General features: G+C 71.6%; 55 protein-coding genes (1 of these 55 cut by a window edge). 32 read left to right on the plus strand and 23 right to left on the minus strand.

Annotated elements, in window-relative coordinates; all coding sequences use genetic code 11:
- Positions 1-285, plus strand: the end of a protein-coding gene (locus AC0NZN_RS07590; RefSeq protein ID WP_474591677.1) for a carboxymuconolactone decarboxylase family protein. It extends 315 nt beyond the left edge of the window; 285 of the gene's 600 nt are visible here — the last part of the coding sequence; its start codon lies off the left edge, out of view; it ends in the stop codon at positions 283-285.
- A gap of 10 nt (positions 286-295) precedes the next feature.
- On the plus strand, positions 296-1,183 hold the full coding sequence (locus AC0NZN_RS07595) for an RNA polymerase sigma-70 factor (protein ID WP_474591678.1): 888 nt from the start codon (positions 296-298) through the stop codon (positions 1,181-1,183).
- Positions 1,184-1,190: 7 nt separating this feature from the next.
- On the opposite strand, the gene AC0NZN_RS07600 is transcribed toward AC0NZN_RS07595, so the two are convergent.
- Together AC0NZN_RS07600 and AC0NZN_RS07605 are read right to left on the minus strand one after the other, a co-directional pair.
- Complete coding sequence (locus AC0NZN_RS07600) at positions 1,191-1,763, minus strand: YdeI/OmpD-associated family protein (RefSeq protein ID WP_474591679.1); 573 nt, start codon at positions 1,761-1,763, stop codon at positions 1,191-1,193.
- 9 nt (positions 1,764-1,772) lie between these two features.
- The gene (locus tag AC0NZN_RS07605) at positions 1,773-2,552 is read right to left on the minus strand and encodes an HAD-IIA family hydrolase (protein WP_474591680.1); all 780 of its coding nucleotides are present in this window, start codon (positions 2,550-2,552) and stop codon (positions 1,773-1,775) included.
- 54 nt (positions 2,553-2,606) lie between these two features.
- On the opposite strand from AC0NZN_RS07605, the gene AC0NZN_RS07610 reads away from it, so the two are divergent.
- Both AC0NZN_RS07610 and AC0NZN_RS07615 read left to right on the plus strand, forming a co-directional pair.
- Complete coding sequence (locus tag AC0NZN_RS07610) at positions 2,607-3,596, plus strand: SDR family NAD(P)-dependent oxidoreductase (RefSeq protein ID WP_474591681.1); 990 nt, start codon at positions 2,607-2,609, stop codon at positions 3,594-3,596.
- Between the two features lie 54 nt (positions 3,597-3,650).
- The gene (locus tag AC0NZN_RS07615; protein ID WP_474591682.1) at positions 3,651-3,821 is read left to right on the plus strand and encodes a hypothetical protein; all 171 of its coding nucleotides are present in this window, start codon (positions 3,651-3,653) and stop codon (positions 3,819-3,821) included.
- A gap of 45 nt (positions 3,822-3,866) precedes the next feature.
- Here the strand turns inward: AC0NZN_RS07615 and AC0NZN_RS07620 are convergent, their stop codons facing one another.
- The 5 genes from AC0NZN_RS07620 to AC0NZN_RS07640 form a co-directional block, all read right to left on the minus strand.
- Positions 3,867-4,064 carry a hypothetical protein gene (locus AC0NZN_RS07620; RefSeq protein WP_474591683.1) on the minus strand — a complete coding sequence of 66 codons (198 nt, stop codon included), beginning with the start codon at positions 4,062-4,064 and terminating at the stop codon, positions 3,867-3,869.
- A 133-nt stretch (positions 4,065-4,197) separates the two neighbouring features.
- Positions 4,198-4,392, minus strand: coding sequence for a hypothetical protein (locus tag AC0NZN_RS07625; protein WP_474591684.1), 195 nt, complete (start codon positions 4,390-4,392; stop codon positions 4,198-4,200).
- A gap of 24 nt (positions 4,393-4,416) precedes the next feature.
- Positions 4,417-4,821, minus strand: coding sequence for a VOC family protein (locus tag AC0NZN_RS07630; protein WP_474591685.1), 405 nt, complete (start codon positions 4,819-4,821; stop codon positions 4,417-4,419).
- Between the two features lie 53 nt (positions 4,822-4,874).
- Entirely contained in the window at positions 4,875-5,510 is a 636-nt protein-coding gene (locus AC0NZN_RS07635; protein ID WP_474591686.1) for a metal-dependent transcriptional regulator, read from the minus strand.
- A gap of 16 nt (positions 5,511-5,526) precedes the next feature.
- On the minus strand, positions 5,527-6,765 hold the full coding sequence (locus AC0NZN_RS07640; protein ID WP_474591687.1) for an Nramp family divalent metal transporter: 1,239 nt from the start codon (positions 6,763-6,765) through the stop codon (positions 5,527-5,529).
- 167 nt (positions 6,766-6,932) lie between these two features.
- Between AC0NZN_RS07640 and AC0NZN_RS07645 the strand changes: the two genes are divergently transcribed.
- A complete protein-coding gene (locus AC0NZN_RS07645) occupies positions 6,933-7,646 on the plus strand; it encodes a TrmH family RNA methyltransferase (protein WP_474591688.1) in 714 nt (237 codons plus the stop codon).
- A 30-nt stretch (positions 7,647-7,676) separates the two neighbouring features.
- Here the strand turns inward: AC0NZN_RS07645 and AC0NZN_RS07650 are convergent, their stop codons facing one another.
- From AC0NZN_RS07650 to AC0NZN_RS07660, 3 genes are read right to left on the minus strand one after another with little or no spacing between them, the layout of a single operon-like run.
- On the minus strand, positions 7,677-8,054 hold the full coding sequence (locus AC0NZN_RS07650) for an AMIN-like domain-containing (lipo)protein (protein WP_474591689.1): 378 nt from the start codon (positions 8,052-8,054) through the stop codon (positions 7,677-7,679).
- Positions 8,055-8,103: 49 nt separating this feature from the next.
- Complete coding sequence (locus AC0NZN_RS07655) at positions 8,104-9,423, minus strand: MATE family efflux transporter (RefSeq protein ID WP_474591690.1); 1,320 nt, start codon at positions 9,421-9,423, stop codon at positions 8,104-8,106.
- Between the two features lie 28 nt (positions 9,424-9,451).
- Positions 9,452-10,015, minus strand: coding sequence for an isochorismatase family protein (locus tag AC0NZN_RS07660; protein ID WP_474591691.1), 564 nt, complete (start codon positions 10,013-10,015; stop codon positions 9,452-9,454).
- A 73-nt stretch (positions 10,016-10,088) separates the two neighbouring features.
- Between AC0NZN_RS07660 and AC0NZN_RS07665 the strand changes: the two genes are divergently transcribed.
- Both AC0NZN_RS07665 and AC0NZN_RS07670 read left to right on the plus strand, forming a co-directional pair.
- A complete protein-coding gene (locus AC0NZN_RS07665) occupies positions 10,089-12,059 on the plus strand; it encodes a M13 family metallopeptidase (protein ID WP_474591692.1) in 1,971 nt (656 codons plus the stop codon).
- 84 nt (positions 12,060-12,143) lie between these two features.
- Positions 12,144-13,214, plus strand: coding sequence for a serine hydrolase (locus tag AC0NZN_RS07670; protein ID WP_474591693.1), 1,071 nt, complete (start codon positions 12,144-12,146; stop codon positions 13,212-13,214).
- Here AC0NZN_RS07670 and purU read toward each other — a convergent pair.
- Positions 13,211-14,086 (minus strand): formyltetrahydrofolate deformylase, encoded by an 876-nt coding sequence (gene purU, locus AC0NZN_RS07675; protein ID WP_474591694.1) that lies wholly within the window; start codon positions 14,084-14,086, stop codon positions 13,211-13,213. The genes AC0NZN_RS07670 and purU overlap by 4 nt on opposite strands.
- A gap of 80 nt (positions 14,087-14,166) precedes the next feature.
- Positions 14,167-14,589, minus strand: coding sequence for a MerR family transcriptional regulator (locus AC0NZN_RS07680; RefSeq protein WP_474591695.1), 423 nt, complete (start codon positions 14,587-14,589; stop codon positions 14,167-14,169).
- Between the two features lie 206 nt (positions 14,590-14,795).
- On the opposite strand from AC0NZN_RS07680, the gene AC0NZN_RS07685 reads away from it, so the two are divergent.
- On the plus strand, positions 14,796-15,596 hold the full coding sequence (locus AC0NZN_RS07685; RefSeq protein ID WP_474591696.1) for a hypothetical protein: 801 nt from the start codon (positions 14,796-14,798) through the stop codon (positions 15,594-15,596).
- Positions 15,597-15,609: 13 nt separating this feature from the next.
- On the opposite strand, the gene AC0NZN_RS07690 is transcribed toward AC0NZN_RS07685, so the two are convergent.
- Positions 15,610-17,088 (minus strand): DEAD/DEAH box helicase, encoded by a 1,479-nt coding sequence (locus tag AC0NZN_RS07690; protein ID WP_474591697.1) that lies wholly within the window; start codon positions 17,086-17,088, stop codon positions 15,610-15,612.
- Between the two features lie 176 nt (positions 17,089-17,264).
- Between AC0NZN_RS07690 and AC0NZN_RS07695 the strand changes: the two genes are divergently transcribed.
- The 3 genes from AC0NZN_RS07695 (at position 17,265) to AC0NZN_RS07705 (ending at position 20,720) form a co-directional block, all read left to right on the plus strand.
- Positions 17,265-17,990 carry a GNAT family N-acetyltransferase gene (locus AC0NZN_RS07695; RefSeq protein WP_474591698.1) on the plus strand — a complete coding sequence of 242 codons (726 nt, stop codon included), beginning with the start codon at positions 17,265-17,267 and terminating at the stop codon, positions 17,988-17,990.
- Positions 17,991-18,256: 266 nt separating this feature from the next.
- Entirely contained in the window at positions 18,257-19,387 is a 1,131-nt protein-coding gene (gene menC / locus AC0NZN_RS07700) for an o-succinylbenzoate synthase (protein ID WP_474591699.1), read from the plus strand.
- A gap of 16 nt (positions 19,388-19,403) precedes the next feature.
- On the plus strand, positions 19,404-20,720 hold the full coding sequence (locus AC0NZN_RS07705; RefSeq protein WP_474591700.1) for an alpha-hydroxy-acid oxidizing protein: 1,317 nt from the start codon (positions 19,404-19,406) through the stop codon (positions 20,718-20,720).
- A 108-nt stretch (positions 20,721-20,828) separates the two neighbouring features.
- Here AC0NZN_RS07705 and AC0NZN_RS07710 read toward each other — a convergent pair whose 3' ends face one another.
- Positions 20,829-22,043: a citrate/2-methylcitrate synthase gene (locus AC0NZN_RS07710; RefSeq protein ID WP_474591701.1), complete on the minus strand. Its 1,215-nt coding sequence runs from the start codon at positions 22,041-22,043 to the stop codon at positions 20,829-20,831.
- A 166-nt stretch (positions 22,044-22,209) separates the two neighbouring features.
- Here AC0NZN_RS07710 and AC0NZN_RS07715 point away from each other — a divergent pair, with 166 nt between their 5' ends.
- The 5 genes from AC0NZN_RS07715 (at position 22,210) to AC0NZN_RS07735 (ending at position 27,191) form a co-directional block, all read left to right on the plus strand.
- Positions 22,210-23,325: a citrate/2-methylcitrate synthase gene (locus tag AC0NZN_RS07715; protein ID WP_474591702.1), complete on the plus strand. Its 1,116-nt coding sequence runs from the start codon at positions 22,210-22,212 to the stop codon at positions 23,323-23,325.
- Positions 23,326-23,357: 32 nt separating this feature from the next.
- Positions 23,358-23,732, plus strand: a complete 375-nt coding sequence (locus tag AC0NZN_RS07720; protein WP_474591703.1) for a DUF4870 domain-containing protein — start codon at positions 23,358-23,360, stop codon at positions 23,730-23,732.
- A 126-nt stretch (positions 23,733-23,858) separates the two neighbouring features.
- Positions 23,859-25,244 (plus strand): glycine--tRNA ligase, encoded by a 1,386-nt coding sequence (locus AC0NZN_RS07725; RefSeq protein ID WP_474591704.1) that lies wholly within the window; start codon positions 23,859-23,861, stop codon positions 25,242-25,244.
- Between the two features lie 33 nt (positions 25,245-25,277).
- A complete protein-coding gene (locus tag AC0NZN_RS07730) occupies positions 25,278-26,432 on the plus strand; it encodes a thiolase family protein (RefSeq protein WP_474591705.1) in 1,155 nt (384 codons plus the stop codon).
- 114 nt (positions 26,433-26,546) lie between these two features.
- On the plus strand, positions 26,547-27,191 hold the full coding sequence (locus AC0NZN_RS07735) for a hypothetical protein (RefSeq protein ID WP_474591706.1): 645 nt from the start codon (positions 26,547-26,549) through the stop codon (positions 27,189-27,191).
- A 54-nt stretch (positions 27,192-27,245) separates the two neighbouring features.
- Here the strand turns inward: AC0NZN_RS07735 and AC0NZN_RS07740 are convergent, their stop codons facing one another.
- The gene (locus AC0NZN_RS07740) at positions 27,246-27,815 is read right to left on the minus strand and encodes an HhH-GPD-type base excision DNA repair protein (RefSeq protein ID WP_474591707.1); all 570 of its coding nucleotides are present in this window, start codon (positions 27,813-27,815) and stop codon (positions 27,246-27,248) included.
- Between the two features lie 40 nt (positions 27,816-27,855).
- Here AC0NZN_RS07740 and AC0NZN_RS07745 point away from each other — a divergent pair, with 40 nt between their 5' ends.
- From AC0NZN_RS07745 to AC0NZN_RS07790, 10 genes are all read left to right on the plus strand, one after another.
- Entirely contained in the window at positions 27,856-29,436 is a 1,581-nt protein-coding gene (locus AC0NZN_RS07745; protein WP_474591708.1) for a protoporphyrinogen/coproporphyrinogen oxidase, read from the plus strand.
- A 75-nt stretch (positions 29,437-29,511) separates the two neighbouring features.
- Positions 29,512-29,922: a hypothetical protein gene (locus AC0NZN_RS07750; protein ID WP_474591709.1), complete on the plus strand. Its 411-nt coding sequence runs from the start codon at positions 29,512-29,514 to the stop codon at positions 29,920-29,922.
- A 3-nt stretch (positions 29,923-29,925) separates the two neighbouring features.
- The gene (locus AC0NZN_RS07755; RefSeq protein WP_474591710.1) at positions 29,926-30,336 is read left to right on the plus strand and encodes a phage holin family protein; all 411 of its coding nucleotides are present in this window, start codon (positions 29,926-29,928) and stop codon (positions 30,334-30,336) included.
- Entirely contained in the window at positions 30,326-30,598 is a 273-nt protein-coding gene (locus AC0NZN_RS07760) for a hypothetical protein (RefSeq protein ID WP_474591711.1), read from the plus strand. The genes AC0NZN_RS07755 and AC0NZN_RS07760 overlap by 11 nt, the downstream gene beginning before the upstream one ends.
- 204 nt (positions 30,599-30,802) lie before the next feature.
- Positions 30,803-31,624 carry a uroporphyrinogen-III synthase gene (locus AC0NZN_RS07765; RefSeq protein ID WP_474591712.1) on the plus strand — a complete coding sequence of 274 codons (822 nt, stop codon included), beginning with the start codon at positions 30,803-30,805 and terminating at the stop codon, positions 31,622-31,624.
- Positions 31,621-32,595: a porphobilinogen synthase gene (hemB, locus tag AC0NZN_RS07770; protein WP_474591713.1), complete on the plus strand. Its 975-nt coding sequence runs from the start codon at positions 31,621-31,623 to the stop codon at positions 32,593-32,595. The genes AC0NZN_RS07765 and hemB overlap by 4 nt, the downstream gene beginning before the upstream one ends.
- A 9-nt stretch (positions 32,596-32,604) precedes the next feature.
- On the plus strand, positions 32,605-33,933 hold the full coding sequence (gene hemL / locus AC0NZN_RS07775) for a glutamate-1-semialdehyde 2,1-aminomutase (RefSeq protein ID WP_474591714.1): 1,329 nt from the start codon (positions 32,605-32,607) through the stop codon (positions 33,931-33,933).
- The gene (cofD, locus tag AC0NZN_RS07780; RefSeq protein ID WP_474591715.1) at positions 33,930-34,877 is read left to right on the plus strand and encodes a 2-phospho-L-lactate transferase; all 948 of its coding nucleotides are present in this window, start codon (positions 33,930-33,932) and stop codon (positions 34,875-34,877) included. The genes hemL and cofD overlap by 4 nt, the downstream gene beginning before the upstream one ends.
- Positions 34,878-34,931: 54 nt before the next feature.
- On the plus strand, positions 34,932-36,311 hold the full coding sequence (locus AC0NZN_RS07785) for an MFS transporter (protein WP_474591716.1): 1,380 nt from the start codon (positions 34,932-34,934) through the stop codon (positions 36,309-36,311).
- Positions 36,308-37,840, plus strand: a complete 1,533-nt coding sequence (locus AC0NZN_RS07790; protein ID WP_474591717.1) for a pyridoxal phosphate-dependent decarboxylase family protein — start codon at positions 36,308-36,310, stop codon at positions 37,838-37,840. Before AC0NZN_RS07785 ends, AC0NZN_RS07790 begins: the two co-directional genes overlap by 4 nt.
- Before the next feature lie 52 nt (positions 37,841-37,892).
- On the opposite strand, the gene AC0NZN_RS07795 is transcribed toward AC0NZN_RS07790, so the two are convergent.
- Positions 37,893-39,020, minus strand: coding sequence for a lactonase family protein (locus AC0NZN_RS07795; protein WP_474591718.1), 1,128 nt, complete (start codon positions 39,018-39,020; stop codon positions 37,893-37,895).
- A gap of 175 nt (positions 39,021-39,195) precedes the next feature.
- Here AC0NZN_RS07795 and AC0NZN_RS07800 point away from each other — a divergent pair, with 175 nt between their 5' ends.
- Genes AC0NZN_RS07800 through AC0NZN_RS07810 form a run of 3 tightly spaced genes read left to right on the plus strand, consistent with a single transcriptional unit; the run spans position 39,196 to position 41,830 of the window.
- On the plus strand, positions 39,196-39,930 hold the full coding sequence (locus AC0NZN_RS07800; RefSeq protein ID WP_474591719.1) for a response regulator transcription factor: 735 nt from the start codon (positions 39,196-39,198) through the stop codon (positions 39,928-39,930).
- On the plus strand, positions 39,927-41,075 hold the full coding sequence (locus AC0NZN_RS07805; RefSeq protein WP_474591720.1) for a sensor histidine kinase: 1,149 nt from the start codon (positions 39,927-39,929) through the stop codon (positions 41,073-41,075). Before AC0NZN_RS07800 ends, AC0NZN_RS07805 begins: the two co-directional genes overlap by 4 nt.
- A 44-nt stretch (positions 41,076-41,119) precedes the next feature.
- Positions 41,120-41,830, plus strand: coding sequence for a potassium channel family protein (locus tag AC0NZN_RS07810; protein ID WP_474591721.1), 711 nt, complete (start codon positions 41,120-41,122; stop codon positions 41,828-41,830).
- 6 nt (positions 41,831-41,836) lie between these two features.
- Here AC0NZN_RS07810 and AC0NZN_RS07815 read toward each other — a convergent pair whose 3' ends face one another.
- From AC0NZN_RS07815 to cofG, 4 genes are all read right to left on the minus strand, one after another.
- The gene (locus tag AC0NZN_RS07815; RefSeq protein ID WP_474591722.1) at positions 41,837-42,850 is read right to left on the minus strand and encodes a GNAT family N-acetyltransferase; all 1,014 of its coding nucleotides are present in this window, start codon (positions 42,848-42,850) and stop codon (positions 41,837-41,839) included.
- Between the two features lie 168 nt (positions 42,851-43,018).
- Positions 43,019-44,032 (minus strand): glucose-6-phosphate dehydrogenase (coenzyme-F420), encoded by a 1,014-nt coding sequence (gene fgd, locus AC0NZN_RS07820; protein WP_474591723.1) that lies wholly within the window; start codon positions 44,030-44,032, stop codon positions 43,019-43,021.
- On the minus strand, positions 44,029-45,510 hold the full coding sequence (locus tag AC0NZN_RS07825; protein WP_474591724.1) for a flavin-containing monooxygenase: 1,482 nt from the start codon (positions 45,508-45,510) through the stop codon (positions 44,029-44,031). The genes fgd and AC0NZN_RS07825 overlap by 4 nt, the downstream gene beginning before the upstream one ends.
- A complete protein-coding gene (gene cofG, locus AC0NZN_RS07830; protein WP_474591725.1) occupies positions 45,507-47,882 on the minus strand; it encodes a 7,8-didemethyl-8-hydroxy-5-deazariboflavin synthase CofG in 2,376 nt (791 codons plus the stop codon). The genes AC0NZN_RS07825 and cofG overlap by 4 nt, the downstream gene beginning before the upstream one ends.
- A gap of 115 nt (positions 47,883-47,997) precedes the next feature.
- Here cofG and AC0NZN_RS07835 point away from each other — a divergent pair, with 115 nt between their 5' ends.
- A complete protein-coding gene (locus tag AC0NZN_RS07835; RefSeq protein WP_474591726.1) occupies positions 47,998-48,399 on the plus strand; it encodes a hypothetical protein in 402 nt (133 codons plus the stop codon).
- A gap of 6 nt (positions 48,400-48,405) precedes the next feature.
- Here AC0NZN_RS07835 and AC0NZN_RS07840 read toward each other — a convergent pair whose 3' ends face one another.
- Together AC0NZN_RS07840 and AC0NZN_RS07845 are read right to left on the minus strand one after the other, a co-directional pair.
- On the minus strand, positions 48,406-49,245 hold the full coding sequence (locus AC0NZN_RS07840; protein WP_474591727.1) for an ABC-2 transporter permease: 840 nt from the start codon (positions 49,243-49,245) through the stop codon (positions 48,406-48,408).
- Entirely contained in the window at positions 49,242-51,101 is a 1,860-nt protein-coding gene (locus tag AC0NZN_RS07845) for an ABC transporter ATP-binding protein (protein ID WP_474591728.1), read from the minus strand. Before AC0NZN_RS07845 ends, AC0NZN_RS07840 begins: the two co-directional genes overlap by 4 nt.
- Before the next feature lie 212 nt (positions 51,102-51,313).
- Between AC0NZN_RS07845 and AC0NZN_RS07850 the strand changes: the two genes are divergently transcribed.
- The gene (locus tag AC0NZN_RS07850) at positions 51,314-52,402 is read left to right on the plus strand and encodes an enoyl-CoA hydratase/isomerase family protein (protein WP_474591729.1); all 1,089 of its coding nucleotides are present in this window, start codon (positions 51,314-51,316) and stop codon (positions 52,400-52,402) included.
- Position 52,403: 1 nt separating this feature from the next.
- Complete coding sequence (locus AC0NZN_RS07855; protein ID WP_474591730.1) at positions 52,404-53,321, plus strand: J domain-containing protein; 918 nt, start codon at positions 52,404-52,406, stop codon at positions 53,319-53,321.
- A gap of 9 nt (positions 53,322-53,330) precedes the next feature.
- On the opposite strand, the gene AC0NZN_RS07860 is transcribed toward AC0NZN_RS07855, so the two are convergent.
- Complete coding sequence (locus tag AC0NZN_RS07860) at positions 53,331-54,749, minus strand: D-alanyl-D-alanine carboxypeptidase (RefSeq protein WP_474591731.1); 1,419 nt, start codon at positions 54,747-54,749, stop codon at positions 53,331-53,333.
- Positions 54,750-54,781: the final 32 nt, after the last annotated feature.

Consider the following 54,781-nt stretch of genomic DNA (forward strand, 5'->3'; position numbering starts at 1 on the left):
TGGCGCGAGTCGACGGTGTTCACGCCGCTCGAGCGCCGCGTGATGGAGTACGCCGAGGCCGCGAGCCAGACCCCGCCCGCGGTGACGGACGAGCTGTCCGACGCGCTGCTGGCCGACCTCGGTCCGGCGGCGCTCGTCGAGCTCGCCGCACGTGTGGCGTTCATGAACATGAGCGCGCGCATGAACGTGGCGCTCGGCATCCATTCCGAGCAGTTCGCGGATGCCTGCGGCCTGCCCCCGCTCGCCACCCGAGCGGCTGATCCCGCGGCGCAGACCGCCGCGTAGGCTCGGGCTCATGAGCACCGCCGGCGTCGCCGACCCGTTCGTCGAGCATCGGAGCCTGCTGTTCACCGTCGCGTACGAGCTGCTCGGATCGGCAGCCGACGCGGAGGATGTGCTGCAGGAGTCCTGGCTGCGGTGGGCCGCCCTCGACCAGGACGAGGTGCGCGACGCGCGCGCATATCTCGTCCGGACCGTCACGCGGCAGTCGCTCAACCATCTGCGGTCGGTGTCGCGGCGCCGTGAGGACTACATCGGCGAGTGGCTCCCCGAGCCGCTGCTCACGAGTCCCGATGTCGCCAAGGATGTAGAGCTCGCCGAGAGCCTCTCGATCGCGATGCTCACGGTGCTCGAGACGCTCGGACCGTCCGAGCGGGCGGTGTTCGTGCTGCACGAGGTGTTCGACATGCCCTACGACGAGATCGCGGATGCCGTGGGCAAGACGCCGGCGGCCGTCCGGCAGATCGCCCACCGGGCGAGAGACCACGTCGCCGCGCGCCGACCGCGGGTGCGGGTCGTGCCGTCGGAGCACGAGCAGGTCGTTGAGCGCCTCGTCGCGGCGCTCAACAGCGGCGATCTGCAGGGACTCATGGATGTGCTCGCACCCGACGTCGTCTCGGTCGCCGACGGCGGGGGCAAGGTCCGCGGCGCTGCGCGCCGGCCGATCGTCGGCGCCGAACGCCTGGCCCGCTATCTTGTGGGCGGGCTGGCGAAGGCCGAGGGCATCGTGTCGGCCTCGCCGACGTGGGTCAATGGCGAGCCCGGCATCCGCATGGAGCTCGACGGGCAGATCGTCGGGGTGGTCAGCCTGACCGTCGAGGACGGGCGCATCACGCGCATCTACTCGATCGCCAACCCCGACAAGCTCGGCTGGATCGACGAGGAGACCGCCCTGTCCCGCTGACCCCGCGTCACGGCCGGATGCCCACCGCGGCATCCGCCACGATCTTCGCGATGCGGGCCGCGCGGGTCTCCGGCCGCCGAGCCGTGTCGACGTTCGTGATGCCGAGCTTCCGGCTCGACGGGGGAAAGGCGTCCCATGCGGCCCGCGCTGCGGGCACCGCGTCGAGCGCCGCCGCGAGGTCGTCCGGCTCGCGCAGCGCCTCGGCGTTGTCGAGGACGGTCCACGAGCCGTTGGCCTTCGCCACCTCGATCGCACGGATGCCGGCGGGTGCCAGCATCCCGCTCTGCTCGAGCAGCACGATCCGCGCCTTGTTCGTCGCAGCCCACCCGCTCGTGGCGCGGCGCGGCGCGAACCACAGCCCGCCCGTTGTCTCGTCGAACGTGCGCACGGGCCCGTCGATCCAGCCGAAGCAGAGCGCATGGAGGATCGCATCCTCGTACTCGATCAGGACGAGCCCGGAACCCGGCCGCGGGCGCACGAGCCAGGCGCCGGTCGAGGTCGCATGATTCAGCTCCAGCCAGGCGCGCCACGCCACCGCATCCGTCGCGACGACCTTCTCCCCGTCATCCAGGGCGCCCATCCGCGGACCTCACTCCTCGTCGATGAGGGCCGCGACCGAGTCGACGACCTCGTCGGGACGGAAGGGGTGGCGCTCGATCTCGGCGCGGTCGCTGATGCCGCTGAGCACCAGCACGGTGTGGAGTCCGGCCTCGATGCCCGCGACGATGTCGGTGTCCATGCGGTCGCCGATCATCGCCGTGTTCTCAGAGTGCGCGCCGATCTTGTTGAGGGCCGAGCGGAACATCATCGGGTTCGGCTTGCCGACCACGTACGGGTCCTTGCCCGTCGCCTTCGTGATCAGCGCTGCGATCGCCCCGGTCGCCGGCAGGGGTCCCTCGGCGCTCGGGCCCGTCGCATCCGGATTGGTCACGATGAAGCGCGCGCCCGCATCGATCAGGCGGATCGCCTTCGTGATCGCCTCGAAGGAGTAGTTGCGGGTCTCGCCGACGACGACGAAGTCCGGCGCGATCTCGGTCATGATGAACCCCGCATCGTGAAGCGCCGTGAGGATGCCGGCCTCGCCGATGACGAACGCGGAACCGCCGGGCAGCTGAGACGTGAGGAAGTCCGCGGTGGCGAGCGCCGATGTCCAGATGCGGTCCTCGGGCACGTGCAGTCCGGAGGCGCGGAGCCGCGCGGACAGGTCGCGCGCGGTGAAGATCGAGTTGTTCGTGAGCACGAGGTACGGCGTGCCCGCCGCCTCCCACCGCCCGAGGAGCTCGGCGGCGCCCGGCAGCGCATCGTTCTCGTGGACGAGGACGCCGTCCATGTCGGTCAGCCAGCATTCGATGTCCGCACGGGAGCGCATGCGGCCAGCCTACCCAGGCGTGTCAGACACGCTCCCGGGGCTATCGTGTCAGGAGTGACCCGACACGACGACGAGTGGGACCCAGCTCGCCTGCCCGACCTCACGGGGCGCCGCTACCTCGTCACGGGGTCGAATGCGGGCCTCGGCTATTTCGCCTCCGAACAGCTCGTCCGCGCCGGCGCTCGCGTCGTCATGACCGGCCGCAATCCCAATCGTCTGGCCGCGGCCCGGGCGGCCGTGGAGCGCCGTGTGCGAGTGGATGCGAGCACCCCGCGCACCCACGCGCTCGGAGCCGTCGAGACGCTGCTGCTCGACACCAGCAACCTCGGCTCGGTGCGGGCGGCGGCAGCGACGGCCCGGACAGGCGGACGGATCGACGGACTGCTGCTGAACGCGGGCACGGTGCATCCGCCGAAGCGCCGCGAGGTGACCGTCGACGGCCACGAGGTCGTCTTCGCGACGAACGCCCTGGGTCACTACGCGCTGTGCGGCGAGACTCTCACCGCGCTGTCCGCGACAAGAGGCCGCATGGTGTGGGTCGGCAGCATGTCCACGATGATCTCGCCCTACGACCCCGTCGACCTCGACCTCGAGAGCGGCTACTCGCCGTGGCGCGCCTACGTGCAGTCGAAGGTCGCGACGACCGTCCTCGGCCTCGAGGCCGACCGCCGGCTTCGACTCGCGGGGCTCCCCGTTCGCAGCGTCATCGCACACCCCGGGTATGCGCTGAGCGGGCGGACACCCGGCATCCGCGGTGTGAACGAGCCGTCGCTCGGCGGCAGGTTCGCCGACAACCTGCAGGGCTGGATCGCGCAGTCCAAGGAGCATGGGGCGTGGCCGCTCGTCCGGGCCCTGATCGACCCCGACATCCAGAGCGGCGAGTTCTGGGGACCGGCATCCATCGTCAAGGGCGAGCCGAAGCAGGGCAAGGCCACCAAGCTCACCCGCAGCCCCGAGCTCGGCGCCCGGCTCTGGGACTACTGCGAGCAGGCCACCCGCGTGCGCTGGCCGTTCGAGCGCGCCCGCCGCATCGCCCAGGGCTGATCGTCGGACGCGTCCACGCAGTACCGTGTGGGTATCCCTCCGAGAGGAGCACGCATGTCGAGCGAGCACGTCGCCCACGGTCTTGATCACGTCCCCGCGCCCGATGAGCCCACGGTTCCGGAGCTCGAGGAGGACGAGAACGTCGCCCCGCGTCCCGAAGAGGAGATCGCCGACGTCCTGAGGGCAGACCCCGACGTCGAGGACCACAGCGAGCATCCGGCCTGATGACGGTGTGGATGCGGGGCGCCCCCGCATCCACACCGCCGTCTGTCACACGAGCTCAGCCGAGAACCGCTGCTGCGCGGAGTCGTATTCGAGCACGCGCAGACGGAGTTCCGCGCCCGGTGCGTCCTGCGCTCCGCGCACGAGCCCTGGCACGCCGGCGCTCTCCACGAGGACGCCGAACGGCAGGGTCTTCATCACCGTGGCGGTGACCAGGTCACCGGCAGCGAGAAGCTGATCGTCCATGCATCCACCTCCTCTCCCTGCATCGGGCGAAGGAGGACGGGCGGATCACGGGCCGGACGGGTCGCCTCTCCGTGTCGTGCCGCGCGTCGCGTCCGGCACCATCCCGATCTTCACACCGGGATCCTATCGTCGCTCAGGCGGCTTCGGTGATGACGAGCTCTCGTCCGGTGCCGTCGAGGGTCCACGCCGAGGTGACCTCGTCGGGATGCGCGTCGAGCCAGGCCTTGTGCGGGCCGCAGACGTCGAACAGCACGTATCCCACTGTTGTCGGCCAGCGGAACTTCGCTTCGGCCTCGGCATCGCATCCTCTGACGGCGCAAGTAGTCACGGGTCAAAACTACCGTTGCAGGGCTCAGCCGGCGTCGCGGGGCGGGTTGTAGGCGAACTCGATGCGGATGCCGTTGTCGTCCTCGACGAAGGACGCGTAGTAGCGATCGTTGAAGCGCGGATAGAGCTTCGGGTCGCGGACCGCCGTCCAGCCCGCGTCGAGCGCGATGCGATGGAGCCGGTCGACCCCCTCCGGCGAGGCGATGTCGAACGCGAGGTGCTGCCAGCCGACGCGCCCGTGCACGTGCGGCCCGGTGCCGGGCTCGCGGGCGGGGAAGAGGATCAGCTCCGTCTCCGTGCCGTTGTCCCAGGAGACACCCACGTCGGCATCGCGTCGCGTGTAGCCGAGGACCGTGAGCACCGGATCCCACTGCGCGATCGCCGACGGCACGTCGTCCACGGTGATTCCGAGATGGTCGAGGAGAGCCATCCGGCGAGTCTAGGGGTGGCGTGCAGCGGGAGTAGAGGATCCCCGGGCGCAGCTCACGCCGTCAGCCACACGGCGTCGGACGCGGACGAGGGGATCTCGGCCTCGACGCCCTCGAGCGCGTAACGCCCCTCGCCGAGGACACGGACTGTGCGGCCGACGACGAGCCCCGCGCGATGGAACTCCCGCAGCAGCTCAGGGTCCCGGTCGCTCACCCGCAGGACCCTGCCCTCGTGGCCCTCGCCCGCCTTGCCGAGCAGCACGAAGTCTTCGCGGTGCACGTGGCCCTCGGCATCCGGGATCGCGTCGCCGTGCGGATCGAACCGCGGCCGTCCGAGCCGCTCGTCGATGCCCTCGAGCAGCCGATCGCTGAGCACGTGCTCGAGCACCTCGGCTTCGTCGTGCACCTCGTCCCACGTGTAGCCGAACTCGCGCACGAGCCACGTCTCGACCAGCCGGTGGCGGCGGACGATCTCGGCGGCCCGGCGCTCGCCGGTCTCACTCAGCGCGATGGGCCCGTACGGGCGGTGGGTCACGAGCCCCTGCGTCGCGAGCTTCTGCACCATCTCGGTCACGCTCGACGGCGCGAGGCCCAGCTCCGCGGCCAGCTGCGACGGGGTGATGGCCTCGCTCTGCCACTCGGTGTGGTGGTAGATGGTCTTCAGGTAGTCGTCGACCGCGGGCGAGGGCACGTTTTCAGGCTACCCGTCACCGGAACGTCAGCGAGAGGAGCACCCCGTTGAGCACGATGAGGAAGACGGATGCCGCGACCCCCAGCATCGACGTCGTGAGCGTGTTGCGGAACTGTCCGAGCCGTGAGGTGAGCACGACCAGCGGGATGAGGGCGAACGGGATGCCGAACGAGAGCACGACCTGGCTGAGGACGAGGGCGAGCGTCGGGTCGACGCCGATCCCGAGAATGACGAGCGCCGGGATGAGGGTCACGATGCGCCGTGCGAGGAGCGGCACGCGGACGTGCAGCAGGCCGTGCATGATCTCCGCGCCCGCGTAGGCGCCGACCGACGTGCTGGCGAGCCCGCTCGCGAGCAGCCCGATCGCGAAGATCGTCGCCACCGCCGGTGCGACGCCGTCGCGCAGCGCCGCATACGCGCCCTCGAGCGTCTCGGTTCCCGGTACGCCGGCGAGGTTCGCGGCCGCGAGCAGCAGGATGCAGAGGTTGACCGTTCCGGCGATGGTCAGGGCGATCGTGACATCCCATCGGGTCGCGCGCAGGAGGCGCTCCGGGGTCACCGTGGTGCCGGCGAAGCGATCGCGCGCGAGCGCCGAGTGGGCGTAGATCGCGTGCGGCATGATCGTCGCGCCGAGGATGGATGCCGCGAGCAGCACCGAGTCGGGACCCTCGAACCGCGGCACGAGCCCCTGCACGACGCTCGCGGCGTCGGGCGGTGCGACGAACACGCCGAACGCGAAACCGAAGCCGATGATCGCGACCAGCCCGATGACCACGAACTCGAACGTGCGGGGGCCGCGGCGTGACTGCACGAGCAGCAGCGCCATCGAGACGACCCCGGTGATCACGCCGCCCGCGAGGAGCGGGATGTGGAACAGCAGATTGAGGGCGACGGCGCCGCCGATCACCTCCGCGATGTCCGTCGCCATCGCGACGAGCTCCGCCTGCAGCCAGTACGCCCGTCGCCCCCACGGATTGCGGATGCGCCGCCCCAGCGCCTGCGGAAGGCTCTCGCCCGTGATGAGCCCGAGCTTCGCGGAGAGGTACTGGACGAGCCAGGCGATGAGGTTCGCGAGGATGACCACCCACACCAGCAGATAGCCGTATCGCGCGCCGGCCGTCATGTTGCTGGCGACGTTGCCGGGGTCGATGTACGCGACTCCGGCGACGAGCGCCGGCCCGAGCAGCCACGCCGTGCGGCGCGTCGTCGCGGGTCGCGGCGCAGCGCTGCGGGTCTCGGGGGCCGTTTTCGGCATGCCGAAATCGTACGCTGGTTTTCGGTCACCCGAAAGCGCCCTGCACGCCCGGGCCTTGTGCCGCGAGCCCGCATTCATTTCCCGAGCCCGCATCCATTTCGCGGGAATCGAGTGCGGGTTCGGGAATCGGATGCGGGCTCGCGGGAGAGGCTGGATAGCCTGGCCCGATGATGGATGACCGGCGCGACGGCGGAGATCTGCAAGACAGCGGATCCCATGACCTGGAGGTCTCCGTGGGTGCGCAGATCTCGGCGGAACCGGCGTCTGCGGATGACGGGGCTGAGCACGGCGTCGGTCCGTGGCCCGGCGGCCCCGAGGACTGGCCGGACGACCCGCGCTACGATCCTGAGCTGCTCGCGCACGGCGACCGGCGGAACGTCGTGGACGGCTACCGCTACTGGACGATGGAGGCCATCGTCGCCGACCTCGACGCGCACCGGCATGGGTTCCATGTCGCGATCGAGAACTGGCAGCACGACATGAACATCGGCTCGATCGTGCGCAGCGCCAACGCCTTTCTCGCCGCCGAAGTGCACATCATCGGCAAGCGCCGATGGAACAAGCGCGGCGCGATGGTCACCGACCGCTACCAGCATGTGCGTCATCACGAGGATGTCGCGGCGTTCGCGGTGTGGGCGAGGGATGCCGGCATCCCGATTATCGCGGTCGACAACGTCGCGGGGGCGGTCCCCGTCGAGCGGGCCGATCTCCCGGAGCGATGCGTTCTGCTGTTCGGGCAGGAGGGGCCGGGGCTGTCCGCAGAGGCGCTGGCCGCCGCGGCCGGTCATGTCGAGATCACCCAGTACGGCTCCACGCGATCCATCAACGCGAGCGCGGCGGCCGCGGTGGTCATGTACGAGTGGTGCCGCCGCTGGGCCTAGCCCGGCGGGGGTGTCGGGCTCGCCGGATACTCACCGAAGGGCGATGTCGACGACGATTCGCGGAGGGTTCTCAAGCGTCGAGACGGTGAAGTCCCGCGTGCGGTCGAGCCCGATCGCCCAGGCGCTCATCCCCTCGAAGTTCTCGATTCGGCGCAGTTCGAGGATGGCCGTGACGTTGTCGGGCCGGATGTCCGTGGGCCCGTCGTATCCGCTGCCGTCCGCCGTGGGCATCCACGACCCCATCGAGAGCACAAGCGTGGCGTCGCCCCTGATCGTCACCGGCTCCCCGCGCGGGGAGTCCGTCACCGGGTCGTTGACATACTGCACTCGATATCCCGGGATCGGCCCCGTGCCGCCGAACTCCACCACCACGCGCTCGAAGCACGGTGCGTGTCCGCCCGTCCGCAACGCCAGCCCGTAGAGGCTCGACAGGCGCTGAGCCCTGTTCGAGCGCCGGTCAGACCGGGATCGCGGTCCACGCCGCGCCGCGCACGCGGAAGCCGAGCGTGCCCAGGCGCGCGAGCATGTACACCCCGAAGAACGCCACCGACAGCCACGCGAGGCCGGTCGCGCCGGAGCCGAGGACGGCGACCAGCACGAGCGCCGGCGCATAGATCGCCAGGTTGATGAGCCCGGCGAGGGCGAGGTAGCGGCCGTCGCCGGCGCCGATGAGCACACCGTCGAGCACGAAGACGATCGAGCAGACCGGCTGCGCGACCGCCAGCACGAGAAGCGCCGGCTGGATCAGGGCGGATGCGGACGCATTCCCCGTGAACAGGAACCCGAGCACTCCCGAGAGGCCGCCGATCACGGCGCCGACGACGACCCCGAACCAGGCGCCCCACGCGAGGGTCCGCGCGAGGACGTGCCGCACCTCGTGGACGTCGCCCGCGCCGAGCGCCTTGCCGATGAGGGCCTGCGCGGCGATCGCCAGGGCGTCCAGCGCGAATGCCGCGGTGGAGAAGATCGTGAAGACGATCTGCCACCCGGCCAGCTCCTTCGTCCCCAGCCCGGAGGCGACCGCGACGGTCGACAGCAGCGCGACGCGCAGCGACAGGGTGCGCAGGAAGAGCCAGCCGCCCGCGCGCGCGGAACCCCGCACCCCGTCCGCGCGTGGCAGCACGGGTGCCGAGTGCCGCCGCGCAAGGCGGCCCACGATCCACACGTAGGCGCCGACCATCGCCCACTGCGCGACGACGGTGCCCGCCGCCGACCCGGCGACGCCCCAGTGCACCCCGTAGATGAAGAACGCGTTCAGCAGGATGTTGGCGCCGAATCCGGCGGCCGCGATCCACAGCGGCGTGACGGTGTTCTGCATGCCGCGCAGCAGGCCGGTCGCGGCGAACACGATGAGCATCGCGGGCAGGCCCCACACGGAGATGCCGAGATACGAGCGCGCGAGCTCCGAGACCTGCGGCGACGCGCCGAACAGCTGCACGATCAGGGGCGTCGAGACGAATCCGGCGAGGGCCAGCACGGCACCGATGCCCAGGGCGAGCCACATCCCGTCGATTCCTGCCGACACGGCCGTGGAGAAGTCGCCCGCACCGAAGCGGCGGGCGACCGCCGGCGTCGTCGCATACGCCAGGAAGACCATGAGGCCGACGATCGTCTGCAGCACCGCGGAGCCGATCGCGAGTGCGGCGAGCGGCGCCGAGCCGAGATGGCCGACCATCGCCGCGTCGGCGATGAGGAACAGCGGCTCGGCGACGAGCGACCCGAGCGCCGGCACAGCGAGGCGCAGGATGTCGCGGTTCAAGGTCGCGCGGGCGGGCATCCTCCGAGCGTAGAGCCGTGTCAGAGCATCAACTCGCGTCGACCTCGACGAAGAGCTCGTCGGCTGGGACGACGGCCGCCGTCTTGCCGGGCGCCGACTGGAATCTCCAATAGAGGTTCGTATGAGCGATCACCTGGTCGACGGGCGGGGCGCCCCACGCGGTCTTGTCGCCGGCGGTGTGCGCATCCGACACCAGCGTCGTGTCGTAGCCGCGGACGAAGGCGCCGTGGATGGTCGAGCGGATGCAGGCATCCGTCTCGGCACCCGCGACCACGAGGCGGTCGACGCGGAGCCGCGCGAGCACCTCCTCCAGGTCGGTGCCCTCGAACGAGTCGCCGTGCTGCTTGTCGATGCGCGCCTCGCCCTCGGCCGGGCTCAGTTCCGGAACGAGAGCCCACTCGGTCGATCCGATCTCCATCGCCTCGTCGTTGTGCTGCACCCAGACGACCGGCACATCGGCCGCACGAGCCCGCTCCACGAGCACGGCGATCCGCCCGACGACCCCGTCGCGGTCATAGGCCGAGCCCACCACGTCGTTCTGCACATCCACCACGAGCAGCGCCGTCTGATCACGGTTCTCGAGAGTCGACATCCTGTCCTCCATCCGTCCCGTGCGACGCTACGCCGTGCCCCGGACATCGGCGTCGAGCAATAGTGTTGGAAGCATGACCGTCTCCCCCCGTTCCGGTCTCGCCCTCGATGGGCTGAGCGCCGAGATCCGCCCGCAGGACGACCTCTTCCGGCACGTGAATGGCACGTGGATCGAGACCACCGACATCCCCGACGACAAGGCGCGATGGGGCTCCTTCCACCTCATCGCGGAGCAGGCCGAGAAGGACGTCCGCGCGATCATCGACGAGTCGCAGGATGCCGAGCCCGGCACCGAGGCCCGCAAGATCGGCGACCTCTACGCGAGCTTCATGGACACCGAGCGGATCGCCGAGCTCGGCGCATCCTCGCTCGTTCCCCAGCTCGAGCGCGTCGACGCGATCGACTCGGTCGAGACGTTCCTGCGCACCGTCGGCGAGTTCGAACGCGACGGCGTCGGCGGCCTCATCGACCTGTACGTCGAGCCCGACCCGGGGGACCCGACGCGGTACGTCCCCTTCCTCGTGCAGGCAGGCATCACCCTGCCGGACGAGAGCTACTACCGTCTCGACAACTTCGCCGATACCCGCACCGCGTACCGCGGACACATCGAGCGCATCCTCGCTCTGGCCGGAATCGAGGATGCCGAGGCGCAGGCCGAACGCGTCTTCGCGATCGAGACCGACCTCGCCGCCCAGCACTGGGACAACGTGCGCAGCCGCGACGCGGTCGAGACGTACAACCTCCGCACGTGGGACGAGGTCGTCGGCCTTGCCGGCGTCGACCTGCAGCCCTGGCTCGACGGCATCGCCCCCGGTCGCCCCGAGGCGTTCGCCGAGGTGGTCGTCTACCAGCCGAGCTTCATCGAGGGCCTCGGCGGATTCCTCACCGCGGAGCGCCTCGAGGACTGGAAGGCGTGGCTGCGCTTCAAGATCGTGCACGGGGCGGCGGCGTTCCTGTCCGACGACTTCGTCGACGAGAACTTCTCGTTCTACGGCACGCAGCTCACCGGCGTCCCCGTCAACCGCGAGCGCTGGAAGCGCGGCGTCAGCGTCGTCGAGGCCGCTCTGGGCGAGGCTGTCGGCCGCGTGTACGTCGAGCGGCACTTCCCGCCGACCGCGAAGGAGGCGATGGACCAGCTCGTCGCGGACCTCGTGGAGGCCTACCGCCGCTCGATCGTCGATCTCGAATGGATGGGGGCCGAGACGCGCAAGCGCGCGCTCGCCAAGCTGGACGCCTTCACACCGAAGATCGGCTACCCGGTGAAGTGGAAGGACTACTCGACCCTCGAGATCGACGCATCCGATCTCGTCGGCAACATGCGCCGCGCGCACGTGCACGAGCACGACCGCCAGCTCGCCAAGATCGGCCAGCCGATCGACCGCGACGAGTGGTTCATGACGCCGCAGACGGTCAACGCCTACTACAACCCGCTCATGAACGAGATCGTCTTCCCCGCCGCGATCCTGCAGTATCCGTTCTTCGACGCGGAACGCGACGCCGCTGCCAACTACGGCGGCATCGGAGCGGTCATCGGGCACGAGATCGGCCACGGCTTCGATGACCAGGGCAGCCGCTACGACGGAGACGGATCGCTGCGCGACTGGTGGACCGACGACGACCGCACCGCCTTCGAGGAGCGCACGAAGGCGCTCATCGGCCAGTACGACGCCCTCTCGCCCCGCGGCCTCCCCGATCACCACGTGAACGGCGCGCTGACCATCGGCGAGAACATCGGCGACCTCGGAGGCCTCGGCATCGCGCTGAAGGCGTATGCCATCGCGCTCGAGCGCGACGGCGGATCGACCGCCGACGAGGTCGAAGGTTTCACCGGCATCCAGCGCCTCCTGCTCAGCTGGGGTCAGATCTGGCAGCAGAAGGGCCGTGACGCCGAGACCATCCGCCTGCTGACGATCGATCCGCACTCCCCGAACGAGTTCCGCTGCAACCAGATCGTCCGCAACATCGATGCGTTCTACGATGCATTCGGCGTCACCGAGTCCGACGCGCTGTGGCTCCCCCCGGAGGAGCGCGTCACCATCTGGTGATCGCCGCATGACCCGCCGGCCGTGACGGACTCCGCGTCGGAGCCGGCATCCACTCCCCACCCACCCCCACCCCCCTCAGGACCCATGTCCGAAACCCGAGCGTCACGTCGCTCCCGCAATGAACCCCAGCCCGTTCCCCCGACGGGATCCGCAGCCGTACCCGACGAGCGCCCCGCGCCGCCGACGTCGAGGCGGTCTCGCTCGGCGCCTGCCCCGCAGCGGCCGTCGACGTCATCCCGAGGCGAGGCCGGCGCTCGTCGTGCAGCGTCGGCACCGCCGCCGGCGGCGCCCGTACGCCGCACGGCCAAGCCCTCGCGACGGGCCACGGCGACGCCGTTCCCCGCGACGATCGCCGCGCTCGACGAGCTCGCCGCAGCCGGGGCCAAGGTCGCGGTGCGGATCGTGGACCTCGACCGTGGCACCGTCATCCTCGCCGGGGACGACACCACGACGCTGCCCATCGCCGGGCTCGGTGTCGTCCCGCTGCTGATCGAGGTGGCAACGGAGTTCGAGCGGGGGTCGCTGCGTCCCTACGAGATCATCGACAGGACGACGCTCGAGCCGGTGGAGACCGGCGGCGTGTGGCAGCACCTGAAGGCGCCGGCCCTTCCGCTCGTCGATCTCGCCGTGCTCGCCGCCGCGACGGGCGACGCCGTCGCGACGAATGCGCTGATCGACCGGGTCGGACTGCCGGCCGTGCGTGCCCGCATCGAGTCGATGGGACTGCTGCGATCGGCGCTGCTCGACCGGTTCCGCGACCATCGCGGACCCGATGACGCCCCGCACTTCGCGCTCGGCTCGGCCGAGGATCTGGCCTCGATGTTCGCGGCCCTCGTGAACTCCGAGGCGATCTCTGCGGGCGTCAGCGCTCAGGTCGCCGAGTGGCTGAGCCTCAACCATGACCTGTCGCTCGTCGCATCCGCCACCGGGCTCGACCCGTTCGCCCACGAGAACGACGACCACGGCCTGCTCTTCATCAACAAGACCGGCCGCGATGACGGTGTGCGCGTCGAGGCGGGCGTGCTCGCCGGACCGCGTGCCGGCGTCTCGTACGCCCTCATCGTCTGCTTCGACGACCTGTCGATCATGCACCGGCTCCGCGCGCACGGCGTCTTCCGCGCGCTCGGCGTTGAGCTGATGGAGTACGTGTACTAGAACACGATGGTGTGGTTGCCGTGCCGGATGACCCGGTCCTCGGCGTGCCACAGCACCGCACGTGAGAGGACTTGGCGCTCGACGTCCGCGCCGCGCCGCGCCAGCTCGGACGCCGAGTCGGCGTGCGTGACGCGGACCGTGTCCTGCTCGATGATCGGACCCTCGTCGAGGTCGCTCGTCACATAGTGCGACGTCGCGCCGATGAGCTTCACACCGCGCTCCTTCGCCTTGCGATACGGCTCGGCCCCGATGAACGCGGGCAGGAACGAGTGATGGATGTTGATGACCGGAACGCCGACCCGCTCGAGGAACTCCGGGGACAGGATCTGCATGTAGCGCGCGAGCACGACGAAGTCGACGTTGCCGGCGAGAAGATCCAGGATGCGGGCCTCCGACGCGCTCTTGTCGGGTCCGGGTGTCGACGGCACGTGGAAGAACGGCACGCCGAACGACCGCACGTCCTCCGCCGCCGTCGTGTGGTTCGAGATCACCATCGGGATCGAGACCGGCAGGTCGCCGCGGCGGTGGCGCCACAGGAGGTCGAGCAGGCAGTGGTCCTGCTTCGACGCGAGGATCGCCATCCTCTTCGGCGTCGACTGGTCGGTGAGCGACCACTGCAGGTCGAACCCGTTGCCGAGCGTGCTCTCGAGGTCCGATTCGATGTCGGGCAGCGCGGCGGCGAGATCGGGCCGGTGGAACACGACGCGCTGGAAGTAAGCGCCGCCCGTCGGGTCGTCCGAGTACTGGTCGAATGCGACGATGTTGCCCCGGTTGCGGGTGATGAGCGCCGACACGGCGGCGACGATGCCCGGCTGATCCTTCCCGTGCACGATCAGGCAGGCGTGGTCGGGGCGGAGGGTGGGCGCAGCCATGCATCGATTCTGCCCCACGCCGTCGGCATCCCCACTTGGGGGCGGCGGCGCAGCGCGGGCACAGCTCTGCGAGCTCGCGGTCAGGACGGTGTCAGCGCTGAAGGCTCCGGGGATTCCGTGCGCTCGAGGAACAGCGCGACCGCATCACGCGAGCGGGTGAGGCAGGCCACGCGCTCCTCGAGCACGGCGAGCTCCGTGACGAGCTCCTGGCGCAGGTCCGCCGTGCAGACGGCAGGCGTCTGGAGCGCGCACTGCCGCTCGATCTCGAGCACGACCTTCGCCATTCGCGTCGAGAGGCCCGATTGGATGAGCCCGCGGACACGGCGCGCCCGGTCGACATCGTCCTCGCCGTACGCCCGACAGCCGTTGGTCGTCCGCGTCGGTGAGATGAGCTCCTGATCCGCTGCGCTGCGCTGCGCGCGCTGGCCAGCGCCGCGATCATCGTCCTCTTCAACATCGGCATCGCGGGCGGTTCGTGGATCGGTGGACTGCTCTCCGAGCACGCCGGGCCGAGCATGAACCCGGCGGTGTCGTCTGCCGCCGTGCTGCTGGCAGCGCTCGCGACGGCCCTCGCCGCCGTCCTGGCCTCGCGCCGACGCGCTCGCACCGAAGCGCTCGCACAGACGAGAGCACGCCCCCGCCCTCGCTGAGCACTCCCGGACGGGCAGGAGAGAGCCCCGTCGAGGCTGAGCGTGGGCAGAATGGCCCCATGCTGACCGACGACGAAGTGGCAGAGCTCGCGGCACTGCGTGCGCGGGCATTCGGGCCGGACGCCGACCTCTCTGACGATCCCGCCGGTCTCGCCCGGCTCCACGAGCTGGAGGAGCGCGCCCGGACGGACGCGGCCGATTCCGCCCCGGCGTCGCCCGTCGCCGAGGTCGCAGACGCGGGCCTCGCAGTGGAGCCGACGGCGTCGGCCGCATCCATCGCCGAGCCGGCACCCGCCGAGTCGGCGCCCCTCGCTGGCTCCGCATCGCCGGATGAACCGGCGGTTCATGCCGAGGCCGCTGCCGCCGCGGCCGCTCCACCTGTCGTCAAGGCCGTCGCCTCCCGTCGAGCCTGGAGTCGTCGCGCCGTTCTGCTGGTCGGGGTTCCGGTGGTCGCGGTGGCGGTCGCGGTCGGAGCAGGCGTGGGCGCCGCGATCGCCGCGCCGACGGCCCGCGCGACACCCTCGCCGAACACGACGCTCGCCGCCGGGTACGTGGCGAGCTTCCGGTCGATCAGCGAGATGCACACGTGGGACGTCGGCTCACCGCGCCTGCTCGCAGACCTCAGCGGGACCCTCGTATGGGACGGCACCACGGGCGACGGCACGGTGACCTGCGTCGTCGTCGACGACGCGTCACAGCTGCCGCTGAGCGCGTGCCAGGCGACCGACGCGCTGACGACCGGTGGCGTCGGGGTGAGCGTCGCCGATCCTCGGACCCAGGCCACGCGCACCTATGTGGCGTGGCCGAACGGTGCGCCGCAGGTCACCTATCACAGCGACGATCCGAACCCGTCGCCGTAGCTGCGGCGACGCGTCAGCGCGCGGCAGGACGCGGTGCGGAGGCGGCGCCCCCGCGTCCGCGGCTTCCTCGGCGACGGCTCGCCGGGGCGCCGCCGTCCGTGTGCTTCGGCGCGCCGTTGCTCACGGCGCCGGCGCGCGGCGCGTGGCTCCTCTGCGCACCGGCGGCGGAAGTGGTGGTCGAGCGACCGCCGGTCTCCGAGCGTCGGGCTCCGCCCTTGGCTGCGGCGTCGCGCGATCCGCTCCGCCCCGCGCTGCTGCCGGCAGGCTTCCGCTGTGCTGTCGAGGGCTGCGCCGACATGACCGGCTTGACGGTGGGAGCGAGGTCGCCGACGAGCGCCGACACGGCCGGAGCATCCGGCGTCACGGCCTCGAGCGGCACCGAAATCTGGGCCTTCTTGAGCAGATCGGACACATCGCGGCGCTGCGCATCCAGGGCGACCGTGACGACGGTGCCCTCCGCGCCCGCGCGGGCGGTGCGCCCGGAGCGGTGAAGGTACGCCTTGTGCTCCATCGGCGGGTCGACGTGAACGACCAGCTCGACGTCGTCGACGTGCACACCGCGTGCGGCGACATCCGTCGCGACGAGCACACGCACGCCGCCCGCGTCGGGCGAGGCGCTGAACGCGGCGAGATTGCGCTCGCGCGCGTTCTGGCCGAGATTGCCGTGCAGGTCGACGGCGGGGATGCCCGCGGCCGTCAGCTGCTTCGCCAGCTTCTTGGCCTGGTGCTTGGTCCGCGTGAAGAGGATGCGGCGCCCGCGACCGCCGGCGAGGTGGCGGACGAGCTCGGTCTTGTCATCGGTGGACGGCACGACGAAGACGCGGTGGGTCATGACACCCTGCGGGACACTCGACTCGTCGACCTCGTGGAGCACCTCATCCTGAAGGAATCGGCGGACGAGCGTGTCGACTCCGCGGTCGAGGGTGGCGCTGAACAGCATGCGCTGCCCGCCCTGGGGCGTCGCGGCGAGGATGCGGGTCACCCCGGGCAGGAAGCCGAGGTCGGCCATGTGGTCGGCCTCGTCGAGCACCGTGATCTCGACGCGGTCGAGCCGCACGACGCCCTGCTTCATGAGGTCTTCGAGACGGCCGGGGCACGCCACGACGATGTCGACGCCTGCGCGCAGCGCCTGCTCCTGCGGCCTCTGGCTCACGCCGCCGAACACGGTCGTCACGGTGAGGCCGGAGGCATCCGCCAGCGGCTTGATGGTCGCGGCGATCTGGGTCGCGAGCTCGCGCGTCGGAGCGAGCACGAGGCCGCGCGGGCGGCCCGAGGTGCGGGCTGCCGCGCCGGCGCCGGACAGGCGTGCGACGAGGGGCAGGGAGAACGCGATGGTCTTGCCGCTGCCGGTGCGGCCGCGGCCGAGCACGTCGCGGCCGGCGAGAGCGTCGGGCAGCGTGTCGCGCTGGATGGGGAAGGGCTCGGTCTTGCCGGAGGCAGTGAGAACGTTGGCGAGGCGTGCGGGCACGCCGAGGTCGAGGAAGGAAGGCATGAAGTGCTTTCTGAGATCGCCGCGGATGCGCGGCGGGAATGGCGGTTGCGGGGAACCCCGCAGGACATCGCCGATCGAAAAGAGACGCGGCCTGAGGCCGGGAAGCGTGACGTCGACGCAAGCGGGCGCTCGGGCGCGCCGCCGCCTCAACCGTAGCAGGCCAAGCTGGGCGACCGATGCGCGCCGCCCCGCCGTATCGTGGCATCGTGCGCGACGCAGAAGCTCTCGACATCCGTCCGCTCGACACCGTCGAGAGCGTCTTCGCCGCCTCCGACGTGCTGTCGCAGGTGTGGGGCGGCGACCGTACCGGCATGCCGGCCAACCTGCTGCGCGCGCTCGCGCACTCGGGCAACTACGCCTTCGGCGTGTACGACGCCGACCGCATGGTCGGTGCATCCGTGGCCTTCTTCGGGCCGCCCGCCGACGCGGTGCTGCACTCGCATATCACGGGCCTGCTGCCGGAATATCGCGGCCACGGCGCCGGGCGGGCGCTCAAGCTGCATCAGCGCGCGTGGGCGCTCGAGCGCGGCATTTCCCGCATCACATGGACGTTCGATCCGCTGGTTGCACGCAACGCGCACTTCAACCTGCAGACACTCGGGGCGCGTGTCGTCGAGTACCTCGTCGACCACTACGGGCGGATGGATGACGGTGTCAACCGCGGCGACCAGTCCGATCGACTGCTCGTCTCATGGGAGCTGACAGCGCCTCCCACGGAGAGGGGCGAGATGGTCGCGTCGGTCGCGGTGCCGCGCGACATCGAGGCGGTGCGGTCCGCGTCGGCGACGGATGCCGCGGCCTGGCGCGTGCGCGTCCGCGACGAGATGCAGGCCCGCCTGGCCCAGGGGCTCGTGGTCGGCGGCTTCGACGACGAACGGGGCTACCTGTTCGTCCAGCCGTGACGGGGCACCGCTGCTCTCGCAAGGGTGTTACCGAAACGTGATGCGGAACGCGTCATAAGGAGCGGCATCCCGACTCTCTCCCTGTGAAGGCAACACACGGAGGGAGACGCCATGACCCGCACCATCACCGCACTGTCACGCTCGCTGCAGGACTGGAGCCGGCGCCACCACCGCCCGCGCCGCCGCTCGACGTACGTGCCGCTCGTGAGCGTGCGTCCGCGCCGCGCGTAGCCCCCGCACGGCGGGCCGGCCCTAGCCTGGGTCCCATGCCCACCGCTGCGCTGGCCCCGGTCACCCTCGACGGCTTCGAGCTGCGGGTGCTGCACATCCCGCTCGTGTCGCCGTTCACGACGTCGTTCGGCACGGCCACCGTCCGCGAGGTGATCGTCGTCCGCGCGCTCACGCCCGACGGCGACGGCTGGGGCGAGGTCGTCACGCAGTACGACCCGTCGTACTCCAGCGAGTACACGCACGGGGCGTGGGATGTCGCGCAGCGCTTCCTCATCCCGGCGCTGCTGGAGCGGCGCATCCTCTCGCCCGCCGACGTGGCCGACGTGCTCGAGCCCGTCAAGGGGCACCGGATGCCGAAGGCCGGCCTCGAGCTGGCGGTCCTGGATGCGGCGCTGCGGCGCGACGGCACGCCCCTCGGTGCACACCTCGGAGCGGTGCGCGACCGCGTGCCCGCCGGCGTCTCGGTCGGAATCCAGCGCGATCCGTCAGCGCTCGTCGACGTGGTGCGCGGCTACCTCGACGAGGGATACGTGCGCATCAAGATCAAGATCAAGCCCGGGCGCGATGTCGGCGACACGGCCGCAGTCCGCGACGCGTTCGGCGCGATCCCGCTGCAGGTCGACGCGAACTCGGCGTACACGCTGGCGGATGCCGACACCCTCGCCGAGCTCGACCGCTTCGACCTGCTGCTCATCGAGCAGCCGCTGCAGGACGACGACCTCGTCGACCACGCGACGCTCGCCCGTGCACTGAGGACCCCGGTGTGTCTGGACGAGTCGATCGTCTCGGCGAAGGCCGCGCGCGACGCTCTCGCCCTCGGCTCGTGCAGCATCATCAACATCAAGGCGGGCCGTGTCGGCGGCTATCTCGAGGCGGTCCGCATCCACGATCTGGCTCAGGATGCCGGCATCCCGGTGTGGTGCGGCGGGATGCTCGAGACCGGCATCGGGCGAGCCGCGAACGCGGCGCTCGCGGCTCTTCCCGGGTTCACGCTGCCCGGAGACGTGTCGGCATCCTCGCGGTTCTACGCCCGCGACATCGTCACCGAGCCCGCGGTGCTCGAGGACGGGCACGTCCGCGTGCCGACCGGACCGGGCCTCGGCATCGACATCGATCCCGTCGCCCTCGAGGACTTCACGGTCGAGTGGGCCGTCATCCGCCGCTGAGTCCTAGGGTGGCGGCATGACCACCGTCGCTCCCGACGATCCCGCTGCGGCGCGCGGGATCGGCCGTCGCGTGCAGTCCGACATCTACCGCGCGGGCATCTCCGGTGCGCGCCCGACCGTGCCGGTGCATCCCGACGCGCTCGAGAAGGCGGCCCGCTCGGCTCTCAGCGCAGAGGCCTTCGCGTACATCGCGGGCGGTGCCGGCGCAGGGCGGACGATGGATGCCAACCGGGCGGCGTTCGCCCGCCGCCAGGTGTGGCCACGGCCCCTGCGCGACGTGTCGAGCCGCGACCTCTCCACGACGTTCCTCGGCAGGACGCGCCCGACGCCGCTGCTGCTCGCTCCGCTCGGGGTCATGGAGCTGGCGCACACGGAGGCCGACCTGGCGGTCGCGCGGGCCGCGGCATCCCTCGGCATCCCGTACGTGATGAGCAACCAGGCCTCGTTCCCGATGGAGCAGGTCGCCGAGGTCGCGGGACCCCGACTGTTCCAGCTGTACTGGTCGTCGTCCGACGAGCTCAACGCGTCGCTGCTGCGGCGGGCGGAGGCATCCGGATGCGAGGCGGTCGTCGTGACCCTCGACACCCATCTGCTCGGCTGGCGCACCCACGACCTGGATCTGGCCTACCTGCCGTTCACGCGCGGTCTCGGCATCGCGCAGTACACGAGCGACCCGGTGTTCCAGCAGCTGGTGCGCGAGCGCGCCCGGGCGTCGGCCGGCATGCCGGCGCCGAGCGTGCGGATGACGCCCAAGACCGTGGCCGCCGGCGTCTCGATGGCGCGCAAGACGACGGCCATCACGGGCGCCGGGTTGCGGGAGGGCCTCCGATCTCCGCTGCCGCGTGCCGCGGTGGAGACCTTCCTCGACGTCTTCTCGACGCCGGCACTGACGTGGGACGACCTGGCCAAGGCGCGCGAGTGGACGTCGCTGCCGATCCTGCTGAAGGGCATCGTGCACCCCGACGACGCGGCGCGGGCGATGGATGCCGGTCTCGACGGCGTCTGGGTGTCGAACCACGGTGGGCGGCAGATCGACGACTCCGTGCCGACGCTCGACGTGCTCGAGGAGATCGTCGACCGGGTCGACGGCCGCGCCCCGGTCGTCTTCGACTCCGGCGTCCGCGGGGGAGCCGATGCCTTCATCGCCCTCGCGATGGGCGCGACCGTGGTCGCGATCGGCCGACCGTACGCGTACGGTCTCGCCGTCGCCGGTGAGGACGGCGTGCGGGAGGTCATGCGGCACATCCTCGCGGAGCTCGACATCACGCTCGGCCTGTCCGGCCACACCGCGATCGCCGAGGTCACCCGCGACGCGATCCGTGAAGTCCCCTGACCTTTCTCCCGAGCCCGCACTCATCTCGCGAGCCCGCATCCGTTCCGCGTGATCCGAGTGCGGGCTGGGGAACCGCGTGCGGGTTCGCGGGTCGGGCGACCGTGAGCGTCAGCGGGGGCCGGTGTAGCGTCCGTGCGGCCGGAGGCGCAGGGGCCGCTCCTCGTACTCCCGTTGCGCGTGAGCGATCCAGCCGGCGGAGCGGGCCACGGCGAAGACGAGGGCTCCCGCATCATGCGGCAGGTCCGCGGCGACCGCCAGTGCGCCCAGTGCGAGGTCGATGTTCGGCTGCAGCCGTGTCGACCGCATCGCGTGCCGCAGGTCGTCGACGGCGGCGAGCACGGCCTCACCCTCCGCCAGCGGCTCGATGAACCGGAGCAGGCACGCGGCGCGGGCGTCGATGCCCTCGTAGAGCGGCTGCCCGAACCCCGGAACCCGTCGCCCGAGGGTCTGGAGCTGGGCGCGGATCGCGAGCTCCGCCGGCGCACCCGCCACGACGCGGTCGATCAGCTGGGCCGCCGCGACGCTCGCCGTGCCGTGCAGCGGCGAGTCGAAGGCGCCGAGCGCCGCGGTCACGACCGCGTATCCCGAGGCTCGGGCCGACGCGGCGATGCGCCCTGCGAAGGTCGAGACCGCGAGGTCGTGGTCGATCGACAGCACCATCGCCGCGTTCAGGGCCGCCCACTCCTCGGACGACGGTGCCCGTCCGGACAGCGCAGACCACAGCGCATCGGGAATGGATGACGCATCCCCCGCGCCGCCCGCGGGCCCGAGCGCTCGCGGCAGCCCCGCGACGATCGCCTCGCCGACGCGGGGGAGCGCGGACGCGTCGACGTCGTCGCGCAGCGGGTCCGCGATGGCGAGGCCGCGGATGGCGACGACCGCACGGTCGATCCAGGATGCCGTCGCCGGCAGATGCGCCACGAGGGTGCGCGCCGCGTCCACCGTCTCGTCGGCCACGCCGAGCCGGCGGTCCGCGTCCAGCGACTCGCCCCACAGCCACGCGGCCACCGCGTCGAAGGGATACTCGCGGGTGAGGTCGGCGACCGGCATCCCGCGCAGATACAGCTCGTCGTCCTCGATCAGCGCGATGTCGGTGTCGAGCACCATGAGCGGCGCTCCGCCTGCCGCCGTCGCGGCGGCCGGGGCGCGCCGCGCTCGCTGCGCGGCGAACGCCTCGATCTCCAGCGGGTCGAACGTCGAGCCGTTCGCATCCCGCACACGGGTGATCCAGCCGCGGGAGACATACGCGTACAGCGACTGCGGCTTCACGCCGAGGCGCGAAGCCGCCTGAGCGGCGGTCAGGCGTGGGGTGTCCGCATCCATGTTGATCCAATCAACGTTGACCAACGCTTGATCAACTCTCACACTGTACTCATTCGTCCTCCCTCTCGCTGACTTGCCCTAGATGCACGCGACGCGCCGGAGTGTCGCGTGCATCTAGGGCAATTCAGGGAGTGCGGAGAAATGAGGGCGACAAAGGAGTGACGACATGGACGGCATGCAGATCGACGTCCCGCGCGGACTCGCGGGCGTCGTCGTCGCGGACACCGCGATCAGCGAGGTCAACGGCAGCGAGGGGTGGTACCAGTACCGGGGGCACTCCGCGATCGAGCTCGCCCGGCACGCGACGCTCGAGGAGGTCTGGCACCTCTTCCTCCACGGAGAGCTTCCGGATGCTGCGCAGGCCCGGGCCTTCGGCGCCGACCTGGCGGCCCCTCAGCCGATCGCCGAGGCCATCGCCCGGACCCTCAGCGCGGACCATCCCGACGTGCTGCACGGGGTGAAGGCCGCCTGGCCGCTGCTCGCCTCGCGGCTCGGGATGCGCCCCGCCTACGACCTCACCCCCGGCGAGCGCCGCGCCGACGCGTTCACCCTGACCGCGGCCCTCCCGGCGCTGCTCACCGCCCTCCACGGGTCGACCGCCGCCACGCCGCTCGACCGCGGCGTCGTCGCGAACTACCTGCACCGGCTCACCGGTCGCGTGCCCACGCGGGCGGAAGAGCGCGCCCTCACCGCCTACCTCATCGCGGTCGTCGATCACGGGCTCAACGCGTCCACCTTCGCGGCGCGCGTCATCGCGTCGACCGGAGCGGATGTCGCGTCGGCGCTCGCGGGCGGCCTCGGCGCGCTCTCCGGCCCGCTGCACGGCGGGGCGCCGTCGCGCGTGCTCGACGCCCTCGATCAGATCGACGGGCCGGACGACATCGCGGGGTGGATCCGCCGCGAACTCGCCGCCGGTCGCCGCCTCATGGGTTTCGGGCACGCCGTCTACCGCACGACCGATCCGCGGTCGGAGCTGCTCAAGGGGATCGCCGTCGACCTCGGCGGCGAGCGCGTCGCGCTCGCCCTGCGCTTCGAGCGCGAGGCCGAGCGGATCCTCGCCGAGGCCAAGCCCGGGCGCGGCCTGCACGCGAACGTCGAGTTCTACGCATCCGTCGTCCTGGAGCGCGTCGGCGTGCCGCGCGAGATGTTCACGCCGACGTTCGCCCTGGCGCGTTCGATCGGCTGGTCGGCGCACATCCTCGAGCAGGCGGCGGACCCCAAGATCATCCGACCGGCCGCGCGTTATGTGGGGCCGCCGCTGCGCACGCCGACGGCGGCCTGACGCGCGTCGCCGGCATCCCCTATCCTGTCGGCATGGCGACCCCTCCTCCTCCGCCGGCCTACGGTACCGGCGCACCGCAGCCCCTGAATCCGTCCGACGAGAAGCTCTGGGCCACCCTGATCCAGGTCGGGGGACTCCTGTTCGGATTCCTCGCCCCTCTGATCGGCTACCTGATCCTCAAGGACCGCGGGCCGTTCGTCCGCGCCTACTCGGCGACGGCCCTCAACTTCCAGCTCACCCTGCTCATCGCGTACATCGTGGGGGGAGTCCTCACGGTCGTGCTGGTCGGGTTCTTCATCCTCGCGGCCGCGGGGATCCTGAACATCGTGTTCTCGATCATCGCCGCAGTGAAGGCGAACCAGGGCGAGTGGTACACCTACCCGCTCACCATCCCGTTCGTGAAGTAGGGCTCCGTCCGGTCGGGCGGGCGACACGCCCGTCGGTGAGAGCGGCGGCGACCGGCCGATAGAATCGACGGATGCCGCGGCATCCCGCGTGCGCCCTCTCACCCCCACCCGACCATTGGAGCCACCGTGGCCGAGCAGTCCCGCCTCGACAAAGTCATCGCCCTCGCGCGTCACCGCGGGTTCGTCTTCCAAGCGGGTGAGATCTACGGCGGATCGCGGTCGGCGTGGGACTACGGCCCCCTCGGGACCGAGCTGAAGGAGAACATCCGCCGCCAGTGGTGGCAGACGTTCGTGCGCGGCCGCGGCGACATGGTCGGCCTCGACTCGTCGGTCATCCTGCCCAAGCGGGTGTGGGAGGCCTCCGGTCACGTCGAGACCTTCACCGACCCGCTCGTGGAGTGCCTGCACTGCCACAAGCGCTTCCGTGCCGATAACCTGATCGAGGACTTCGAGGCGCGCAAGGGGCGCCCGGCCGAGAACGGGCTGCTGGATGTCCCGTGCCCGAACTGCGGCACGAAGGGGCAGTACACCGAGCCCAAGGCGTTCTCCGGTCTCATCAAGACCTACCTCGGCGTCGTCGACGACGAGTCCGGCCTGTACTTCCTGCGCCCCGAGACGGCGCAGGGCATCTTCGTGAACTTCTCCAACGTGCTCACGGCGAGCCGCAAGAAGCCGCCGTTCGGCATCGGCCAGGTGGGCAAGGCGTTCCGCAACGAGATCACCCCGGGCAACTTCATCTTCCGCACCCGCGAGTTCGAGCAGATGGAGATCGAGTACTTCGTGCCCCCGGCCGACGCGCAGGAGTGGTTCGAGCACTGGGTGGAGGAGTGCTGGAACTGGTTCATCGATCTCGGCATCGATCCCGCGCACATGCGGAGGTTCGAGGTTCCCGAGGAGGACCGCGCCCACTATTCGGACGGCACCATCGACATCGAGTACCGCTTCGGCTTCGCCGGCAAGGAGTGGGGCGAGCTCATGGGCATCGCCAACCGCACCGACTACGACCTCTCGTCGCACACCGATGCGTCCGGCCAGAGCCTCACCTACTTCGACCAGGCGTCGGGCGAGCGCTACATCCCGTACGTGATCGAGCCGTCGTTCGGCCTGACGCGATCGATGATGGCGTTCCTCGTCGACGCGTATCGCGAGGAGGAGGCGCCCAACGCCAAGGGCGGCACCGACACCCGCACGGTGCTCGGTCTCGACCCGCGCCTCGCGCCCGTGAAGGTCGCCGTCCTGCCGCTCAGCCGCAACGAGAACCTCTCGCCCCTCGCGCGCCAGGTCGCGGACGACTTGCGCGGCCGCTGGACCGTCGACTTCGACGACGCCGGCGCGATCGGTCGCCGCTACCGCCGCCAGGATGAGATCGGCACGCCGTTCTGCGTCACGGTCGACTTCGACTCGCTCGAGGACCGCGCCGTCACGGTCCGCGATCGCGACACGATGGCGCAGGAGCGCGTGCCGCTCGAAGGACTGCAGACGTTCCTCGCGGAGCGCCTCCGCGGCGCCTGATCCTCGTCGCCTCCGGCGGCCTACGCTGGTCGCATGAGGGATGCGGTCATCGTCGACGCCGTCCGCACGGCTGTCGGAAAGCGCAACGGCGCACTCGCGCAGCAGCACGCGGCGTCACTGTCGGGACACGTGCTGAAGGCACTCGCGGAGCGCACGGGTCTGGACCCGGCATCCGTCGACGACGTCGTGTGGGGATGCGTCGACCAGGCCGGCATGCAGACGGGCAGCGTCGGGCGGGCCGGCGTCCTCGCCGCGGGGTGGCCGGAGTCCGTGCCGTCGGTGACGGTCGACCGGCAGTGCGGATCGTCGCAGCAGGCCGTGCACCAGGCGGCCGCGGGCGTCATCAGCGGCCAGTACGACATCGCGGTCGCCGGCGGTGTGGAGATCATGAGCGCCGTGCCGCTCGGCGCACCGGTGTTCGACGGGCGCTTCGGCGAGCCCTTCGGGCCGAAGGTGTGGGAGCGCTACGACGGCATCCGCTTCGATCAGGGCATGGGCGCGCAGCTCATCGCCGACGAGTACCGGATCAGCCGCGAGGAGATGGATGCCTTCGGGCTCGAGTCGCACGTGCGGGCCACCGCCGCGATCGACGAGGGCCGCTTCGCCGGACAGATCACCCCCGTGGTGCTTCCGGACGGCACGGTGTTCGACACCGATCAGGGCGTTCGGCGCACCTCGAGCCTCGAGGCGCTTGCAGGGTTGAAGCCCGCGTTCCGTGAGGACGGTTCGATCACCGCGGGCAACGCCTCGCAGATCTCCGACGGCGCTGCGGCGCTGCTCGTCACGACGAGCGAGATCGCCGCGGCCAACGGCTGGACGCCGGTGGCCCGCATCCACACCGCCGTTCTGGTGGGAGTCGACCCGGTGACGATGCTCACGGGCCCGATCCCCGCCACGGCGAAGGCCCTCGCGAAGGCGGGCCTCGAGCTCGACGACATCGGGGTGTTCGAGATCAACGAGGCCTTCGCCTCCGTCACGCTCGCATGGCTGCGCGAGACCGGCGCCGATCCGGCGCTGCTCAACCCGCTGGGCGGAGCGATCGCGCTGGGGCACCCGCTCGGCGCGTCGGGTGCCCGCCTCATGACGACGCTCGTGCACCACATGAGCGCCGCCGGCATCCGCTACGGGCTGCAGTCGATGTGTGAGGGCGGCGGCATGGCGAATGCGACGATCCTCGAGCTGCTCTGATCTCACCTGGACGGCAACCGTCACGCTCGGGGAACGATCTCGCGCTGCGTGTTGCGCCGGGATGCGGGGGCCGCCAGGATGCTGTCATTTCATCGGCCGCCGGGAAGGTCAGCCATGACGTCGAACGATCGGCCGCGCCGCGTGCTCCGCGCCGGCGCTCTCGCCCTGGCCGCGCTTGCGTTCACCGTCGGGCTGACCGCCTGCGGGAGCGGGCTCTCGCTTCCGAACGGCTCGCCGACGGTCGCGCTGCCGACGGCGCTGCCGACGAGCATCCCGACGAGCATCCCCACGATCTCGCCGACCGCGACGCTGCCGACGCTGACACCACCGACGGCTCCGACGCCGACGCGCACGCCCATCGTTCCGACCGCTCAGCCGACCCCCACGCCGACTCCGACGCCCGAGCAGCCGCAGCCGACTCCGACGCCCACCACGAGCGCCGTCCCGCCGGTAGCGGTCGTGACGCCGACGCCCACCGAATCGGCCACCCCGACGCCCACCCCGACTCCGACGGTGACCCCCACCGCCACCCCCACGCCCACCGAGTCGGCGACGACCTCGCCGCCCATGGAGGGCGAGAACACCGCCGCCGACTCCCCGTGGCTGTGGTGGGTGCTCGCCCTCGTCATCGTCGCGGGCGGGACGACCGCGCTGGTGCTGGTCATCCGCGGCCGCAGGGCGAACGCCGCCGCGCCGACGAGCGCCGGTCCGCCCGACGCCGGCCCGCCGGACCCCGGTCCGCCCGACGCGCAGCCGTAGGTCCTCATCCGTCGCTTTCTGCCGCGCGAGGCGATGGGTCGTGACGGATGAGCCTCAAGCCGTCTTCGCCGCCGCCTTCATGGCGCGCTTGTGCTCGCGCACCTTGGTGAGCGACTCCGGCGAGACGATGTCGGCGACGCTGCGGAACGACCCCTCCTCGCCGTAGGGAGCCGACGCCTCGCGCCACCCCTCGCCCTCGAAGCCGCACTGCTTGCCGAGGAGGGCGAGGAAGATCTTCGCCTTCTGCTCGCCGAAGCCGGGCAGCTTCTTCAGCCGTTTCAGCACCTCGGGGCCCGAGGGCTCGTCCCGGGTCCAGATCGCGGATGCGTCGCCGCCCCAGTCATCCTGTACCGCAGCGCACAGCGACTGCACGCGGGCGGCCATCGATCCGGGGTAGCGGTGCACCGCCGGCGGCTGTCGGAAAGCCTCGACGAGCGCGTCCGGGTCGTAGGCCGCAAGGGTCGCCGCATCCACCGCGCCCACGCGCTCCTCGATCTTCAGCGGTCCCGAGAACGCCGTCTCCATCGCGACCTGCTGATCCAGCAGCATGCCGATCAGCAGCGCGAGCGGGTCGCGGGTCAGCAGATCGTCGGCGGCGGCATCGGCGGTGATGTGCAGGCTCATGCCCCCAGTGTCCCATTCGGCGAGTGCGAGGATGGAGGAGATGGCCACCGAACCTCCCCCCACCCCGTCCGGCCCCGCCGTGCAATCCGAGCTCGAGAGCATCGCGAAGCGTGCCCGCGAGACCCGTGTCGTCGTCGTCGGCGGCGGTATGGCGGGCCTCGTCGCGGCGTACGAGTGCGCGAAGGTCGGGCTGAGGGTGACCGTGCTCGAGGCATCCGACCGTCTCGGCGGGGTCGTGCGAGCGACGGATGTCGCGGGCCTCCGGCTCGACGCGGGAGCCGAGAGCTTCGCCACCCGCGGTGGACACGTGCGCGCCCTCATCGACGAACTCGGGCTCGGCGATCAGGTGGTCGCGCCCGCCACCGGCGGCGCGTGGGTGGCGGGACTCGGCGGGACGAAGGATGCGGCTCCCCTGCCCGGCGGCGGGGTGCTCGGCATCCCCGCCAATCCGTGGGCGCCGGAGGTCCGCCGCATCATCGGCACGAACGGCTCCTGGCGCGCGTACGTCGACCGCCTGCGTCCGCCGCTGACCATCGGTCACGAGCACAGTCTCGGCAAGCTCGTGCGCTCGCGCATGGGCGAGCTCGTCCTCCAGCGCCTCGTGGCCCCCGTGACGACGGGGGTGTACTCCGCGAGCCCGGACGAGATCGACGTCGACATCGCCGCCCCCGGGCTGAACGCCGCCCTCACTCGCGCGGGCTCCCTCTCCGGGGCCGTGGACCTCCTGCAGTCCGAACGCGCCGGTGCCGCCCCCGGCTCCGCCGTGGGTGGGCTCGACGGTGGGATGACGCGGCTCGTCGACGCTCTGGTCGCGCGTCTGCGCGACTTCGAGGTCGACCTGCGGACGCAGTCGCCGGCGGCGCGGATCGAGGTCGCCGACGACGGCTGGGTCGTGGTGACGGAACCGGCCGCCCTCGACGAGCCCGCTCTGCCGCTGCCGACGTCCGCCCTGCCGGTCGCGGAGTCGATGATCCCGCTCGCCGAGGGCGTCTCGGCATCCCTTCCTGCCGCGGCCGTCATCGTGGCGACCGACGAGGGCACGGCCCGTGCGCTCCTCGGACCCGTGGCTCCCGGGCTGACGGCGGAGGTCGGGCCGTCGCCCGTCGTCGAGATCGTCACGCTGGTCATCGCGGACGATCGCCTGGATGCCGCCCCCCGCGGCACCGGCGTGCTCACCGTCCCGGGTTCCCACACGGCGAAGGCGCTCACCCACTCGACGGCCAAGTGGGAGTGGGTCGCGCGGGCCGCCGGTCCCGGCGTCCACGCCATCCGGGTCTCGTTCGGAGCCCAGGGGGAGGAGCCGGCGACCGCCGGGCTCGACGACGCCGCAGCCGCCGAGCTCGCTCTCGGCGAGGCATCCGCGCTCCTCGGGATCCCGCTCGATTCTGCGTCCGTGCGCGGCGCGAGCAGGGCGCGGTTCGCGCAGTCGCAGCCGGCCGCGATCATCGGCCGGCCCGAGGTCGTCGCGGGGGCGCGCACCGCGATCGCCGCGATCCCCGGACTCGGCGCCGCCGGCGCGTGGCTCTCCGGCACGGGGCTCGCACAGGTCGTTCCGGATGCCCGCGCCGAGGCCGACCGCATCCGCGCCGCGCTTCTCTGGGAGTCACCGGCGGGCTCTTGAGAAGGGATGCCGGAATCGGAATATAGGGATACGCTGGACACCACGGCCCACGAAGACCAGGCGTGAGGAGGCCTCATGAGAGGCAAGGCAGGACTCGTCATCGGACTCGCCATCGGCTACGTGCTCGGCACGCGCGCCGGCCGCGAGAGGTACGAGCAGATCAAGGCGCAGGCGCTCAAGCTCTGGGAGCTCGAGCCCGTGCAGAACCAGGTCGACAAGGCCAAGGACTTCGGCAAGTCCGCAGCGATGGCCCTGCCCGTCGCCCTGTGGGACGGCGCCGTCAAGGTCACGAAGGCCGCGCAGAACAGGGGCACGGCCGGCGAGCGGCTCGACGCGGCCATGGCCGCGGGCAAAGGCACTGCCGACGACATCGCGAAGGCCGCCGAGACCTCGGCCGACGCCGTGAGCGCGGCGGCGGCCGACGCGGCGTCGAAGGCGAAGAAGTCGGCGGAGAGCGCTGCGAAGAAATCGTCCGACGGTGAGTGACACATGACGAGTCCGCGCGCGTCCCGTGATCGGGCGGATGACGGTCTCCTGACCCTGATCGGCGAGCTGCCGGAGCTCCTCCGCAACCTCGTCATCGCCGAGGTCAACGCCGCAAAGGTCTGGCTGCAGAAGACCGCCAAGGACGCGGGCGTCGGTGCGGGGTGGATGGCACTCGCGCTGTTCTTCCTGTTCTGGTCGATCCCCGTCTTCGACGCATTCCTCATCGCGGGGCTCTCGTCGTGGTGGCCCGTGTGGCTGTCCGCCCTCGTGGTGCTCGGGGTCACGCTGGTGCTCGTCGCGCTGTTCGCGCTGCTCGGCATCCTGCGCTTCCGCAAGCTGTCGCGGCGCGAGAATCCGGCGGAGTCGATCGCCACCGACGTCAAGATCGTGAAGGATGTGGCCGATGAGTTCTGACAAGCCTCTCCCGGCCACCGCGGTGCCCGCCGGGCTCACCGATCCGGTGGCGCAGGCGCGCGCGGAGCTCAAGGCCGCCCTCGCCGCCATCGAGGTGAAGGCCAATGTGCCGAGGCGGGTCGCCGAGGCGACCGAGCGGCGGGTCGTCGTCCTTCGGCGCATGGCCAGGCGCAACCCGGTCGGCGTGGCCGCCGCGGTCGTCGCGACCGCTGCCGTCGTCGGCGGCGCGGTGTGGGGCTTCGTCCGCCTGTACACGCGCTAAGGGGACGATCCGATAACGCCTCGGCCGGGGGGATGGTCCAGGCGGCGACCTCCCGGGGTATGCTCAAAAGCAAGGCAGTGGCAATGGTGCGGACGCTGCCGACGGCACGAACCCCGTTTCCTGCGCGATTGCGCGATCGGGAGAAGAGCCCGTCGGCTGCTCGAACGTGGGGCGGCTGACGTGTCACCACGAGAATCGACCCCCATGAACACAGCCCCCCATCCCTATACAGGCCCCGTCGACACGACGACACCGAAGCCGCTCGCCGGCTGGCGCGTGCTCGTGCCCCGCGGCGGCCCGTGGGGCGACGGGGTCGCGGCGTTCCTCCGTGCGCAGGGAGCCGTGCCGGTCGTCGCGCCGCTCATCGATTTCGCCCCGGCCCACGACGTCGCGCCGCTCGAGCAGGCGCTCGCCGACCTCGCCGACGGCAAGTTCGACTGGCTGACGCTCACGAGCGCCACCACGGTCGACGTGCTCTATGCCTACCGCGCGAAGATCCCTGCGACGACCAAGGTCGCGGCCGTGGGCGAGACGACCTCGGCGGCGCTGCAGGCCGCCGGCTACCGCGTCGACCTCGTGCCCGAGCGCGACAACTCCGCCGCCGGCATGGCCGATCAGCTGCTCGCCCTCGAGCCGGAGGCGCGTGACATCCTTACCCTCCGCAGTGAGATCGCGAAGCCTGTGCTCACCAAGCGCCTCCTCGACGCGGGGCATCGGGTCCGCAGCGTGGTCGCCTACCGTACGGTCGGCGTTCCGGTCACCGAGCGGATCATGCGGGACGTCGCATCCGGCCGCATCAACGCGATCCTCGTCACGAGCGGGTCCGTCGCACAGCAGGTGCACGATCAGTTCCCCGACCTGCCCGAAACGACCGTCGTCGCCGCGATCGGACCGCGTACGGCGAAGGATGCGCGCCGCATGGGCCTCGACGTGGACATCGTCGCCGAGACGCAGACCGTCGCCGCGCTCGTCGATGCCGTCTCGAAGCTCCCCCTGCCGCACGCCGTGGACGAGTTCCAGCCGTGAGCTTCCCCACCCACCGTCCGCGTCGGCTGCGGCAGTCTCCTGCTGTCCGCCGGCTCGCGCGCGAGACGCACCTCGCACCCTCGCAGCTCGTGCTGCCGATGTTCGTCCGCGAGGGACTCTCGCAGCCGCAGCCGATCGGCTCGATGCCCGGCGTCGTGCAGCACTCGCTGGATTCCCTGCGTCGCGCGGTGACGGATGCCGCGGCCTCCGGCATCGGCGGGGTCATGCTGTTCGGCGTGCCCGAGGTGCGCGACGCACAGGGCTCCGGCGCCGACGACCCGGACGGCATCCTCAACGTCGCGACCACCGCGGTCGTCGAGGAGGTCGGCGACGCTCTCGTCGTGCAGACCGACCTGTGCCTGGACGAGTTCACCGACCACGGACACTGCGGCGTCCTCGCCGCCGACGGGTCCGTCGACAACGACGCGACCCTCGAGCGCTACGGCGCGATGGGGCTTGCGCAGGCGCGGGCCGGCTCTCAGCTGCTCGGCCTGTCCGGCATGATGGACGGCCAGGTCGCGCACGTGCGCGCCGTGCTGGATGCCGAGGGCTTCCGCAACACGATGCTCCTCGCCTATTCGGCGAAGTACGCGGGGGCGTTCTACGGCCCGTTCCGCGAGGCCGTCGACTCGCAGCTGAAGGGCGACCGCCGCACGTACCAGCTCGACCCCGCCAACGGCCGCGAGGGCGTGCGCGAGGCGCTGATCGACGCCGACGAGGGCGCCGACATCGTCATGGTCAAACCTGCGCTGCCGTACCTCGACGTGCTGGCCGAGGTGCGCGCATCCGTCGACATCCCGGTGTGGGCGTACCAGGTGTCGGGGGAGTACGCGATGGTCGAGGCCGCCGCGGCTCACGGCTGGATCTCCCGCGAGCCCGCGATCCTCGAGAGCCTCCTGTCGATCCGGAGGGCCGGGGCCGACGCCATCCTGACCTACTGGGCGGTCGAGGCCGCCGGTCTGCTTGCCTGAGAGTGGTTCATGACCGATCGCAACGATGAGCTGTTCGACGAGGCGCGCCGCGTCATCCCGGGCGGCGTCAACTCGCCCGTCCGCGCCTACGGATCCGTCGGGGGCAGCCCGCGCTTCCTGGCCTCGGCCCGCGGACCGTACGTGACGGATGCGGCGGGCCGCGAGTACGTCGACCTCGTCGCCTCGTGGGGTCCCGCCCTGCTCGGGCACGCGCACCCCGAGGTCGTGGCGGCGGTGCAGGATGCCGCATCCCGCGGCCTGTCGTTCGGTGCGCCCACCGAGGGCGAGGTGGAACTCGCCGAGCTCATCGCCGGCCGCGTCTCCGTCGGCGATGCCCGTCCGGTCGACCGTGTGCGGCTCGTGTCGACGGGCACCGAGGCCACGATGACCGCGATCCGCCTGGCGCGCGGCTACACCGGCCGCGACCTTCTCATCAAGTTCGCGGGCCACTACCACGGCCACTCCGACGGCCTGCTCGCGGCCGCGGGCTCCGGCGTCGCGACCCTCGCGCTCCCCGGCTCGGCCGGCGTGCCCGCGCCCATCGCGGCGCAGACGCTCGTCCTGCCGTACAACGACCTGTCAGCGGTCGAGGAGGCCTTCGCGGTCCACGGCGACCGCATCGCCGCGATCATCGTCGAGGCGGCGGCCGCGAACATGGGCGTGGTTCCCCCGCTCGCCGGCTTCAACGCCGGTCTCGCGAACCTCGCGCACACGCACGGAGCGCTGCTCATCCTCGACGAGGTGCTCACCGGCTTCCGCGTGCACTCCGCGGGCTTCTGGGGGTTGCAGCGGGAGCTCGGCGAGACGTACACGCCCGACCTCTTCACGTTCGGCAAGGTCGTCGGCGGCGGGATGCCGCTCGCCGCGCTCGGCGGTCGTGCCGACGTCATGGACGCCCTCGCCCCGCTCGGCCCGGTCTACCAGGCCGGAACGCTGAGCGGCAACCCGCTGTCCGTCGCCGCCGGCCTCGCGACGCTGAGGCTCGCGACTCCCGAGGTGTACAAGCGGGTGGATGCCGCGGCATCCGCCCTGGCCGATGCCCTCGCCGGCGCGCTCGAGATCGCCGGAGTGGCGCACACGGTGCCGCGTGCCGGCTCGCTGTTCGGCGTCGCGTTCCGCGACGAGGTGCCCACGACGTACGCCGAGGCGCAGGATCAGCAATCCTGGCGCTACGCGCCGTTCTTCCACGCGATGCTCGACGCCGGGGTCTCGCTGCCGCCGAGCGTGTTCGAGGCGTGGTTCCTCACGGCCGCGCACGACGACGATGCCCTCGCCCGAGTCGTCGGCGCGCTGCCCACCGCGGCTCGCGCCGCGGCCGAGGCGCAGGCAGCGCGGTGACGCGGGTCGTCGTGCTCGCCGGCGGCGTCGGCGGGTCGAAGTTCACGCTCGGTGTCCGCGAGGCGCTCGGCCTCGACGCGGACACGACCGTGGTCGTCAACACCGGAGACGACCTGTGGCTCTCGGGCGTGCGTCTGCAGCCCGACGTCGACTCGATCGTGTACGCGCTCGCCGGTGTCAACGACACCCAGCGCGGCTGGGGCCGAGCCGGGGACACGGAGCGCGTCAACGAGGAGCTGCAGGCGTGGGGTGCGGGATGGCCGTGGTTCACGCTCGGTGATCTCGACCTCGGCACGCATCTGGCCCGCACGGGCTGGTTGCGCGAGGGGCTGACGCCCTCGCAGGTGCTCGCGCGGATGCAGCGGCGCTGGCCGCTCGGCGTGCGCCTGCTGCCGATGACCGACGCCGAGGTCGACACGCACGTCGTGCTGCGTGACGGGTCGCGGCTGCACTTCCAGGAGTGGTGGACGCGGCACCGCGCCGCCCTTGAACCGGTCGCATTCGAGAACCCCGGCATCAGCGAGGCCGTGGCCGCGCCGGGAGTCATCGAGGCGATCGCGGAAGCCGACGTCGTCCTGCTCGCGCCCTCGAACCCGGTCGTCTCGATCGGCCCGATCCTCACCGTGCCCGGCGTGCGCGAAGCCCTGCAGGCCACGAAGGCCAAGGTCGTCGGCGTCTCGGGCATCATCGGCGGACGCGTCGTCCGCGGCATGGCCGACGTCTGCCTGACCGCGATCGGCGTGGAGACCCGTGCCGACGCCGTGGCCGCCCACTACGGCGCCCGCTCCGCGGGCGGCATCCTCGATGCGTGGCTGATCGCGGAGGAGGACGCATCCCTCGCCCCCGCCGTGGACGCGCTCGGAATCCGTGCGGTGGTCGCCCCGCTCTGGATGACGGATGCCGCGGCCTCAGCCGCGATCGTGCGCGCCGCGCTCGACGCCTGAGCCCTCCTGGCGGAGCGTCAGTGAGGAGCTTCAGGCAGACGTAAGATCGCTCTCATGCCTGAATCAGCGACGACGTCGTCGCGCCTGCCCACCTCGGCCGTGGCGCGCTATGCGATCGGCTCCCTCGGCACAGGCGGCTTCGCCACGCTGCCTGGGCTCGTCCTCGTCTTCTATCTGACCGACACGCTCGGCGTCGCCGCGTGGGCGGCGGGCATCGCCGTCTCGGCGGCCAAGATCTGGGACGTGCTGATCGATCCGGTCATCGGCGGCTTCTCCGACACCGACCTGCATCGCACCGGATCGCGCCGCCGCGTCATGGTCGTCGGTGCGATCGCCCTACCGGTCTTCTTCCTGCTGACCTTCGCCGTGCCGGCGGGGGTATCGCCCGTCGTCGCGGGGCTGTGGGTGGCGATCGCCTTCATCCTCGCCTCCACCTCGTTCAGCCTGTTCCAGGTGCCGTACATCGCGCTGCCCGCGGAGCTGTCGAGCCGCTACGACCAGCGCACCCGCCTTCTCACGACGCGTGTGGCCGTGCTGAGCGTCGCGATCCTGCTGTTCGGCGCCGGCGGGCCGATCCTCCGCGGCATCGGCAACGCGTACACGGGGTACCTCGTCATGGCGCTCGTCGCCGGACTCGTGATCGCCGCCGGCATGCTCATCGCAACGACGGTGGCTCCGAAGGGGGTGCCGCAGCCGGATGCGCCCGCGGTCCCCGTCTCCGACGGATACCGCGAAGGCCTCGCCGCACTGCGCCGCAGCGCGCCGTTCCGGGCGCTGCTCGGCACCTTCGTGCTGCAGGCGCTCGCGACGGGCATGATGCTCGCCGCCGCGAACTACGTCGCCGTCTGGGTCATGCACTCGAGTGACGCTCTGACGTTCCTCTTCGTCGCGCTCATCGGCCCCGCCATCCTGTTCTCCCCGATCTGGAACTGGATCTCGCGGCGGGCCGGCAAGGAGCGCTCGTATGTCGCGGCATCCATCGCCTTCACCATCGCCGCCGCGTCGCTGACCGCGGCGATCTGGTCGCCCGGCGCGTGGATGTACGTCTCCGTCGCGGTCGCCGGCGCGGCGTACGCGGGGATGCAGGCGCTGCCGATGGCGATGCTCCCCGACGTCATCTCGCACGACGCCCGCGTGCACGGCACGGCCAAGGCCGGCGTGTTCGGCGGCATGTGGACGGCCGGTGAGACGACCGGCATGGCACTGGGCGCCGCGGCACTGACCGTCGTCCTCACGGTGACGGGCTACATCCAGACGACCGCCGGCCACAGCGTGCAGCAGCCGACGGGCGCCGTCGACGGCATCGCCGCCGCCTTCGGCCTCATCCCCGCAGCGCTCACGCTCCTGAGCCTGCTGTTCCTCTCCCGCTATCGCCTGCGCCGCAGCGACATCGACGGCACTGACGTCGCCCAGCCCGAGGAGGCCGTCGCATGACGCACACCGCCGAGATCGCCGATGTCATCGCCCGGCTCGAGGCCCTGCGGGCTCTCGACGCGCCCACGCACGGCGGTCGCCTGCTGTCCTACGTCTACGACTCCGGCCGTCCGGAGCTCGACGAGGTCGCCGCCGCCGCGGTCCGCGCGATGCAGCCCGTGAACGGGCTCGACCCGACGACGTTCCGCTCGGTCGCCGTCATCGAGCGCGAGCTCGTCGACTTCGCGCGCGCCGTCTTCCACGCGGACCACGAGGTGGTCGGAACGGCGACCTCCGGCGGCACGGAGAGCTGCCTCCTGGCCGTCAAGACGGCCCGCGACGCGTGGCGCGCGCGGGGCGGACGAGGGATGCCGCGGCTCGTCGCCCCCACCACCGTGCACGCCGCATTCCGCAAGGCGGCGGCGCTGTTCGACCTGGAGCTCGACCTCGTGCCCGTCGATCCCGCGACCGGGCGCCCCGAGGTCGCCGATGTGGTGACCCGACTCGGCTCCGACGTCGCCCTCGTCGTCATGAGCGCGCCGTCGTACCCCTACGCGACGCTCGACCCGATCCCCGAGGTCGCCGCCGCCGCGCTCGAGGCGGGCGTGGACCTGCATGTGGACGCATGCATCGGCGGATTCGCCCTCGCGTTCTGGCCCGAGCACGCCGCGGGTGCGCCCGCGACCGCGTGGGACTTCGCGGTGCCCGGCGTCACGAGCCTGTCGGCCGACCTGCACAAGTACGGGTATGCGCCGAAGGGCGTCTCGGTGCTGCTGCAGCGCGGCCGCGACCGGCAGCGGCACCAGTGGTTCGCCACGAGCGCCTGGCCCGGCTACCCGGTCGTCAACCCGACCCTCCTCGGCTCCCGGTCGGCGGGTCCCCTGGCCGCGGCGTGGGCCATCGCGTCGGTGCTCGGCGTCGACGGCTTCCGCGAGCTCACAGCCTCGATGGCCGCCTCGACACAGGCGATCGTGGATGCCGTGCACGCCATCGACGGTCTCACCGTCGTCGGACGGCCGACCGGGCCGATGGTGGCGCTCGCGGTCGATGCCTCCGTCCCCGCGGAGCGCCGTGTCGACCCGCATCTGTGGGCCGACGAGATGCGGGTGCACGGATTCGTGGTGCAGCTGCAGCCGGCATCCCTCCAGCCCGACGGGACGATGCTGCCGTCGACGGCCCACCTCACGATCACGCCCGTCACGGAGCGCGTCGTCGACGACCTCGTCGTCGCGGCCGCCGCGGCCGCAGACGCCGTGCGCGGGATGCCGCACCTCGACGGCACCGCCCTGGCGGCCGGCCTCCTGGGCGAGTGGGCCCACGCGCCCGGAGGCTCCGGGCAGCGCGCCAGCGCTGTCGGGAGTGGGCGTGGGGACGGTCTCGTCGGGACGATGGATTCGAACACGGCGGTCGCGATCCTGGGTGCTGCGGGCCTCCTCGACCCGTCGGGCCTCGGTCCGCTCGCGCCGGTGCTCTCACTCGTCGAGGCGCTGCCGCCCGCGCTGGTCGAGCGGCTGCTGATCGAGCTGCTCGCCGCAGGCCTCGAACGCTAGAACGCACCGGTCGCCGGGCTGCAGGAGCTCGACGACCGGTGGGTTCCCCCCGTCAGTTCGCGACGATGCCCTCGCCGCCGGCAGCTCCCGGAACCAGTACCGATCCGATGGCTGTCAGTGATCCGTCTGATCCGACGCGGAACTCGTCGACCATGCCGGCGAGGCCCGTCTGCACGTACAGGTACCGGCCGTCCGAGCTCACGGCGGCGTCGACGGTGCCGGCATCCGTGTGGGACAGCCCGACGCTCGTGAGCGATCCGCCGGTGCCGATCCGATAGCCGCTGAGCGTGCCGGAGCCGGCGTTCGACGCGTAGACGAAGGAGCCGTCCACGACGATCCAGCAGGTCGCCGCCTGTCCGGTCGCGGCGACCGCGAGCTGCGTCAGCCGGCCGTCCGCGCCGACGTGGAAGGTCGCGACGGAGTTCGTGGCCGCCTCACTGGCGACGACGTCACCGGCCGCGTCGAACTGGAACCCGAAGGGAACGGCGCCCGGGACCGCCGTCACGACCGGAGCGGCGGAGAGCCCCCGGTGGTCGGTCAGGAACACGTCGAACGAGCTGGTGTTGCCCTTCGTCGAGACGATGAGCTTCGAGCCGTCCGGGGTGAAGGCGATCTGCGCCGGGGTGTGGGTGAACTCGGGCGTCGCGTTCGGGTCGAGCCCGAGGTCGCGGTGCCAGGACGGGACGGCGAGCAGGTGGCCGCCGATGTTGAGGTATCCCTGCACCGAGCCGCCGGCGCGGGCGTTCAGCACGAACACGCGGTTGTCGTGGGCGGTGATGCTCACGGGCGTCTGCCCGTAGGAGCCCACGATCTCCCGGCCGGTCAGCCTGCTGCCCCGGATGGAGAACGAGGTGATCGTGTTGCTGCCGCCGTTCACGGCGAAGAGCGATCCGCCCCCGCGGGCGAGGCTGCTCTGCGACGCGAGGTGGTCGACGACCGAGCCGGCCAGCTGCACGCCGTTGCCGCCCGTCGCGTAGGTGCCGGCCTGCTGCAGCGTCCCGTCCGCGAGCCGGTCGTAGGCGACGACGGCGTTGCCCGACAGGCCGTCGGTCTGCACGAACACCGCGCCGACCGGGTCCTGCCCGGTGGACGCGTTCGCCGCGCCCGAGCCGAGCAGCGCGGTGGCGACCGCGGCGGCAGCCGCGACACCGGCCGCCGAGAGCTTGAGTGAGAGTCTCATGAGGGGTCCTTTCGAGGTGGATGCGATCACCGTCCCACCGGGAGAGCGGGCGGGGAACCGGCATCCGCTTACCGAACCGTGACGGTCCGTGTCACCGTTTCGTAAGGCGTGACGAACCGAGGACAGACGCGGGATTCCGCGGACGCCGACGGCACGGCGGACCTATCCTGAGCGCATGGGGACCGAGGCGGCGACGAGCGAGCTCACCGATCGGCGCATCCTGCTCGTGGAGGACGACGAGACGGTGCGCGAGGTCGTCCGCACGTATCTCGAGGACGCCGGCTACATCGTCGACGAGGTCCCGGACGGGTTCAGCGCGATGGACCTCGTCGCGCGGCGGCTTCCCGACCTCATCGTGATGGATCGGATGCTGCCCGGCATCGACGGCGTGGAGGTCTGCCGGCGCATCCGTGCCGAGCACGACATCCCGGTCATCATGCTGACGGCCCTCGGCGCCACCGACGACCGCATCGACGGCCTCGAGGCGGGTGCCGACGACTACCTCACGAAGCCCTTCTCGCCGCGCGAGCTGGTGTTGCGCGTGACCTCGGTGCTGCGCCGCAGCCTCGCGGAGTACGCGCCGGAGGCGCCGTTCGACCTCGGTGCGTTCACCCTGCATCCTTCCGCCCGCTTCGTGCAGAAGGACGGCGTGCCGCTCGCGCTGTCGGCCCGGGAGTTCGACCTCTTCGCGTTCCTGCTGAAGCATCCCGACCGCGCCTTCACCCGCGAGGAGCTGCTCGGCGCCGTCTGGGGATGGAGCTACGGCGACCTGTCGACCGTCACCGTGACCATGCGGCGGCTGCGGGAGAAGGTCGAGGACGATCCGACGCATCCGCTCATCCTCCAGACCGTGTGGGGCGTCGGCTACCGTCTCGTGCCCGCGGCGGCCTCATCGCCGGGGGCGGCATGATCCGGCCCGGCGACCTCGGCGCGATCGTCGGCATCGCCCTGGTCTGCGGGCTCGTGGTCGGCGCGATCGGGCTCATCGCACTGCGGCTCGCGCGCCGTGCGCCGATGGCCGTGCAGGTGTCGATCGTCGTCCTCACGGGCACCCTCTCGGTCGCCGTCGGCATGGTCGCCGTCGCGCAGGCGATGTTCCTCTCCCCGCACGACCTCGTCGTGAGCCTGTGGGTCGCCGGCGTCGCCGCCCTGGTCTCGCTCGGCGTCGCCGCCGTGCTCGCGGTCACCTTCGTCCGGCAGGCGCGCCGGGTGCGCAGGCTCGCGGCCACGCTCGGCCACGTGCCCGTGGACGGCACGGTCGTGGCGATGGATGCCTCGGGCTCCGAGCTCGCCGCGGTCGCCGACGAACTGGCCCGCACGAGCCGCCGGCTGGAGGAGGCGCGCGCCGAGGTCGAGGCGATGGACCAGTCGCGCCGCGAGTTCATCGCGTGGATCTCACACGACCTGCGCACGCCGCTCGCGGGCCTGCGCGCCATGGCGGAGGCGCTCGAGGACGGGCTCGCCGATGATCCGCAGCGGTTCCACCGCCAGATGCGGGTGCAGGTCGACCACCTCTCGGACCTCGTCGACGACCTCTTCGAGCTGTCGAAGATCGAATCCGGCCGGCTCGTGCTCGCGATGGACACCGTCTCGCTGCACGACCTCGTGAGCGATGCGGTCGCGGAGCTGCGCGTGCTGGCCGAGGCCCGGCAGATCACGATCCGCGAGTCGCCGGATCAGGATGCATTGGTCCGCGGCGATGCGCGGGAGCTCGGCCGTGCCGTCTCGAATCTGCTGCTGAATGCGATCCAGTACTCGCCGCCGCAGACCTCGATCGCCGTGGAGACGGAGATCGACGCGGACGGCCGTGCGCTGCTGAGCGTCGTCGACCAGGGTGGGGGCATCCCGCCGAGCGATCTCGAGAACGTGTTCCGCGCCGGGTGGCGGGGCGCGCAGTCCCGGACTCCCGCTCCGCTCTGGGGACGCTCGAGCGGCGCCGGGCTCGGTCTCGCGATCGCCCGCGGGATCGCGGTCGCACACGACGGCGACCTGCGCGCGCGGAACGTCGACGGCGGGTGCCGGTTCGAGATGGTGCTGCCCCGCGCTGCGGCCTGAGAAGTCGTCTCCCCGCGCCGCCCCGCCGGTCGTACGATTCGGCCATGGATCAGCAGCGCTGGCAGAAAGCCATGGAATGGCCGCTCGTGGTGGCGGCCCTCGTCTTCCTCATCGCGTACGCGTGGGAGGTGATCGCCGATCTCCAGGGGACCGCCCTGATCCTGGCGGAGGTCGTCCAGGCGCTGACCTGGGCCCTGTTCCTCGTCGACTACAGCATGAACCTGTACCTCGCGCAGCCGCGCGGCGCGTGGTTCCGAAGTCATCTGTTCGACCTCGCCGTTGTGGTGCTGCCGATGCTGCGGCCGCTGCGTGCGCTCCGGTTCGTCACGCTGCTGCGCGTGCTCGATCGCACCGCCGGTACCGCGTTCCGCGGCCGTATCACCACCTATGTGGCCGGCGCCGTCTCGCTGCTGATCTTCGTGGCCGCGCTGGCGGTGCTGGATGCCGAGCGCCCGGCGCCAGGCGCCACCATCAAGACGCTGGGCGACGCCGTCTGGTGGGCCGTCGTCACCGTGACGACGGTCGGCTACGGCGACGAACTGCCGATCACGCCGCAGGGCCGGCTCATCGCGACGGCGCTGATGTTCTGCGGCATCGCCCTCCTCGGTATCGTCACCGCCACCTTCGCCGCGTGGATCATCGAGAAGATCGCCGTGCAGGATGCCGCGCAGCAGGCGGCGACCGTCGCGCACATCAAGGACCTGGAGGCCAAGATCGACGCGCTGCACGAGATGATCTCGACCCTCCGGCGGTGACCCGCGTCAGGCGGGTCGGCGGCGCATCCTGATCTCCCGCACGTCCATCTCGACCTTCGCCGACCCGTCGGGTGCGAATCCGTGGGTGCGGTAGAAGGCCTGGGCGCGCGGGTTCGGGTCGGCGACCCACAGGATGACGTCGTCCTCCGCGTCGAGGACGGCCTGTAGCAGGGCTCGGCCCGCCCCGGTGCCGTGGTGGGCGGCGAGCACATAGAGCAGGTACAGCTGCCACGCGGCATCCGCCGTCTCGGACGGACCGGACATCGCCACGCCGATGATCCGGCCGCCGGACTCGGCGACCGCGATGCGGTTGCGGTGCGGGTAGTCGGCGATCGCCCGCGTCCACATGCGCTCGCGGCGTTCCGCGAACCCGGGATCGTCGAGGAGTGAGTCGGGAAAGAGCCCGCGGTAGGTCTCGCGCCAGGACTGCACGTGCACCTGCGCCATCGCCGGCGCGTCCTCGGCGCGTGGTGCGCGCACCGTGAACGGCGGGTTGTCGAGGCCGAGTGCCGCCGCGGTGCGCGGTCCGATGCCCTGTGCGACGGCCTGATCGAGCTGCGCGACCGTGTCGACGTCACGGCGGAGGGTCGACGCATCCGGGATCGCCAGCGGGACGCAGCCGAGTGCGACGTGACGCGCGAACGAGCCCGCGCCGAACGCGGAGGCCCACGGCACACGGGCACCGGCGGTCACGAGCGTGGTGCCGCTGCCTTCGGCGTCCGCGACGACGGCCCGATCGACGGATGCCGCCTCCCGCAGCGCCGCGGCGAGATCCGCCGTCCGCAGCGCGGGCAGATCGCCGAGCAGGGCTGCGCGGTGTCCGTCTCCGTCGGCGCCCGCGGCGACTGCCGCATCGATCCCGCCGCCGGGGTCGTCGACGACCTGGGCGCCGAGCGCCGCGGCCTCGGCCGCGATCACCTCGTCCGAGGTCACGACGACGACCTGCGCCGCCTCTGCGGCGGCGGCGATCGTGTCCAGCGCGATCGCCCGCGCGAGCGCGGTGCGGCCGACGCCCGGCACCGAGAGCCGGGACTTGCCGTGGTCCGTGTGCTTGACCGGGATGACGACGGTCCACGCCGTCCGAGATTCAGTCTGCGTGTCGATTCCGGCACCTCGCCTTCGCCCCGGGCTGCGGCGCCGCGCGCCGACGCCCGCCGTCGAGACCGAATCCTGAACGCGGAGCCGACCTCACTCCCCGTACCTGTCGCGCAGGCGCGGCAGGATCTCCGCCCCGTACATCCGCAGGAACTCCGGCTGGTCGAAGCCGGGGTCGTGGAAGACGAGGTGCCGGAAGCCGAGATCGATGTACCGGCCGATCGCCTCGACATGCTCGTCGGGGTCGGTGGAGACGATGAACCTCGAGGCCACGCGCTCGATCGGCAGCTCCGCGGCGCGCCGCTGCATGTCGATCGGGTCGTGCACGTCGCGCTTCTCCTCGGCCGACAGTGCCAGCGGAGCCCAGAACCGCGTCTTCTCGAGGGCGACCTCGCGGTCGGGGTGGTACGAGACCTTGACCTCCATGAGCGTGTCGACGGCGTCGACCGCGCGTCCGGCCTTCTCGAGGCCGTCTTTGAGCGCCGGCAGCAGCGTGTCGGTGTAGAGGGACGGATCCTTGCCGCTCGTCGTGATGTAGCCGTCGGCGATGCGCCCCGCCAGACGCGTCGCGGCGGGGCCGGAGGCGCCGATGTAGATCGGCACCGGGATCTCGGGGCGGTCGTAGACCGTCGCATCCTTCACTGAGTAGTAGGTGCCCTCGAACGTGACGCGCTCGCCCTCCCACAGGGCGCGCATGAGCGCAGTGGACTCCTTCATGCGCTGGAAACGCTCCGGCGGCTCCGGCCAGTCGAGGCCGAGCGTGACCTCGTTGAGCGCCTCGCCGGTGCCGACGCCGAGGATGATCCGGCCGGGATACATCACGGCGAGGGTCGCGAAGGCCTGCGCGATGACGGCCGGGTGGTAGCGGAAGGTCGGGGTCAGCACCGACGTGCCGAGCAGCACGCGCGAGGTCCGCGCACCGACCGCGCCCAGCCAGGGAAGGGCAGCAGGCGCGTGACCGCCGTCGTGCATCCAGGGCTGGAAGTGGTCGGAGAGGAAGACCGAGTCGAATCCCATCTCCTCCGCGAGCACCGAGAACTCGATGAGCTCGTTCGGCCCGAATTGCTCGCTCGACGCCTTGTATCCGAACCGCAGCGGTTGCATCATGCGACCTCTCTCTGAAGGGGGCGTGGGGAGAATTCCGAGCCGTCGGCCCGCGCGAGGCGCTCGCGGAATGCCGTGACCGTCCCCGGCCACAGCAGGGTGAGCCGGCCCGAGCGCTCGTCGACATACCAGTTGCGGCATCCGCCGGTGATCCAGGGGGTGGATGCCGCGGCCCGGTCGATCTCGTCGGTGTAGGCCCGCTCGGCCGCGGGGTCGATGCGCAGCACGCCATCGAGGGTCGCCTCGTAGCGGAACGCGAGCGTGCGGGCGAGGTAGGCGGCCTGCTCCTCGATCATGAGCACCGACGAGTTGTGGCCGAGCGATGCGTTGGGTCCGTCGAGCACGAAGAGGTTCGGGAAGCCGCTCACCATCGTCGACGCGTAGGACGTCATGCCGTCCGACCAGTGCTGGGCCAGCGTGCGGCTCTGCCCGCGGACGAGCTCCGCGTAGGGCTGGCGGGTCGAGGCGAATCCGGTGGCGAAGACGATCGCGTCGACCTCGTGCCGGCGGCCCGAGGCCGCGACGAGCGTTCCGCCCTCGACGGATGCGAGCGCCGAGGCCTCGAGTGTCACCGCGTCCGATGCGACGGCGGGGTAGAAGTCGTCGCTCAGGAGCACGCGCTTGCACCCGAAGGCGTAGTCGGGGGTGAGGCTCGCGCGCAGGGCGGGGTCGTCCACCTGGTCACGCAGGTGGCTCAGGGCGACGTCGCGGGCGGCGGTGGATGCCGCGGCATCCCCCGATCGTGAGGCGAATCGTGCCTCGCCCTCGGTGAACAGGTCGTCGCGGAGGGCTGCGAGAAGCTCGGGGCGCTCGCGGAACCGGCGGCGCTCGGCGGTCGTGTAGGGCCGGGCGCCGCGCGGGACGATCCACGCCGCGCTGCGCTGGAACAGCGTGACCCGGGATGTGCGGGCGAGCTCGGGCACGAGCTGGACGGCGCTGGCGCCGGTGCCGACGACCGCGATCCGGGCGCCGTCGAGGTCGACATCGTGCCGCCAGCGGGAGGAGTGGAAGACGGGTCCGTCCCACCCCTCGAGCCCGGGGACGTCAGGGATGCGCGGCTCGGTGAGTCGTCCGCAGGCGAGGACGAGGGCGTCGGCGGTGACGTCGATCGGATGCGGTCCTCCGATGCGGATGCGCCACACCCCCCACTCGTCGTCCCAGGCGGCGTCGGTCAGGGGGCTGTCGAGCCGGGGATCGATGCCCTCGTCGTCGGCGACGCGCTCCAGGTACGCGTGGATCTCGGGGCCGGTCGCGTAGACGCCGGACCAGTCCGGGTTCGGGTGCGACGCGAAACCGTAGAGGTGGCTGGGGATGTCGCACGCGACCCCGGGGTACGTGTTGTCGCGCCACGTGCCGCCGAGGGATGCCGCGCGTTCGACGACGAGAACGTCGTCGATGCCGGAGCTCCTCAGCGCCATGGTCGCGGCGAGGCCGGCGAAGCCGGCGCCCACCACCACCACCTCGTGGTGTGCGAGGGTCATCGCGCGACCCATTGATAGTCCGTCGTGCGGAGGCGGAACGGCCGGAACATCCGCGCCGCGAGGGCGGCGGCATCCTTCACCGGCAGCTCCCGGCCGTGCTCGATGCCGGCCTCCGGCTTCACGCGGCCGTCGAGGAGCACGCCTCCGAGGTCGTCGCCCCCCGAGCGCAGCAGGACACCCGAGGCGTCGAGCCCGAGCCGGGTCCACGGGATCTGGATGTGGGGGATCGACCCGCTGAGCATGAGCCGCGAGACGGCGACCATCGCGCGGTGCTCGTCGATGGGCGCGCGGCCGGTGACGAGGGGGACGCCGCCTGCCGGTCCGGGGAGGGGGATCGGCACGAACTCCGCGAACCCGCGGGTCTCGGACTGGATGCGGAGCATCAGGCGCAGGTGCGCGATGCGCTCGGACGCGGTCTCGACGTGCCCGTAGAAGATGACGCTCGTGGAGCGGAAGCCCGCGCGATGCGCGGCGGTGATCCCCTCGACCCACCGGTCGATCTCGAGGTCGCCCGGCGCGACGAGCCGCCGGACCCGCTCGCTGAGCACCTTCACCCCTGTCCCGGGGACCGTGTCGACGCCGGCCTGGCGGAGGGCTGCGAGCGCGGCGTCGAGGCCGAGTCCGCCGCGGTCCGCGAGATCCCACACGTCCTGCGGGCGATAGGCGTGCAGGTGCAGCCCGGGAACGGCGGCTCGCGCGGCCCGCACGATCTCGACATAGGCGGACGGGTCTTCGGATGCGGGCAGCCTGCCCTGCACGCACAGCTCGGTGGCGCCGAGGTCTGCGGCATCCCTCGCGATCGCCCCGACGTCGTCGAGCGTGAAGGTCGCGGGGTCGCCGTCGGGGGCGGCTCGGTAGCCGCTGGAGGTGAGGTTGCGGTTGACGACGAGCGTGACCGCCTCGCCGACCGTGTACCGCCGGACGTCGTCGGCCGTCGCCGCGAGGGCGTCGAGGTCGTCGCCGGAGGACTCGAGCAGGCTGACCCACTCGGCGTCGTCGAGGGATGCCGGCTCGGCGGCGGCCCGCTCGACGAGCCGCTGCGATTCTCCCCCTGTCCCGCCCACGTGCTCGCGCCGGTGTGCCGAACCCTCGCTCGATGAACGTGGAACCGGTGCGGGTTCGGCGATCGGATGCGGGTTCGCGGAGTTGCCGGCGAGGCCGTCGTCCCCCGCCATGCCCGTCACCCGGGCCCGCAGCCCGGGGTCGATCCACGTGTCTGCGGCCAGCACGAACGGCGGCTGCGCCGTCAGACGCTCGCGCAGCTCGAAGCCGAGCTCCGCCGTCTTCGTCGCGAGGTCGTCGAGGTGCGGCCAGGGGCGCTCGGGGTTCACGTGGTCGGCGGTCAGGGGCGAGACGCCGCCCCAGTCGTCGGCGCCGGCGCGGACGAGGAGCTCGAGCTCGGTCGGGTCCGAGAGGTTCGGCGGCACCTGGATGCGCATGTCCGGCCCCATGACGAGCCGGGCGACCGCGACCGCGGCGACGTACTCGAGGGTCTCGGCATCCGCCGCCCCGCGCATCGCCGTGTGATCCTTGGCGCGGAAGTTCTGGACGATGACCTCCTGGACATGCCCGTACCGCTCGTGCGCGTCGCGGATCGCGACGAGCGACTCCGCGCGATCGCGCACCGTCTCGCCGATGCCGATGAGCACGCCGGTCGTGAACGGGATGCGGGCGCGACCGGCATCCTCGATCACGGCGAGGCGGACCGCGGGATCCTTGTCGGGCGATCCGTAGTGCACCTGCCCGGGCTCTTCGAACAGGCGCCGCGAGGTGGTCTCGAGCATCATGCCCATCGAGGGCGCCGTCGGGCGGAGGGCGACGAGCTCGTCGTATGACATCACGCCGGGGTTGAGGTGCGCGAGGAGCCCCGTCTCGGCCGTGATGAGCCGCGCCATGGCGCCGACGTAGTCGAGCGTCGAGGTGAAGCCGTGCTCGTCGAGCCACGCACGGGCCTCGGGCCAGCGCTCCTCCGGGCGGTCGCCCAGGGTGAGGAGGGCCTCCTTGCAGCCGAGGGCGGCACCCTGACGTGCGACGGAGAGCACCTGCTCCGCCGTCATGTAGACCGGCTTGTGGAGCTTCCGCAGCTGTGCGGGCGTGTCGACGAAGATGCAGTAGTGGCAGCGGTCACGGCACAGCGTGGTCAGCGGGATGAAGACCTTGCGCGAGTACGTGATCACACCGGGACGGCCGGATGCTGCGGCCCCCGCATCCCTCATCTTCGATGCGATGGCGAGCAGGCGCTCCCGCTGGTCGCCGTGCGCACCGAGCAGGACCTCGGCGTCGTCGATGTCGATCCGTTCGCCGCGGGCGGCGGCATCCAGAGCCGTTTCGATGTCGCTGTCGATGCGGTCCACGTCGGCGAACAGGGTCACCACCCCAGTCTTGCACCGCGTGGAGTGGACACGGGTCGGAGGCCGATCCACGATCGTTGCCGCTCTGTGAGCAAACCGGACGCCCGGCCGGGGGGTGCGCTGGCAGACTAGGGGCATGGTCACGCTGCTGCTCGATTCCGCGCAGCTGGAGGTCGTGCTGTCTCGCACCGAGCGGGCGGTCGCGTTCCGTCGCCGGAATATCTCGATCGAACGGTCGACGATCGCGAAGGTGCAGCTGACGGATGACGCGTGGACGTGGCTGCGGGGCGTCCCCGACCCGGGCACCTACCTGCCCGTGGCGCTGGCTGCAGGATCGTGGAAGTCAGCCGGAGGGCGCGACTTCGTGCTTCTGCGCGGGCGCAAGCCGAGTGTCGTCATCGACCTCGAGGGCCACCCCGAGTTCCAGCGGATCATGCTGACGACGCGCCACGGCATCTCGCTCGTACAGGCGCTGCGGCTCGACACCGGCGACCTCGGCGACGAGCCGGCCGACGTGGCTGAGCTCGTCGCGGAGTGAGCGCACTCAGCTGACGTCGCGGCGCCAGCTCGCCAGGTAGCCGAGCACCAGGAAGACGACGGCGTAGCCGAGGAGCACGAGCCCGCCGGCCCACCACTCGAGCGGGTGACCGGCCGCGAGCTGCGACGCGCCGGGGCTGGCGAGGGCCGAGTTGTAGATGCTCTGCCCGACCAGCGTGTCGCTCGCGGCTCCCGGGAAGAAGCGGGTGACATCCGACAGTCCTGTGACGAAGGATGCCGCGACCCGCGCGATCGGCTCGACGAACTGTGTGAAAGCGAGCACGATGACGATCGCGGCGACCTGGTTGCGCACGAGGGTGCCGACGCCGATGCCGATGAGCGCCCACACGACGAAGGCCAGCACGATGCGGCCGAGGAGGGCCCACGTGTCGGTCTCGCCGAGCTTCGTGTCGATGCCGAAGCCCGTGAGCACGCCCGCGGCCGGACCGACGGTGGAGATCACCGCGAACACCGCGTACAGGGCCCCGAGCAGGATGCCGACGAGCACCTTCGCGGTCAGCACCCGCCCCCGCCGGGGCGTCGCGAGAAACGTCGGGGTCAGCGTCTTGTGGCGGAACTCCGCCGTCACCATGAGGGTGCCGATGAGGAGCGGGAAGACGTATCCGATCGATGCGGCGAGGCTGTACAGCAGCGGGACGATCGTGTCGGCGGGAAGCCGCGGCGTGTTCGCTCCCGAGAGCTTGCCGGCGGCGGATGCGGCGAGCACGGCGCCGAGGCCCGCCGCGGTGCTTCCCACGTAGACGACGAGCACGAGTGCGAGCACCCACCACGCGGTCGTGGAGAACTGCTTCGTGACCTCGGACCGGCTGGCTGCGCCCAGGCTCATCGCTCGGCCCCTTCTTCCTCGTGGTGGCGTGCATCGCCAGGGTGTTCGGAGTCGTCCTGCGGCGGACTGTCGGAGTCGGCGGCCTCGGCCGGGATGTCAGTGTCGGCGGGCTCCAGGGAGGTGTCGGTGTCGGCCGGCTCGGGGGAGGTGTCCGGGTCGGCCGGCTCCAGGGAGGTGTCCGGCTCGGCGGGCTCCGCGGGGATGTCGGGGTCGGCGGGCTCGGCGGGCTCGGGGGAGGTGTCCGGATTGTCGGGGTCAGTGGGCTCGGGGGAGGTGTCGGGGTCGGCCTGGTTCGACAAGGTGCCACGGTCGAAGGCGGCGAAGAACGCGTCCGCGGCGAGATCGGACTCGGTCCGCTCGTCCTCGCCCGCGTGTGCGGAGTGGGTCACGTAGGCCGACTCGATGTCCTCCGACAGCTCGTCGTCATCCTCCAGCTCGTCGTCGTCGACGGGAGGAAGCGATGCGGGGACGATGTCGATGACACCGGTGCCCGCCACCGCGAAGGCGGGCCGGGACGCGGGTTCGGGCTCCGACTCCGGCTGGGGAGACGACGATGGTTCGTTCGGGCCTGGGTCGTCGGCGTCTCCGATCGCCGCGGCCGCTCCGACGAGACCAGCCGTTCCCGGAGCATCCACGGCAGGCGCTGGCTCGGAATCGGCAGCCTGGGCGGTGCCGTCCTCCGCCGAACCTGCTGACACCACCGCATCCGCGTGGACGGGGGATGCGTCGAATCCGGCCTCCTCGTCCAGGGTCGCGGCTGCGACCGCGACCGCGGGCGCGACCACACCTCCGTCCGCGACGGCCGGCTCGTCGGCTGTCTCCGTGTCGTCTGCCACGGCAGTCGCAGACTCAACGGACTCGGCCGGAGCGGGCTCGGCCGCGGCAGGTTCGGCGGGAGCGGGCTCGGCCGCATCCACCGTCGTCGCACGATCCTGGTAACCCGCATCCGCGCTCGGGTGCACGCGCACGCCGCTGACGAGCTCGAGGAAGACCTCCTCGAGAGCCGGCCCGCGACGTTGCAGAGCTGTGAGCGGGATGCCGGCCGCGGCCGCGACGAGCCCGACCTGCGCGGGATCGGCGGTGCGCACCGTCACGCCCGACCGCAGGACCTCCGACGCGATCCCGGCCTCGCGCAGGGCGGCGACGAGTCCCTCGCGGTCACCCGAATCGACGATCGTCATCTGCTCGGCGGGATCCACGAGGTCCGAGATCGCGCCGTTGAACACCCGCCGTCCCTCCGCGAGGATCAGCACGGCATCCGCCGTCTGCTGCACCTCGGCCAGCAGGTGCGAGGAGACGAGAACCGTGCGCCCCTCGCGCGCGAGCTGCTGCAGGAAGCCGCGCAGCCATTTGATGCCCTCCGGGTCGAGCCCGTTCGCGGGCTCGTCGAGGACGAGGACGCCCGGGTCGCCGAGCAGCGCGTAGGCGAGGCCGAGGCGCTGGCGCATCCCGAGCGAATAGCCGCCGACCTTGCGGCCGGCGGCGTCCGCGAGACCGACGAGCCCGAGCGTCTCGTCGATGCGCGACCGTGAGAGGGCCGCAGCCTCTGCGTAGATCTTGAGGTGATTCGCGCCGGTGCGTCCGGGATGGAAGCTGGATGCTTCGAGCACCGCCCCCACCGTCTGCAGCGGCTTCTTGAGCTTCGCGTAGGGTGCCCCGCCGATGGTGGCGGTGCCGGAGGTGGGGCGGACGAGTCCGAGGAGCATGCGCAGAGTCGTCGTCTTACCCGCGCCGTTAGGCCCGAGGAATCCGGTGACCGCACCGGGCTCGACTCTCGCCGTCAGGTCGGAGACCGCCTGCACAGAGCCGAACCGTTTGGTGAGATGCGAGAACTCCAGCACCTGTCCTTCGGGCATGCGGCACCTCTCCGTCGTCGCGGGCGTTCCCCCTATCCTGCCGGAAAAGCACCGCGTCGACAGGCTGATTCGCGCATGCCGAACGACCTCTCCCGCACACCTTCTCGACATCGTTCCGAGGAACCGGCCGTGCCCTCCGAGCCGGTCCGACCCGGGCTGCTCGCCCAGCCGGGGTGACGCCCGCGCACAGCACCCGGCGGTAGCGTTGCGTCGTGACCGACGACGAACCGACGGTCCTCGTCCGCGCCCGCGCAGGACTTGGCCGCATCACCCTCAACCGCCCCCGGGCGATCAACGCGCTGGACGTCGACATGCTGCGCGCGATCGGAACCGCGCTCGAGGAGTGGCGCAACGACCCGTCCGTGGATGTCGTCCTGCTCGACGGCGCCGGCGACCGCGGGTTCTGCGCGGGCGGAGACGTCCGCAGCCTCCGCGAGAAGATCCTCGGCGGGCACGCGGATGCGACGGGCGAGTTCTTCCGCGTCGAGTACGCCGTGAATGACCTCATCGCCGAGTATCCGAAGCCCGTCGTCGCCTTCGCCGACGGGGTCACCATGGGCGGCGGCATCGGCCTCGCGGGCCATGCATCCATCCGTGTCGTCACCGAGCGCTCGCGCCTCGCGATGCCGGAGACCCGCATCGGCCTCACGCCCGATGTCGGCGGCAGCTGGCTGCTCGCCCACGCGCCCGGCCGTCTCGGCGAGTACCTGGCCCTGACGGGAGCGGTGATGGATGCCGCGGACGCGATCTACGCGGGCCTCGCCGACACGCTCGTCCCCTCCGAGAACCTGCCGGCGTTCCTGGACGCCCTCGAGACGCGCGCCGACCCGGGCACGTCCGAGCTCGTGCTCCTGTTCGACGAGACGCCGGAGCGCTCGAAGCTCGAGGTCGCCCGCGCATGGATCGACGACGCCTTCTCCGCCGACACGGTCGCCGAGATCGTGGAGCGGCTGCGCGCGCGACCGGAGGCCGAGGCATCCGCCGCCGTCGACATGCTCGCCGAGCTGTCGCCCACGTCGCTCGCCGTCACCCTCGGTGCGATCCGCAGCGCGCGCGAGCTCCCGGATCTCCGCGCGGCGCTCGCACAGGAGTACGGCCTCGTGCTGTGGTTCGCCCACACGCAGCCCGACCTCGCCGAGGGCATCCGGGCGCAGCTCGTCGACAAGGACCGCTCCCCGCGCTGGCAGCCGTCGACGAACGCGGAGGTCGCGCCGGACATCGCCGCTTCCGCTCTCGCGTACGTCCCGCACGTGCCGCTGTGGGCACCGACCGACCGGTCGCGGGTGCCCGCGGAAGGCTGACATGTTCGACAGTCCCCTCTCGGCCTCGGCGTACGAGGTCCTCGGCGTGGCGTCCGACGTCGACGACGAGGCGCTCCGCAAGGCGTACCGCCTGCGCCTGCGCGTGACGCATCCCGACACCGGGGGCGACGCCGCCCTGTTCGTCCAGGTGCAGCTCGCATGGGAGCTCGTCGGCACACCGGAGGCGCGCGCCGCCTACGATCGCGGGCACGGCTTCGGGGCTGCCGCGGCACCGGAGTGGAGTGGATGGCGCGCCCCTGCGGCCCGCCCCGACACCCGACCCCGTGCGCGCTCGTTCGGCCAGCCCGGCGGGTGGCGGCGGGAGCGGTACCTCACTCTTATCCGGGAGTGGGCCGGCCGCGGCGTGGAGCTCCGGGACCCGTACGACCCCGCGATCGTCCGCACCGCACCGTTCGAGGTGCGGCGACTGCTCGCCGATGCGCTGGCCGAGGAGGCGACCGCGCGGACCGTCGGCGACCTCGGCATCGGGTACACCGTCTGGCACGACGTCGCCACCGACGGCGGGGCCGAGGACAAGCTCGACCACGTCGTGCTCGGCCCGAGCGGCCTCTACGCCGTGATGTCGGAGGACTTCGGCGGTCCTGTCGGATTCCGCCGCGGCGAGATCGTCGGCCCCGCCGTCGCCGGTGCGCCGGTGACGCGCCTGCTCAGTCGCGCCCGGTACATCGCCCGCGCGGCGCGTGTGAGGTTCACTGCGGCGCTCGTCGTCCTGCCCGACGAGGATCTGCCCCAGGCCATCACCGAGCTCGGACGCATCCGCGGGGTCCCGGTCACGGTCGTGAGCCGGTCTGGCCTGTCGACGGCCCTGCGACGTGGTGTCACCGGCGGACGCGACATCGGCGGGAACGAGCTGTTCGACGTGCGCACGCGCCTTCAGGCGACCGTCCGCTTCGTGTAGCGGGTGGCCTCAGTTCGCGCCGACCAGCACGAGCGGGTGCGTGAGCCGCCACCAGAGGCTCGGACCCTCCAGGTCCGACGTGAGCACGACATCCGAGGTCGCCTTGTCCACCGGACCGGTGACGCTCAGCGTCCCGACCTTGTCGCCCTTGGCGGTCGCATCCTTCAGAGCGAACTCCGTCGCGACCGTGCCCTGGGCTCCGTTCCAGAGCACGACGTCCGCATCTGATGTCGTCACGACCGGAACGGTCTCACCCCACTTCGTCGTGATCGTTCCGACCTTCGTACCCTTGGGCACGGATGCGAACGGCGTCAGCTCCTTCTGCAGCTCGCCGAAGAGAGCGTTCGTCGCCGCGATGCGCGCCTTGTCGTCGGCTTGTCCCAGCGTCGTCGCGTACAGGCGCACCTTCGTGTCGCCGACGGTCACGTCCTTCGCGGCGAGGAGGTCGTACGAGTCCAGCGTGCCGGTCTTGATGCCGACGACCCCGGGCTCGCCCAGCAGCTCGTTCGTGTTCTGCACCAGCCCCGCGCCGGGGAGTGTGACCGACTTGGTCCCGACGATCTCGGCGATCACCGGGTTGGCCATCGCGAGCCTGCCGAGGGGGATGAGGGATGCGGGGTCCGCCTTGTTGAGCTTGCTGATGCCCGTCGGTCCGACCAGCTGGATGCCGTTCAGACCGTTCTGTCCGAGCCACACGTTCGCTGCGGCGGCGAAGTCCGAGTCGTCGGCCCAGATCGACCCGGCGAGCTTCGCCGCGTAATTGCCGGCCGACCCGATGAGCATGCCCTGCAGCAGCTGATACTCGCTCATCGAGCTGCCGACGGGAACCTTGAGGACTGACTCGCCCGCGTTCAGCATGCGACGGTAGGTCGCGGCATCCGCCGAGGTCATCCGGTAGGACGGGCCCTGCTCGCCCACCTTCAGCGGCTTCTTGTCGAGCACCATGAGCGCCGTCACGACCTTGGTGATGCTCGCGATCGCTGTCGCGCTCTGCGTCGAGGCCAATGGTGCGCCGAAGCCGTCCACCGCGACGGCGGCGCTCCCCTGCGTGGGCCAGGCCGGCGCCGAAGCCGCGGCCGTGGCGCCTTCGACGGTCACGGGCGAGACCTGAGGCTGGATCGCATCCAGCGGCCAGGCGACGGCGGCACCGACGTAGGCGAGCACGAGGAACAGCACGACCACGATCGGCAGCATCGTGACGGGGCGCAGTGCGGAGCGGTGTGGACGCTTCGCCAGCAGGTCGGCGTCGGGGTCGGCCAGCCAGCCGGTCGAGGTCGAGCGGCCCGAGGCGAAGGCACCCTCGTCGACCCAGGCGAGGGCCGTCGACGAGACCGCGGGAACGGTCGCCGACGTCCTCGATACGGTCGGCGGCGCGAGCAACGGCATCGTCGAGGCCGTGGCATCCCCATTCACACCCGCGGAAGTCACGACCCAAAGTTACCGTGACGCGCGAGTTATAC

It is taken from the genome of Microbacterium sp. sgz311019 (assembly GCF_056135325.1).

What these genes read in the sequence shown, in the direction of transcription:
- AC0NZN_RS07595 (WP_474591678.1), top strand. Translation starts at nt 296, where the DNA reads ATGAGCACCGCCGGCGTCGCCGACCCGTTCGTCGAGCATCGGAGCCTG.
- AC0NZN_RS07600 (WP_474591679.1), bottom strand. Translation starts at nt 1,763, where the DNA reads ATGGGCGCCCTGGATGACGGGGAGAAGGTCGTCGCGACGGATGCGGTG.
- AC0NZN_RS07605 (WP_474591680.1), bottom strand. Translation starts at nt 2,552, where the DNA reads ATGCGCTCCCGTGCGGACATCGAATGCTGGCTGACCGACATGGACGGC.
- AC0NZN_RS07615 (WP_474591682.1), top strand. Translation starts at nt 3,651, where the DNA reads ATGTCGAGCGAGCACGTCGCCCACGGTCTTGATCACGTCCCCGCGCCC.
- AC0NZN_RS07620 (WP_474591683.1), bottom strand. Translation starts at nt 4,064, where the DNA reads ATGGACGATCAGCTTCTCGCTGCCGGTGACCTGGTCACCGCCACGGTG.
- AC0NZN_RS07630 (WP_474591685.1), bottom strand. Translation starts at nt 4,821, where the DNA reads ATGGCTCTCCTCGACCATCTCGGAATCACCGTGGACGACGTGCCGTCG.
- AC0NZN_RS07640 (WP_474591687.1), bottom strand. Translation starts at nt 6,765, where the DNA reads ATGCCGAAAACGGCCCCCGAGACCCGCAGCGCTGCGCCGCGACCCGCG.
- AC0NZN_RS07645 (WP_474591688.1), top strand. Translation starts at nt 6,933, where the DNA reads ATGATGGATGACCGGCGCGACGGCGGAGATCTGCAAGACAGCGGATCC.
- AC0NZN_RS07655 (WP_474591690.1), bottom strand. Translation starts at nt 9,423, where the DNA reads ATGCCCGCCCGCGCGACCTTGAACCGCGACATCCTGCGCCTCGCTGTG.
- AC0NZN_RS07660 (WP_474591691.1), bottom strand. Translation starts at nt 10,015, where the DNA reads ATGTCGACTCTCGAGAACCGTGATCAGACGGCGCTGCTCGTGGTGGAT.
- AC0NZN_RS07665 (WP_474591692.1), top strand. Translation starts at nt 10,089, where the DNA reads ATGACCGTCTCCCCCCGTTCCGGTCTCGCCCTCGATGGGCTGAGCGCC.
- AC0NZN_RS07670 (WP_474591693.1), top strand. Translation starts at nt 12,144, where the DNA reads ATGTCCGAAACCCGAGCGTCACGTCGCTCCCGCAATGAACCCCAGCCC.
- purU (WP_474591694.1), bottom strand. Translation starts at nt 14,086, where the DNA reads ATGGCTGCGCCCACCCTCCGCCCCGACCACGCCTGCCTGATCGTGCAC.
- AC0NZN_RS07685 (WP_474591696.1), top strand. Translation starts at nt 14,796, where the DNA reads ATGCTGACCGACGACGAAGTGGCAGAGCTCGCGGCACTGCGTGCGCGG.
- AC0NZN_RS07690 (WP_474591697.1), bottom strand. Translation starts at nt 17,088, where the DNA reads ATGCCTTCCTTCCTCGACCTCGGCGTGCCCGCACGCCTCGCCAACGTT.
- AC0NZN_RS07695 (WP_474591698.1), top strand. Translation starts at nt 17,265, where the DNA reads ATGCGCGCCGCCCCGCCGTATCGTGGCATCGTGCGCGACGCAGAAGCT.
- menC (WP_474591699.1), top strand. Translation starts at nt 18,257, where the DNA reads ATGCCCACCGCTGCGCTGGCCCCGGTCACCCTCGACGGCTTCGAGCTG.
- AC0NZN_RS07705 (WP_474591700.1), top strand. Translation starts at nt 19,404, where the DNA reads ATGACCACCGTCGCTCCCGACGATCCCGCTGCGGCGCGCGGGATCGGC.
- AC0NZN_RS07710 (WP_474591701.1), bottom strand. Translation starts at nt 22,043, where the DNA reads ATGGATGCGGACACCCCACGCCTGACCGCCGCTCAGGCGGCTTCGCGC.
- AC0NZN_RS07715 (WP_474591702.1), top strand. Translation starts at nt 22,210, where the DNA reads ATGGACGGCATGCAGATCGACGTCCCGCGCGGACTCGCGGGCGTCGTC.
- AC0NZN_RS07720 (WP_474591703.1), top strand. Translation starts at nt 23,358, where the DNA reads ATGGCGACCCCTCCTCCTCCGCCGGCCTACGGTACCGGCGCACCGCAG.
- AC0NZN_RS07730 (WP_474591705.1), top strand. Translation starts at nt 25,278, where the DNA reads ATGAGGGATGCGGTCATCGTCGACGCCGTCCGCACGGCTGTCGGAAAG.
- AC0NZN_RS07735 (WP_474591706.1), top strand. Translation starts at nt 26,547, where the DNA reads ATGACGTCGAACGATCGGCCGCGCCGCGTGCTCCGCGCCGGCGCTCTC.
- AC0NZN_RS07740 (WP_474591707.1), bottom strand. Translation starts at nt 27,815, where the DNA reads ATGAGCCTGCACATCACCGCCGATGCCGCCGCCGACGATCTGCTGACC.
- AC0NZN_RS07745 (WP_474591708.1), top strand. Translation starts at nt 27,856, where the DNA reads ATGGCCACCGAACCTCCCCCCACCCCGTCCGGCCCCGCCGTGCAATCC.
- AC0NZN_RS07750 (WP_474591709.1), top strand. Translation starts at nt 29,512, where the DNA reads ATGAGAGGCAAGGCAGGACTCGTCATCGGACTCGCCATCGGCTACGTG.
- AC0NZN_RS07755 (WP_474591710.1), top strand. Translation starts at nt 29,926, where the DNA reads ATGACGAGTCCGCGCGCGTCCCGTGATCGGGCGGATGACGGTCTCCTG.
- AC0NZN_RS07760 (WP_474591711.1), top strand. Translation starts at nt 30,326, where the DNA reads ATGAGTTCTGACAAGCCTCTCCCGGCCACCGCGGTGCCCGCCGGGCTC.
- AC0NZN_RS07765 (WP_474591712.1), top strand. Translation starts at nt 30,803, where the DNA reads ATGAACACAGCCCCCCATCCCTATACAGGCCCCGTCGACACGACGACA.
- hemL (WP_474591714.1), top strand. Translation starts at nt 32,605, where the DNA reads ATGACCGATCGCAACGATGAGCTGTTCGACGAGGCGCGCCGCGTCATC.
- AC0NZN_RS07785 (WP_474591716.1), top strand. Translation starts at nt 34,932, where the DNA reads ATGCCTGAATCAGCGACGACGTCGTCGCGCCTGCCCACCTCGGCCGTG.
- AC0NZN_RS07790 (WP_474591717.1), top strand. Translation starts at nt 36,308, where the DNA reads ATGACGCACACCGCCGAGATCGCCGATGTCATCGCCCGGCTCGAGGCC.
- AC0NZN_RS07795 (WP_474591718.1), bottom strand. Translation starts at nt 39,020, where the DNA reads ATGAGACTCTCACTCAAGCTCTCGGCGGCCGGTGTCGCGGCTGCCGCC.
- AC0NZN_RS07800 (WP_474591719.1), top strand. Translation starts at nt 39,196, where the DNA reads ATGGGGACCGAGGCGGCGACGAGCGAGCTCACCGATCGGCGCATCCTG.
- AC0NZN_RS07805 (WP_474591720.1), top strand. Translation starts at nt 39,927, where the DNA reads ATGATCCGGCCCGGCGACCTCGGCGCGATCGTCGGCATCGCCCTGGTC.
- AC0NZN_RS07810 (WP_474591721.1), top strand. Translation starts at nt 41,120, where the DNA reads ATGGATCAGCAGCGCTGGCAGAAAGCCATGGAATGGCCGCTCGTGGTG.
- fgd (WP_474591723.1), bottom strand. Translation starts at nt 44,032, where the DNA reads ATGATGCAACCGCTGCGGTTCGGATACAAGGCGTCGAGCGAGCAATTC.
- AC0NZN_RS07825 (WP_474591724.1), bottom strand. Translation starts at nt 45,510, where the DNA reads ATGACCCTCGCACACCACGAGGTGGTGGTGGTGGGCGCCGGCTTCGCC.
- AC0NZN_RS07835 (WP_474591726.1), top strand. Translation starts at nt 47,998, where the DNA reads ATGGTCACGCTGCTGCTCGATTCCGCGCAGCTGGAGGTCGTGCTGTCT.
- AC0NZN_RS07840 (WP_474591727.1), bottom strand. Translation starts at nt 49,245, where the DNA reads ATGAGCCTGGGCGCAGCCAGCCGGTCCGAGGTCACGAAGCAGTTCTCC.
- AC0NZN_RS07845 (WP_474591728.1), bottom strand. Translation starts at nt 51,101, where the DNA reads ATGCCCGAAGGACAGGTGCTGGAGTTCTCGCATCTCACCAAACGGTTC.
- AC0NZN_RS07855 (WP_474591730.1), top strand. Translation starts at nt 52,404, where the DNA reads ATGTTCGACAGTCCCCTCTCGGCCTCGGCGTACGAGGTCCTCGGCGTG.